A 41,027-nucleotide genomic window follows, 5' to 3' on the forward strand; every position below is an offset into this window, starting at 1 on the left:
CAGTATCCGGCGGTGGAGATCATCGTCGTCGACGACGGCTCCAGCGACGACATCGAGGCTGCAGTGCGCGCCCTGCCGGTGGACGTGCGCTTCTTTCGCCAACTCAACCAGGGGCCGTCAGCGGCGCGCAACCGCGGAATCCGCGACGCATCCGGCGAGTATTTGGCTTTCCTGGACGTCGATGACCTGTGGCCGGCGGACAATCTGTCGAGCCTGGTCGCCGCCCTGGCCGATGGGAAGGCGGACCTGGTCATGGGCCGCGCCCAGCTCGCCCAGGTGGACGTCGAGGCCGAAGGCGGCATGCGCTACATCGGCAATCCGGGCGAGTCGTTCCCGGACTACATCGGCGCGGCGCTCTATCGGCGCGACGCCTTCTCCCGCAACGGGTTGTTCGACGAGGAGATGCGCTTCGGCGAGGACACCGACTGGCACAATCGCGCGCGTGAGCTCGGCCTCTCCGTCGGCCGCCTCGAACAGATCAGCCTGATCGTCCGGCGGCACGAAGACAACATGACCCGCGGCAAGTCGATGATCGAACTTCACGTGCTGCGCGCCGCCAAGAAGATGCTCGACCGCCGCCGCGCCGCACAGGCGTTGGACACCTGAAGATGGCCAGGGTGGTCGTCATCACCGGCGCTGCTGGCGGAATCGGAACGCAACTGCGTGCACACCTGGAGGCTCGCGGTGGGTATGAGCTGAGGCTGCTGGACATCGACCCGCGTGGCGACCCGCACATCATCCAGGCCGACCTTAGCCTTATGGATGACCGCTGGATCGCTCAGTTCGAGGGCGCTGACGCCGTGGTCCACCTGGCCGCCAACCCGCAGCCGAACGCCACGTGGGATGCGCTGATCGCTCCCAGTGTTGACGCCGTCCTGAACGTCTACCTGGCCGCCGCCCATCACAAGGTTGGGCGCGTGGTCCTGGCCAGCAGCATCTGGGCGATGGCAGCGCGGCTGGCTGACGCCGGGCCGATCGAGGCAGCAGCGCAGCCCGATCCTGGGGCAAACGCCTACGGAGCCAGCAAGCTGTTCGCCGAACGCGTCGCTTACGCGATGTGGCGCGCCCACGGCGTCCCCACCGTCGCCTTACGGATCGGCGGAATGCGTGAGGCGGCCGACGCGATCGATGTCTGGGGTTATGGCTGCTGGCTCAGCGTGCGCGACGGCTGCCAGGGGCTTGAACTGGCGATCCGTGCGCCGATCGAAGGCGTGCTGGTCGCGAACCTGACGTCCGCGAACGCCGGATCGCGCTGGAGCCTGGAGACGACGCGCGAGGCGCTTGGGTTCGCCCCGCAGGACGGCGTGGCGGCGTCGCGGAACGCGACTCGACCGCCCGCATCGCACCTGATCGCGCGGCTGCTCAAGCCGCGACGCTCGGCCTGAGATCGCCGATGGGTCCGAAAGCCAGCCTGGGCCTCTCCGCGGCGGTGTTCGCCGCCGCCATCGGACTGCTGATCGCCATCGAGGCGTGGCTGTGGCCGATCAAGGGCCTGTGGGCCGACGAGCTGTGGTCACTGTGGGCGACGAACCCGCAAGGCGGTTTCCTCGGCAACCTGCGCTGGCGCATCCTCGCCGACCCCAATCCGCCACTGTACGCCATGGCGCTGCAGGTTTTCCGCCGCCTCTTCCATGAACCGCGTACTGCGCTTGTGGCGCTCAACGTCGCCAGCCTCGTGGCGGGGGTCGCCGTGGTGCTGGCGACATCGTGGCGGCGGGCGCCGCGGCTGGGCCTGCTGTCGTGCGCCGCCTTCCTGCTTAGCGGTCCCGTGGTCGCCTACACCCTGGAAGGTCGCCACTACGCGCTGCCTATGGCGGTAGTGTTCGCCGCCGCCTGGCTGTCGGCCTGGATGCTGCGCGCCGGCGTGACGCGCACGGGCGTTGGCGCGCTGGCGCTGGCGGGCCTGCTCGCGTCAGGGACGCATGTCTTCGCCGGCTTCATGACCGGCAGCCTGGGGGTCGGGTTCGCGTTGTACGCCCTCGCCGGCCGCCGCCGCGATCTCTGGGCGCCGGCCGTCGCGCTCTGTTTCTCATCTGGCCTGGTGCTGGCCGCCTTCGCCGTGATGGCCGCGAGCCACACCGGCGAGATGTCCTGGGTGATCTTCGACGTACCCTCGGTTGTCGAGGCGCTGAAGTTCGTCAGCGATCTGCAGTTCGGCCCCCTGTTGGGCGTGTTGCTGTTCGCGGGCTTCCTGGCGGTCTGTGTCGCCGCTCGTCGGGGTCTCGACCTGATCGCCGTGTTCGGTGCGGCGATCGTCCTGTTCGTCGTCGCGCCGATCGCCATCTCGTTCGTCGTACCAGTGATCGTCGGCCGCTACTGGATGGTGGGCGCGCCGGCGATCGGCGTGCTGGCGGCGTTCCTGATCCGCGACCTGTGGATACAGCCCACGCCTGACCGCTTGCGCAATGTCGCGACCCTGTTGGCGCTCGCCGCCTGGGCTATCGGAGCCGCCGCCGGCCCCTTCGCCGCACGCAAGGTGCTGTTGGACGAGATGGTCTGGGCGGGGCCCACCGTGGCGCGCCTGGCGCAGGCCTGCCCCGCCGGCTCCATCAATGTCCGTCCGCCGTTCGGCAGTCCGTTCATCGAGCTCTATCCGACCGCGGCGGGACTGCCGAGCGCCACCTTCCGCGCCATTGCGGCGGGCACGCCGCCTACTCTGCGCACGCCCGCGCCCTGCCCGGTGCTGGGGTGGGCCGAGCATGTGGACTGGATGCTGCTCAAGCCCCTGAGCGACGCCCAGCTCGCCGCGATGGTGGCGGTCGGAGGCGAGCCCGCACGCGACTTCCGCGTGGTGCGCCGCCCGTCCGGCTTCCTGGTGCTCGCGCCGGACGCGCGGCCCTAGTTCAGAACGACTTGGGCATGCCCAGGACGTGGGTCGCCACGTGGCTGAGGATCAGGTTCGTGGAGATTGGCGCCACCTGGTACAGCCGCGTCTCGCGGAACTTGCGCTCGATGTCGTACTCCTCGGCGAAGCCGAACCCCCCATGGGTCTGGATGCAGGTGTCGGCCGCCGCCCAGGACGCCTCCGAGGCCAGCATCTTGGCCATGTTGGCTTCGGTGCCGCAGGCTTCGCCGGCGTCGAACATGCCGGCGGCCTTGTCGACCATCAGCGCCGCGGCCGAGAGCTGGACGTAGTTGCGCGCGATCGGGAACTGCACGCCCTGGTTCTCGCCGATCTGACGGCCGAACACCTCGCGGGCGTTCGCATAGGCGCTGGACCTGTCGATGAAGAACCTTCCGTCGCCGATGCACTCCGCGGCGATCAGGATGCGCTCGGCGTTCATCCCGTCGAGAATGTAGCGGAAGCCCCGCCCCTCCTCGCCGATCAGGTTCGCCGCCGGCACCCTCAGGTCGTCGAAGTACAGTTCGGTGGTCGCGTGGTTCAGCATGGTGCGGATCGGGCGGATGGTCAGCCCGTTACCGACCGCCTCTCGGAGATCGACGATCAGCACGCTCATGCCGTCCGACGGCTTGGCCGCCTCGTCACGCGGCGTGGTTCGGCAGAGCAGGACCATCAGGTCGGAGTGCTCGGCGCGGCTGATCCAGATCTTCTGGCCGTTGACCACATAGTCGTCGCCGTCACGCCGGGCGAAGGTGGAGATGCGTGTGGTGTCCGTCCCGGCGCCGGGCTCGGTGACGCCGAACGCCTGCAGCCTGAGTGCGCCGGAGGCGATGGCCGGCAGGTAGGCCTGTTTCTGCGCCGGGCTGCCGTGCCGCAGGATCGTGCCCATGGTGTACATCTGGGCGTGGCAAGCCCCGCCGTTGCAGCCCGAGCGGTGGATTTCCTCCAGCACCGCGGTGGCCGCCGCCAGGCCAAGCCCCGAGCCGCCGAACTCCTCAGGGATCAGCACCGACAGGAAACCCGCTCGCGTCAGCGCCTGCACAAACGATGTCGGATAGGCCCGCTCGCGATCCAAGGCGCGCCAGTACTCGCCAGGGAAATCGGCGCAGAGCTTGCGCACCGCCTCGCGGATTTCGGGCCAGGTCTGCTCGGCGTCGTAGGCCATGTGCGCGCTCCCGTGGTCTCGGGATCACCGATACCTGCGCGCGCGGCGCCGTCCAAGCGGCGCAATCGAGTCTAGTTGGGGTCGGTCTCGGCGCGCTCGGCGTAGACCTGCGCCAGATCCGCCTGAGCGGTCTGTTTGGAAGCCGCCATGCCCGCGGCGACCAGTTCGCCTTCGAGGTCGTAGACACGCCACATCCAGGCCGTTCCTTCTTCGCGCAAGGAGTAGGCAAGAACGGCGGCGGCGTCAGGCATGTGGGCGCGTCCCAATTCGGGCAGAAGCCTCTACGCCTGCAAGCGCCGCGCCGGGAATGCCTGCGCCGATCCGGCCATTACCCCATCCTCTGAGCGCGCCGCCAAGATGAACGGCGGCCGACTTCGGGCCTCCGACAGCGTTCAGGGACAGGGGGTCTCTAATGGCTCCATCAGATCGGCGAACCCCGCCGAACCCAAGAGGTGCAGTATGAAACGCTTCATGATCTCCATCGCCGCCGCTTCGCTGCTCGCCACGGCCATCCCCGCCGTGGCCAGCGCCGCCCCGTGGCAGCCTATCAACCAGCGCCAGGCCAACCTCGAGCGCCGCATCGACCAGGGCGTGCGCAAAGGCGACCTCACCCGCCCCGAAGCCCAGCGTCTGCGCGGTCAGTTCAATCAGCTCGCCCAGCTTGAGCGTCAGTATCGTCGTTCAGGCGGCGGCCTGGACATGCGCGAGCGCCGTGACCTCGATACGCGGTTCGACCGCCTGAGCCAGCAGGTGTTCGCCGAACGCCACGACCGTCAGGACCACCGCGGCCACTACTAAAGGCCGGACGATCGGGGGCGGCCTTTGCGGGCCGCCCCGCGTGGTCGTCCCTGATCGCGATGAACGAGGCGGAGCCTCGGCCGTTTTCAGGTCGGAGCCCGTTTCATGAACGCTGATAAGCTCTTCGCCAAATTTGCTTCCGGCGCCGCGCGCGTCACCGGGTCGCCGGTGGCGTTCATCCCGTGCGTGGTCATGGTGGTGGTCTGGGCGGCCAGCGGCCCGATCTTCAAGTTCTCCGAGACGTGGCAACTGGTGATCAACAGCTCGACCACGATCATCACCTTCCTGATGGTGTTCCTGATTCAGAACACCCAAAACCGGGACGGCGCGGCCGTTCAGGCCAAGCTCGACGAGCTGATCCTGTCGTCGTTGGCGGAGAACGAGTTCATCGGCATCGAGAAGCCCACCGATAAGGAGCTGGCCAGTCTGAAGTCCCGCTGCGAGAAAGCCGCCAAGACCCACGGCGCCCTGGCTGACCAAGTGACCAAGGCGATGGGCGAGCGCAAGGGCTCGGGCGATCCGAAACCGGACCCGAAGCCCGGGACCTCCGCCGCAAAGCCCAAGCGCGCAGCGGCGGCGAACACTTCGCGTCGCCGGACGTCCCCCTCCGGCGCCTGGCGCCCCTGCGCCGATGTTTCGCGCCTGCCGCGCCTTGACGCGCAGGCGGGCCGGGCCGACCGTCCGCGCTTCACGCCGGGTGTTCGGCGTGGAGAGTCGAGGCCGGAATCCGGGCATGTCGCAGCCGTCGCTGTTCTACGCAGAGGTCAACGAAAAGCAGGCCCAGTTCCATCGCCGAGCCTTCCTGATCGGCGGTGTCGCCGGAATAGGGCTGGTGGCCTTGGGCGCACGCCTCGCGCAGTTGCAGGTGCTCGACACCCAGCGCTACCAAAAACTCTCGGCGTCGAACCAGTTCAACTTCCACCTGGCCCCGCCGCCCCGCGGAATCATCGTCGACCGCAACGGCGTCGTCCTGGCGTCGAACCGCCCCAACTTCCGCCTGCTTGTGGTGCCCGAGCCGACGCTGGACGCCAAGGGCACGCTGACCACCCTGCAGAATTTCGTCCCGCTCGACCCCGACCGCCAGAAGCGTCTGCTGAAAGAGATCGCGCGCACGCCGCGCGGCGTTCCCGTGGTGGTGGCCGAGGACATGAGCTGGGATCAATTCTCAGCGATCAACATCCGCGAACCGGAGATGCCCGGCGTCACCGCCGACATGGGCGAGGTGCGCGTCTATCCGTCCGGCGCGGCGTTCGCCCACGTCATCGGCTATGTGGCCAAGGTCACCCGCGAGGACCTGACGCCCGAAGGGCCCAACGCCGACCCGATCCTGCTGCATCCGGGCTTCCGAATCGGCCGCCAGGGGGTGGAGAAGGCCTTCGATCTGGACCTGCGCGGCAAGCCCGGCGCTCACAAGGTTGAGGTGGATTCCGGTGGCCGCGAGGTGCGCCAGGACCCCGAAGGCGACATCCCCGCTACGCCGGGCAAGGAGATCCGCCTGACGCTCGACGCCGATATCCAGAACCGGGCGCTCGAGGTGTTCGGCGAGGAGAGCGGTGCGGCGGTGATGATGGACTGTCGCACCGGCGACGTCCTGTGCCTGTTCTCCGCCCCAAGCTTCGACGCCAACCGCTTCGTCAAAGGCCTGCGCGGGGCGGACTACCGCGCGCTGGCGCAATACGAGCGCAAGCCGTTGTTCAATAAGGCGCTCACCGCCACCTACCCGCCGGGCTCGACGTTCAAGACGCTGGTCGCCCTGACGGCGCTGGAGCACGGGATCAGCCCGCAGACGACCCACCACTGCGGCGGCGCCTGGCCGTGGGGCGGCCGGGTGTGGCACTGCGACCGCAGCCACGGCACCGTTGACATGCACGACGCCATCAAGACGTCCTGCGACATCTATTTCTACCAGACTGCCCTCGCGGTCGGCCCGGACGCCATCGCCTCCACGGCGCGCAAGTTCGGCCTCGGCCAGATCTTCGACATCGGCATTCCGGGGCAGAAGCACGGCCTGGTGCCGGACACCGCCTACAAGCGCCGCAACTTCCCCAAGGACCCGGTCTGGCATCCGGGCGAGACGCCCAGCTTCGGCATCGGCCAGGGCTATCTGAACGTCAACGCCCTGCAGCTCTGCGTGATGGTCTTGCGGCTGGCCAACGGGGCAAAGGCGATCGAGCCGAGGTTGATCCGCTCGATCGGCGGCGTCGAGCGTCCGCCGGGCGGGCTCGCCACCGACCTGGGCGTCGCCAAGGAACACCTCGACCTTGTGCGCGCGGCCATGGCCTCGGTGGCCAACGACGCCGGCGGCACCGGCTTCCTGGCCAGTCAGTTGGGCCTCGGCGACGTGAAGATGGCCGGCAAGACCGGAACTGCCCAGTCCCACACCTACAAGGGCGGCTCACGCGCTACACTGCACCTGGACTGGGCTTGGCGCGACCACGCCTGGTTCGTGGCCTTCGCCCCCTACGACGATCCGCGCTACGCGATCAGCGTGCTGGTCGAGCACGGCGGCTGGGGCGCCTCGGCCGCGGCGCCCAGGGCGCGGGAATTGATGCGCATCGCGCTGCTGAAGGATCCCGAGGTGCGCGCGCGCATCGAGCATCCGCTGCCGATCCCGCCGCTGCCGGCGACTCCGGACGACGACGGCGCGCGCCCGGACGATCCGACGGTCATCGCCGGCCGGGCGCCTAGCCCACATGTCTGAGGCTCCGGGGGGCGAACAGCGCCCGCCCCCATTGGCGGCCTAGTTGGTCGCCGCCGCCTCGTTCAGATCGTGGGTGATGCTGCGGCTGGCGATGAAGAAGTGCACCGCCGCCCAGACGTAACCGATCATGCCGGCAGCGAGGGTCCAGCGCGTACCTTGAGCGGTGGCGGTATGGCAGGCCGTGGCGATGTTCTCCGCGGCCGCCTTGACGCCGGCGTTGCCGCACAGGGCCACATACTCGCCAAGGCCATAGCCGGCGAACAGGTGCTTGGTCACCGCGTCGATCATCACCCCGTAGAACAGTGGTCCGAAGCCCAGGCCGATGAGGTTGATGAAGAAGAAGATCACCGCCGCCGCCGATGCCCGCATGCGCGCCGGCATCAGGTTCTGCGTCAAGCCGTAGAACGGCACGGTGGTGAGGCTGACCAGCGTGCCGGAGACCAACATGATCGCCACCTGCATCCGCCAGTCGGTCTGCATGTAGCCCAGCAGGTAGATCGGCGCCGCGCAAGCCAGCGCCAGCGCCGGCAGCCCGGCGTACCAGCGCTTGCTCCAGCGGGCGAGAAAGTCGGTGATGAACCCGCCCAGGAAGGTGCCCATCAGCGCGGCGACGCCGCTCAGCATGCCCAGCACCAGGCCCACGGTCGTGTAGTCGATGGCGAAACGGCGCACATAGTAGGCGCCGAGGAACGCGCCGCCGCCGGATCCGGCGAAGGTGGCGACCACCGTGCCGATGCAGAAGTGACGGAAGGTCTTGGTCGAGAACTGCTTCTTGACCACTTCCTTCAGCGGCGGGGTTGGCGCGGCTGCCGCGCCGGCCAGGCGACTTGCGTCCCAGTTGCCGCGCGGCGGCTCCTTGACCGTGAAGCGCAGTAGCGGGGCCAACAGGAAGCCGGGCAGGCTTGCGACCACGAAGGCGGTGCGCCAACCATAGTTCTGCGCCAGCCATCCGCCCGCCACCGAACCGATCAGCGCCCCGATCGGGACGCCGATCGAAAACAACGCGATCGCCGAGGTGCGCCTGGACGCCGGGTAATAGTCCGAGATCAGCGAGTGGGCAGGCGCTGCGAGACCGGACTCGCCGATTCCGACGCCGAAGCGGAAGATCATGAGCTGCGTGAAGTTGGCCGCAGTTCCGCACAGCGCAGTCATCGCCGACCACATCAGCGCGCAAGCCGTGATCACATTGACGCGGCCGATCCGCTCCGAGGCGCGCGCCAGGGGATAGCCAAAGAGTGCATAGAAAGTGGCGAAGGCCAGACCCGTCAGCAAGCCCAGTTGGGTGTCGCTGATGTTGAGTTCGACCTTGATCGGCTGGGCGAGGATGCCAAGAATCGAGCGATCAGCGTAATTGTTCGCGTAGATCGCCGCGAGAAGAAACAGCGTCCAGCCCGTCCTATTCTTGCTGAACACGGTGGGCGCCACGACAGAACCCGCCGGCATATCCGATGAGCTCTCGATTTGACCGCCGCTCTTGTCGGCGCCGCCTGTTGTGCCGCTCATAGACCTCCCCCTTATTTTTGTTATGACGTTCTCTAGCCGAGCCGCTTGCCCCGGTCCATGCCCGCTGCAAGGGGCCGGCCGCAAGGTGTCGCCAGCGGTTTCGCGCCCCAACCACGGCAAGATGATGGAACGAAGAGTTTCGCGCCGGCCGCGCTTGAATTAAGACGCTGGATGGCCGCGCCCCACCGGCCGTCCGAAACGGCGCGCCGTTTCGGACGCCAGACCGCGCCACTGCATTAATGACCTCATTCGGCTTACGGGGCGGTGAGGATTTCAAGAGGTTCCGGCGGGCAGGCGTCGGAAGGTCGGACTGAATGGCAACTGGCACTGTAAAATTCTTCAATGGTGAAAAAGGCTTCGGCTTCATCGCTCCCGAGGGCGGCGGAACCGACATCTTCGTGCATATCTCTGCGGTGCAGCGCGCCGGCCTCGACGGTCTGAGCGAAGGCGACCAAGTGAGCTTCGAGGTCGAGCAGGATCGAAGGTCCGGCAAATCAGCGGCGAGCGAATTGCGCCTGCTGGCCGGCGGCGGCGGCGGCGGCCGATCAAGCCCCCGCTCCGAAGGTCGATCCGATCGCTTCGGCGGTGGCGGCGGTGGTTACGGCGATCGCGGCGGCGGTGGCGGATATGGCGACCGTGGCGGCGGCGGGTACGGTGATCGCGGCGGCGGCGGGGGTTACGGTGGCGGCGAACCTCGGCGCGACTCCGCGCCCAGCGGCGGCCCGGGCTCCGGCGTGGTCAAATGGTTCAACCAGACCAAAGGCTTCGGCTTCATCCGTCCTAACGACGGCGGCGCCGACATCTTCGTGCACATCTCAGCCGTCGAGCAGGCGGGCCTGCACGGGCTCGATGAAGGTCAACCCGTCGACTACGAACTCGAGACCGACCGTCGTAGCGGCAAGACCTCCGCGGTTCGGCTGCGCGTCGGACACTAAGGCTCAACGGGCTGCGCGTGCGGCGGCAGGCTGGCCGCGCGCGCAGCACGACGGCGACCAACAGCCGGTAACGCGGCAAGGATTCCTGATGCCGGACGCAGCTACCGGAGCCACTGGCCCTGCGCAGGATCTGCGCTTGGCCTGCGCCCCCAATTTCCGTGACCTCGCCGCGCAGGTGCACGACCTGCCCATGCGACGCGGCATGGTCTATCGCTCGGACATGGTCTTCGCGCCCAGCGAGAACGAGGCCGAATGCCTGCATGCGCTGGGCGTCCGCGTAGTGTTCGACCTGCGCAGCGCCGCGGAATCCGCCGCCTCGCCGAACGCCTTCTGGCGCGATCACGGCGTAGAGGTGCTGGACTTCGACATCGGCTCGGACGTGCGCGCCAAGGGCTCTGTCTGGGACGTGCTCAAGGACGACGCCAGCGCGGCCGCCATCCACGCCCTGCTGAGCCGCATCTACCAGTCGATCCCCGCGGCCAGCGCGCCGGCGCTGCGCAGCCTGTTCGAACGCATCGCCGCAGGCGACGCGCCGGTGATGATCCACTGCTCGGCCGGCAAGGACCGCACCGGATTTGTCAGCGCCATGCTGTTGTCGGCGCTGGGCGCCTCACGCGAGACCATCGAAGCCGACTACCTGGCCAGCGGCGGACGCACGACGCCGGAGCGGCTCGCCTACGCGCACGCGATGGTGAGCGAAGTCGCCGGCGGTCCGCTCGAAGACGACGCCTCGGCCCTGTTGACCGGGGTGCACTTGGACTTCCTGGACAACGCTTTCGGATGGATCGAGCGGAAGTTCGGGACCACTCAGGCCTTCCTCGAGCAGGTCGCGGGCCTGGACGAGGAGCGTCGCCGCCAGGTCCGCAGCCGTCTGATCGAGGCCTGACCTAGCCGGCCAACGCCTGAGCGGGCGCGTGGACGAAGCGCCCGGCGAGCGCGCCATCGCGCAGGAAAACGCGCACTTCGGCGCTCCGGCCTTCCAGAGCGGCGCTTTCGGCCAACGCACGGGCTTGCGCCTCGGCGCGGCCGCCCTGCTTGAAGAATAGCTCGCGCGCCAAGGATTCGGAACGGACAGCCCAGCCATCAGAGGCGGGCGTCACGGAAAACAGCAGAGCCATGGAATGCTCCTATAAGAACTGGGACTTTCAGATGGCCCGAGGTTGGGCCGAGGGCGGCGCTCAATGACACCGCGCTTGCGGCGTCAGCGGCGCATTCGGTGGAGCGGCCAGCGACATCGACGCATCGGGATTCCTTAAATCCTAAGGGATTGCGAGAGGCCACCCTGCCCGCGGCCTGCCTCGCGCGCCAACCAGTACTCCTGATGACGTCGATAGTTTCCGGCGACCGGCGAGACGCCTGTGCCGCGTGGTCGAGGCCGACCAGTCGGCCCGTTGCGTCAGCCGGACCTTGGACCTTGGGATCAACTCCCTCGACACCGGGTGCGGCGGCGGCGGACGCGTTGGGCACAGCCCTCGCCATCGGCTACTAGCCGCGAAATAGGCTGTGCGCTTAGGAACGATCGCTGGCGAACGCGGTTGATGGAGGGCACGAGGTCCTCCTTCAACCGCCATGTCCAAGCACCTGCCCAGCTACCTGCAGCGCGCGCTGCTCTACCTTTGCGCTGGCCTCGGTTGGGGGTTCGCCATCTATCTGGCGGTCAAGCCGGACATGAGCCCGCGCTGACCACTGTCAGGAATGGGTCTTGCCCTCGCCGGTCTCGCGGCGCGCGCGCTCTAGTTCTTCTGCATCCGGCCCATCGAGCGCTTCTTCAGCTTCGCGGGCCTTCTCGCCAACCGGCCCCGTCTTGGCGAACTCGTGCTGTTCGCGCTGGAATTCGCGGCTGGCGTCGTAGTTGCCCTCGCCTTGCACCTGATCCTTGTCGCCCATGGTCGTGCCTCCTGCTGTTCGCAGAAGACAACTCGACCCCGCCCGCCTTGTTCCGCCCGGCTGGTTCCATCAGGCGGCGATCTCGACCTTGGCGCTCATCGCCACGGCCCCGTCTTCGCCGGCCGCCCAAAGGTCGGCGCCGGTCTCGGTCCGCTTCAGATTCAGCGAAAACGGACGCCCGTCGAACGTCGGTCGCTGGGCCCGAAAGCTGAAGCCGACGACCTGCGCGTCCGGCCGGTCGCGAAGATGCAGGTCCATCAGCAGCGTGGCGATCAGGGGCCCGTGCACCACCAAGCCCGGATAGCCCTCTTCGCGTGTCGCGTAGTCCCGGTCGTAGTGGATGCGGTGGGCGTTGAATGTCAGGGCTGAATAGCGAAACAGTTGCACCGCATCGCAGGTCACGGAGCGCGAAGCGTCCGGAGCCGGCTCGGCCGCGACGCGTGCGGGCGATGCGGTGGGTGCGGCTGACGCAGTGGGTTCGCGATAGACCAAGTCCTGCTCCTCCACCACGCACGCGGTTTCGCCGGCGAACACCTCGTGTCGCACGGTGACGAACACCAGCTCGCCGGACGCGCCGCTCTTGGCCGCCACCTGGGCGATGGTCGATCGCCGGCGCAGCGGGCCTTGCGCCGGCAGCGGCGCCGGGAACGTCAGCCGTCCGCCGGCCCACATGCGCCGCGGCAGCAGAATAGGCGGCAGGAACCCGCCACGCTTGGGATGTCCGTCGACGTCCATCTGGGCCTGGCGCGCGCTGGGCAGGAAATACAACCAGTGGCCCAGCGGCGGCGTCTCGCCGGCGCGCCACGGCGGGGTCTGATGGTCCAGGACGGCGGCCAGCCGATCGGCGGCGCTGAGGGAGGCGACGTCCAGCGCCTCTTCCTGGCGTCCCACCCAGCCATCGAATTCGCCCACGGTCGTCATTCTCCGACGTTGTGCTGCGAGAACAGCAGTATGCAGCCCTAACCTCCGCCGATCTTGGGGATTAGATAGACCTCGCTGTCAGGCTTCAGAGGCGCGCTGTAGGCGTTTCGGTAGATCTCGCCATCGATGGCGATGGCCATCTTCCGCTCGATGAAATCTCCGAGGCCGGGGAACCGGTCCTCCAGCTCGAGGATCATCCGCCGCACCGTGTCGGCCGCGACGTCGAACTCGGCCGTCCCGCCGGTGAAATCCAGGCAGTCTGAGCAGGCGACCACGTGGGCCATCGCCCTACCCCTTCTGCAAGGCCGCCCGGATCTTCGGCGGCGACAACGGCAGGTCGTCGAGCCGCACGCCGGTCGCCGCACGCACCGCATTGGCCACCGCGGCCAGCGGCGGCACGATCGGCACCTCGCCGACGCCTTTGGCCCCGAACGGGTGGCGCGGATTCGGCACCTCGACGAGCACCGCATCGATCATCGGCAGGTCCGAGGCCACCGGCACGCGGTAGTCGAGGAAGCCGGCGTTTTCCATCCGTCCGTCGACGTCGAACACATATTCCTCGTTCAGCGCCCAGCCGACGCCCTGCGCCACGCCCCCCTGCACCTGGCCTTCCACGTAGGAGGGGTGGATGGCGCGCCCGACATCCTGGGCGGCGGTGTAGCGCAGCACGGTGACCTGCCCGGTCTCGGGGTCGACCTCGACGTCGCAGATGTGGGCGCCGAAGCCCGGCCCGGCGCCCTGAGCGTTGAGCGACACCTCCGCCGAGATCGGCCCTCCCGTACGGCCCGACTGGGCGGCCAGGGTGTCGAGGTCGAGGCGGCGCGCCCCGCCCTTGGGGTCCAGCGGTCCAATCGCTGCGCCGGCTTCCCAGGTGACCGTCTCCACCGGCACGTCCCAGATCAGCGCCGCGCGGCGCTTCAATTCCTCGATCACCTTTTCGGCGGCCTGCACCACCGCCATCCCGGTGGCGAAGGTCGTGCGGCTGCCCCCGGTCAGGCCGGTGAAGCCGATGGAGGCGGTGTCGGCGACGATCGGGCGGACCCGCTCGACCGGCAGGCCCAACACCTCGGCCGCCATCATCGCCATGGACGCGCGTGAGCCGCCGATGTCCGGGCTGCCTGTGGCGACCACCGCGCCGCCGTCCTCGGAAAGGTGCACAGCGGCGGACGATTCCCCACCGATGTTGAACCAGAAGCCCACCGCGACGCCGCGTCCCTGGTTCGGGCCGAGCGGGGCCTTGTAGTGCGGATGGCTCTCGATCGCGTCGAGGGTCTCCATGAAGCCGATGTTCTCGAACGTCGGGCCGTAGGCGGCCTTCATCCCGTCGCGCACGCCGTTCAGTCGGCGGATGGCGATCGGGTCCAGGCCCAATTGCTGGGCGAGCTCCTCGATGGCGCTCTCCACCGCGAATGCGGCGATCGGCGCGCCGGGCGCGCGATATGCGGCGACCTTCGGGCTGTTGGTCACCACGTCCCAGCCGACGACGCGGAAATCGGCGACATCGTAGCAGGCGATGGCGGTCATCGAGGCCGCGCCCGCAGGAGAGCCCGGGAAAGCGCCGGCCTGGAACTTCAGTTCGACATCGGCCGCGGTGATGCGGCCCTCGCGGGTCGCGCCCAGCCGAACGTGCATCACCGAGCCGGAGGTCGGGCCCGTGGCGGTGAACACCTCCTCGCGGGTCATCACCATCTTCACCGGCGCGCCGGACTGGCGTGACAGCGCCAGCGCCAGCGGCTCCAGATAGACCGTGGTCTTGCCGCCGAACCCGCCGCCGATCTCGGCCGGCGTCACGCGGATGTCGGAGATCTCGATCCCCAGCACCTTGGCGCAGTAGGTCCGGACCATGAACTGGCCCTGGCTGGAGCTCCACACCTGGCATTGGCCGTCGGCGGCCATCTCGGCGACGCAGGCATGCGGCTCGATGTAGCCCTGGTGGACGGCCTGGGTGGTGTAGCGACGATCGATCACCACTTCGGCGGCGGCCAGGGCGGCGTCCACGTCCCCGCGCACGAACAGATGACGCTTGGCGATGTTCGACGGACTGGCCGGCCGCGGACTGACGCCTTCGGTGAACAGGTGGGAGTGCAGCAGCGGCGCGTCGGGCGCCATCGCCGCCTCGACGTCGATCACGTGAGGCAGGGTCTCGTAGGTCACCTCGATCAGGGCGACGGCCGCCTCGGCGATCGAGGCGCTGACGGCGGCCACGGCGGCGACGGGGTGACCCTGATAAAGCACCTTGTTGCGGGCCATGACGTTCATCGCCAAGTCGCGCAGGTTCGAGGCGCTCTCGCCCGCTTCGTATTCCTGCGACGCCAGGTCGGGGAAATCGGCCGCGGTGACGATCGCCTTCACGCCGGCCAACGCGCGCGCCTTGCGGGTGTCGATGGAGACGATCCTGGCATGGGCGTGCGGACTGCGCTTGACCCGTCCGGTCAGCATGCCGGGCGCGCGGAAATCGGCGCCGTACGCCGCACGGCCGGTGACCTTGTCGACACCGTCCGGACGAACCGGTCGGGTGCCGATGACCTTCAGCGCGGCCGTGTCGGGCCGGTTTTTCGTCGGTGCGTCGCTCATGCCGCCCTCACCTGTCTCAGCTCGGCCGCCGCGTCCATGACGGCGCGGATGACCTTGTCATAGCCCGTGCAGCGACAGAGGTTGCCCGCCAGCCAATAGCGGGTCTCGGTCTCGGTCGGGTCGGGGTTGGCGTCCAGCAGCGCCTTGGCCGCGATCAGCAGGCCGGGCGTGCAGAAACCGCACTGCAGGGCGGCATGGTCGAGGAATTTCTGCTGCAGCGGGTGCAACTCTCCGCCCCGCGCCATGCCCTCGATGGTCTCGATGCGACGGCCTTGCGCCTCGGCCGCCAGGATCAGGCACGAGCAGGTCAACCGCCCGTCCAGGATCACGCTGCAGGCCCCGCAGTCGCCGGAACCGCAGCCTTCCTTGGAACCTGTCAGGGCCAACTCGTCGCGCAGCGCGTCCAGCAACGTGACGCCGGCCTCGGTCAGGAACTCGACCGGGTCGCCGTTCACCGTCGCGCTGATGTGGATCTTGCTCATGTTCGTTCGCTCGCTCTGCGATAGGCGATGGCCGCGGCGCGGCGCGCGAGCACGCCGGCGATGCGGGTTCGGTATTCGGCGGTGCCGCGCTTGTCGCTGATTGGCCGGCAGGCGGCTTCGGCGGCCTGGGCCAAGGCGTCCAGCGCCGCGTCGTCGAGGGTCGTGCCGATCAAGGCCGCGCCAGCCGCCTCGACCAGCAGCACCGTGGGCGCGACGGCGCCCAGCGCGACGTGCGCTTCTGAACAAACTCCGGCCGCGTCGAGCGTCAGGCTGACGCCGGCGCCGACAACAGCGATGTCCATCTCGGTGCGTGGGATCTGCCGCAGATAGGCGTCGCTCGCACGGGCTGCGCGCGGCGGCAGACGGATCTCCAACAGGAATTCATCGGGTGCGAGAACGGTCGCGCCGGGCGCGGTGACTACCGCCTCAACCGGTAGCTCGCGACGCCCCTGCCCGCCGACCACCACGCAGATCGCCCGCGCCGCCACCAGGGCCGGAACGCTGTCGGCGGCGGGCGAGGCGTTGCACAGGTTGCCGCCGATCGAGGCGCGGCCCTGCACCTGGGTCGAACCGATCAATTGCACGGCCTCGACGACGCCGGGCCAGGCGTGAATCAGCGCCGCGTGCTCGCCAAGCTCAGCGCCGGATGTGCTCGCGCCGATGACAAAGCCGCCATTCTCCTGGCGCACGCCGATCAGGCCGGGAATGCGCTTCAGGTCGACGATCCGCTGCGGCTTGACCCGTCCGGCGCGCATCTGCACCAGCAGGTCGGTGCCGCCCGCCAGCACCTTGGCGCCGCCTCCGGCCAGGGCTTCGATCGCCCCGGCCACGCTCGCCGGCGCGACATAGTCGAGATCCGCCATGCTTCCTCCTGACGCCGCGACGAGCCGACATGCGCCAAATTGGGCGCGTCGATCTCCGATGGCGGCTTAGGCGGCTATGGTTGCACCCGGGGCGGCATGTGATCAATGCCCGGGGCAGCGAAGCCCTCAGGCTGCGGAGGCGCGTGCCTGGGAGATCGCCTCCAGAACTTCCAGATAGGGTTCGGCATGGGCGCGCAGATGCGGCCCCGCCTGCAGCGCGTTGGCCAGGAACCGTGAGCCGGCCAGCGACAGATCCGCCAGAGCGGCCGCCGCTCCGTCCACCTCGCCCTGGGCCTTGCGGGCGGCGTCGAGCAACGACAGTTCACGCTGATGGGTGCGATGGACATAGCGGATCTGGTAGCTCAGCAGCCGCCAGTTCATCGGCTTGACCACGAACGACGTCGCGCCCGCCTCGTAGGCCCGATCGATGGCGCTGACGTCGTCGCGGCCGGTGACCACGATCACCGGGATGTGGGCGTGGCGGGGTTCGGCGCGCATGCGACCCAGCACCTCGAAGCCGTCCATGCGCGGCATCTCGAGATCGAGGAGCATGACGTCGGGGGTCGCGGCTTCCAACGCCGCCAGTCCGGCGAAGCCATCCTCAGCGACAACCACGCTGGCGTGCTCGGTGGTCAGATGCACCTGGGCGAACTCGCGCAAGATGGGGTCGTCGTCGACGTACAGGATCCGCGTCGTGTCCTGCAGCACGTAGAAGAACGCGTCGCTCGCGGATGATTGCGCCATGAAACGACGACCTTGCCGGTGAAACCACGAACAGATTAAGCCGCCAGTCATTAATGTCATGTAACCGATAAACTCCAACATCTTCCAAGACTTAGGACTGTGGGCAAATGTCGGTCGGGCGAACGGCGCGCCGCCGCTCCATCCGCGGCAAGCTGACCTGGCTGGTGGTCGCCTCGACGAGCCTCGCCGTGGCGCTGGTGGCCGTGGTCTCCACCGTGCGCGACGGCCGCCGCGAGGCCGCGTTACAGACCGACCACCTGCGCGCCACCGCCGCGGTGATCGCCTCGCTGAGCGGAGAGGCCGCGGCCCAGGGCGACCGCACCCGCGCCTTCGCCGCGCTGCGCTCGATCGCCGCCCTCCCGGACGTCGGCTACGCGCGCATCGAAACGCCGGACGGCGTCATGCTGGCCGAGGCCGGCGCCGCCGTGCGCCTGACCCGTGACGCCAAGATCGCCGCCGACCAGGACCTTTCGCTTCTGTCCATGCTCCGCTCGCGCACCGTCGAGGTCAGCGCGCCGGTGGTCTACGCCCGCCGCGACGTCGGCCGGGTTGTGCTGCTGGGCCGCCTGCACGGGGTGGGCGAGCGGCTGGCGTCGAGCCTGCTGATCGGCCTGCTGGCGGCGCTGGCGGCGACCGCCGCGGGGCTCGCCGTCGCCTGGCGGCTGCAGCGCGGCATCGCCGGCCCGATCCTGGCGCTGACCCGCGCCATGGGCGAGATGCGCGAGCGTCGCGACTTCGAGCAGGGCCCTGACATCGCCGCTGACGACGAGGTCGGCGATCTGGTGGACGGCTTCAACGCCATGCTGGCCGAGATCCGCACCCGCGACGGCGAGATCGCCCGCCACGTGGCCGGCCTCGAACATACCGTCGCCCAGCGCACCTCGGACTTGGTCGACGCCAAGGAGGCGGCCGACGCAGCCAACAGCGCCAAATCGGACTTCCTGGCGACCATGAGCCACGAGATCCGTACCCCGATGAACGGCATCATGGTGATGGCCGAGATGCTTGCCGCCGGCGATGTGCCGCCTCGCCAGCGCCGTTTCGCCGAGGTGATCGCCAAGTCCGGCTCCAGCCTGCTGGCGATCATCAACGACATCCTCGACTTCTCGAAGATCGAGGCCGGCAAGATGGATCTGGAGGCCGCTCCGGTCGATCCATGTGAGATCGCGGACGACGTCTGCAGCCTGTTCTGGGAACGCGCCCGCTCCAAGGGGCTGGACCTCGCCGCCTACGTCGACCCGTCAGTCCCCCAGATCATCGAGGCCGACGCGGTGCGTCTGCGTCAGGTGGTCGGCAACCTGATCAACAACGCCATCAAGTTCACCGAGAGCGGCGCGGTGCTGGTCGAGTTGACCGCGCCGCAACCCGGCCGCCTGCGCGCCGCGGTCCACGACACCGGCATCGGGATTCCCGCGGACAAGCTGTCGACCCTGTTCACCGCCTTCACCCAGGCCGACCAGTCGACCACCCGGCGGTTCGGCGGCACGGGCCTGGGCCTGGCGATCTGCAAGCGCCTGGTCGAGGCGATGGGCGGCGCCATGCACGTCCGCAGCAAGGTCGGCCAGGGCTCGATGTTCGGCTTCGAGGTCCCGGTCGTGGTGATCGAGCCCGCCCGCGCCTGGCCGGCGCTCACCGGCGTCGCCGATCTGGGCCTGGAGGGGTCTGCCAGCCGCGCAGCCATGCGCCGCTACCTGACGCGGTCGGGCCTGACGTTCGCCCAAGCGCCGGGCGATGCGGACATCGTCATCTGCGATCCCACCGCGGCGCCAGCCGCATCAAGCGATCGCATTCCGACCCTCTGCGTCGGTGAATACGGCGATTCGACTCCTGCACAGTTGCAGCAGACCGGTCGCGTTGACGCTGTCCTGATCCAGCCTTTCCGCCGGCAGGACCTGCACACGGTGTTGGAGGCATGGCGGGACAAGCGTCCGCTGGCGAGCGCCCTGGATTCCGGCGAGCAAGCGCAGCAGGCCGCGACCGCGACCTTCTCCGGGCGCCGCGTCCTGGTGGCCGACGACAGCGCCGTCAATCGCGAGGTGGCGATGGAAGCCCTGTCGCGCCTGGGGATCCACGTCAGCGTCGTCGTCGACGGCCGTGAGGCGGTTCGCGCGGTCGCCGAGGGCGGCGTCGACCTGGTGCTGATGGACGGCAGCATGCCGGAGCTGGACGGCTATGACGCCACCCGCGAGATCCGGGCCGCGGAAGCCCGCTCCGGCGCCCCACGCCTGCCGGTGGTGGCCCTGACCGCCCATGTGGTTGGCGCGGCGGCCGAGGCCTGGCGTGACGCCGGCATGGACGCGGTGTTGCACAAGCCCTTCACCCTCGCCTCGCTGGCCCAGACCCTGGCGAAATTCCTGACCCCGGATGAGACGCCGCTCGCCCAACCCGAGCCGATCCCAGCGGCGGAAGCGACACCGCAGCCTGCGCTCGACGATCTCCTCGATCCCAACGTGACGGCCGAGTTCGCGGCGATGACCGCCGCCGGCCGCGGCGAATTTGTCGAGCGGGTGCGCCGGCTGTATCGCGAGAACGCGCCCGAAGCGGCCCAGGCCGCGGCGGACGCGGCCCGGGCCGGAGACGCCGCCGAGCTCGCCCGCGCGGCCCACGCGCTGAAGTCGATGAGCTTGAACATGGGCGCCCGTGCGGTGTCCGAGCTTGCCGCGCGGCTGGAGTCTGCCGCGCGTGACGGCATCGTCGATCATGCCGGAGCCGCCGCCCTGCCGGAGCGTCTGGCCGCAACACTCGCCGTGATGGAGGGCGCGACGCCTGTCGCCGAGCCTTCGCGCAGCCAGACCGCAGACGAGGAGGAGCTGCGCCTCGCCGCAGACCTCGCCCAAGCGGCTCAACGCGGCGAGTTCCACATGGTCTACCAGCCGCAGGTCGCCCGCGACGGCGAAACGCTGGCCGGCGTGGAGAGTCTGCTGCGCTGGCGTCACCCCGTGCGCGGCGACGTCAGCCCCGCCGACTTCATCCCCATCGCCGAACGGCACGGGTTGATCCGACCGATCACCCTTTGGGTGCTCGAGCGGGTGATGCAGGAAACCGCCGACCTTGCGCCCCTGTCCGTCGGCTTCAACGCCTCGGCGTTGGAGTTCGGCGACACGCGCTTCGTCGACGACATCGCCATGCTGATCGCCGCCCATCGCTTCGAGCCCGAACGCCTGGAGATCGAGATCACGGAGACGGCGATCCTCAACGACGGCGAGGAGGTTCGCCGCAGCATCGAGCGGCTGCATTCATTGGGCGTGCGCATCGCCCTCGACGACTTCGGCGTCGGCTATTCCAGCCTGAGCCACCTGCGCATGTTCGCCTTCGACAAGCTGAAGATCGACCGCGCCTTCGTCACCGAGTGCGCCGAGAACGTCCAGGCCGCGACGCTCGTCCACGCGGTGGTCAGCATCGGCCGCGCGTTGGGCATGAAGGTCGTCGCCGAGGGCGTGGAGACGCAGGCCCAGCAGCGCTTCCTGAAGACCGCTGGCGTCCACGCCATGCAGGACTATCTGTTCGGCAAACCCGCGCCGGTAGAGGATCTGAGGGCCTGGACGTCGCCGCTGGCGGCCGTCGCATCCGCGGTATGAACCCGCGTCGCGCCAGCAGGTTACAGGCCTGAAACGACACGCATAATCCGGATATCACGGCTTTGGTTTAACCAGCCTGAAACGTCTGCGGCTCTTTCTGGGCAGGATTGTAGACCTCAGGTCGAAAACTTGACCCCTTCTTCTGCGAGCGACCCGCGGCGACGTTCGCCCCCGCATGGCCTGTGGCGGCGGTTCGTCGCCAGCGCGCGTGGCGGCGTGGCGGTGTGGTTTGGTCTGGCGACTCCGGTGCTCGCCGTGCTGGTGGCCGGCGCCATCGATCTGGCCTCACTGCTGTCGGACCGGTCCGCCATCCAGGACGTCGTCGACGCCGCCGCGATCCAGGCGGCCCAGCAGAGCTCCGTGTCAGAGGCCGCCGCGCTCGGCGAGCGCAGCAAACACTTCGTCGATGAGCAGCTGGCCAAGCGCAAGATCCGCCTGAACTACGCCGTCAACACCGCGGTCGCCAAGGACGGCAGTGTGACCATCACGGTCAGTGGGAAGCGCACCTCGTTCTTCGGCAACATGCTGCCGCCCGGCGGCTGGCCCATCAACCAGGACGCCACCGCCAGCCCGATGGGCCGGGTGCCGCTGTGCGTGCTGACGTCGGGCAAGGACGACGCCAACCGCCTGGATATGAAGGGCAACGCCCACATCACCGCGGCCGGATGCCTGGTGCATGCGAACGCCGACATCGCCGTCGAAAGCACCGCCTGGCTGAAGGCCGCCCTCATCCAGGCGTCGGGCCTGGCGGCGGGCCGCATCACGCCGACCGCCCAGCAGAGCGCGCCGCTGATCGAGGATCCGTTCAAGTCGATGACCATCAAGACCCCGGCCAGCCTGTGCTTGCCGCTCGACGTCATCCTCAGCATCGGCCTGAACACCCTGCCGCCAGGCGTCCACTGCGGCAAGTACATCGCCGGCAAGGGGGCGACCCTGCGCCTGCAGCCGGGAGAACATTATTTCAGCGGCAAGCTCGAACTGAAAGAGAACGGCATCCTGCAGGGCGACGACGTGGTGCTGGTTTTCGACAAGGATTCCGACTTCAAGTTCTCCGGCAGCTCGCAGATCGACCTGACCGGCCGCAAGAAGGGCGCGTTCGCCGGCTTTGTGCTGGCCACCACGCGCAACAACACCCGCACCTTCGAGATCTCCAGCGACAACGCCCGCGAGCTGCTGGGCACCATCTACATCCCGGCGGCGACGCTGAAGGTGACTGGGGCCGGCAACGACATCGCCGACCAGTCGGCCTGGACCGTCGTCGTGGCGAAGGAGATCAAGATGGAAGGCAGTCCGAACCTGGTGATCAATTCCAACTACTCGGTGGGCGGCGTGCCGGTCCCCACCGGCGTCGGCCCGACAACCCAGGGATCGCGCCTGACCAACTGACCGAGCCGGCGCGAAGGTGCGGAGCATGCCCTGCAGCGCGTCTCAGAGCAGCTTCGCGCCGACCAGGATCTCAGCACGCCAGCCTCTACGCCCGACGCCGCCCGGGAGGATCAGCGAGGCCCAGCAGGATCACCGCCGGAACGGCGACCAGTAAAAAATCACTTCGGAATGCATGCGGCGAGCTAAGACAGAGGCGAACTCGGTCGGATAGCAGCGCTGCGAAGCGCGAGCTGGCTGGCCGGGGCTATTGAGGGCTCGCGAGCCCCGGCCAGCGGATCTGTCCCAGACTGGAGAGACATGGTCAGATCTGAAACGCCTGACGCAGGAAGCGGGCCAACAACGCCGCCGCACCACGCGGCGCCGAAAAAAGGGGAGAAACGCATGAGTGGGAATGGCCGATCTGTCGAAGGCTCGATTGCCCTGGTGACCGGCGCCGCGAGCGGCATGGGAGCGGCGACCGCCAGGATCTTCGGTGAGCTTGGCGCGCGCGTCGCCGTCACCGACCGCGCCCAGGACGCCGCCGAGGCCGTGGCCGCCGAAATCCGCGCCGGCGGCGGCGACGCCCGCGCCTGGGCTCTCGATGTCGGCGACCCCGACGCCATCGTGCGCGTCGTCAACGACGTGGCCGCCCACTTCGGCGGCCTCGACATCCTGGTGAACAACGCCGGCGTCGCCGGTTTCCTCGCCATCGACAACGACGGCTACGAGGACCTGTGGGACCGCATGCTGGCGATCAACCTCAGCGCCCACCAGCGGACCGTCCGCGCCGCCCTTCCTCACCTGCGCAAGTCCGACTCCCCGCGAATCGTCAACATCGCCTCCACCGAGGCGCTGGGCGCAACGGCGATGGACAGCGCCTACGCCGCATCCAAGGCAGGCGTCACCGGCCTCACCCGCGCCCTTGCCGTGGAGCTCGGTAAGGAGGGGATCACCGTCAACTGCATCTGCCCGGGCCCGATCGAGACGCCGATGACCGCCTTCGCACCGGCGGAAGACAAGGAGACCTACGCGCGCCGCCGCACCTCGCTGCGGCGCTATGGTCTGCCGGAAGAGGTCGGCCACATGACCGTCAGCCTCTGCCTGCCGGCCGCCTCCTACATCACCGGAGCCGTGATCCCGGTGGACGGCGGCCTGATGGCCCGCAACGCGTGAACCCCGGGAGGAACGAGCAGGTCTACGGCGATATCTGCGTCACCCGCCACGGCCGCTAGTCGGCGGTGGCGACCACGCCGTCGCCGATCAGCCGCTCGACCTCGTCGTCCGCGTAGCCGGCCTCGGCCAGGATGGCGCGGGTGTGTTGTCCCAATGCGGGCGCAGGGCCAGCCGGGTCGATCGGCGTCTCCGACCAGCTTCCCGATTGCGGCATGGTGCGCATCCGCCCTGCGAGCGGATGGTCGACGGTCTGGAAGAAACCGACGTCCTTGAGGTGGGGGTCGTCTTCGATCGACTCCAGCGTGTGCAGCGGCATCGCCGGAATGTCCGCCTCCTCCAGGATCGCCAGCCACTCCGCGGTGGTCCGCTCGACCAGGATCTCGGCGACCAGGCCGTACAGAGCGTCGATGTTGGCTGCGCGGCGCCCGATGCTGGAGAACCGCTCGTCGTGCGTCATCAGGTCGCCATGGCCGGTGGCCGCAAAGAACCGCGTCCACTGAGCGTCGTTATAGGGCAGCACGCCGATGTAGCCGTCGCGGGTGGCGAACGGCTTGCGGTTCGGCGACAGCAAGCGCGGATAGCCGTAGGGTCCGGTCGGAGGGTCGAAGCTCTGCCCATTCAGATGCTCGCCCATCACGAACTGGACCATGGTCTCGAACATCGGCAGCTCGACCTCCTGGCCGACGCCGGTGCGCTGGGCGTTCAAAAGGCCCGCCAGCAGCATGTTGGTCCCCTGCAGGCCGACGACGCGGTCGGCCAGGGCCAGCGGCACGTAACGCGGCTCGCCGCCCAGGGCGCGCTGCATCAGCATCGGTATGCCGGAGACCGCCTGCACCAGGTCGTCATAGGCAGGCTTGGCCGCATAGCGCCCGCCGCGGCCGTATCCAACCAGAGACACATAGACAAGCTTGGGGTTGCGCGCCTTGAACGCCGCATAGTCGAGGCCCAATCGGCCCAGCGCGGCAGGACGGATGTTCGACAGCAACGCGTCGCAGGTCTCGGCCAAGCGCAGCACGATCTCACGCCCTTCGGGGCGCTTCAGGTCCACCGCCAGGCTCTTCTTCCAGCGGTTGATGTGAATGAAGTTGGGTCCGATGCCTGGGCTGGGCGCATTGCCGAGGTAGCGCGCGTCGTCGCCGCCCAGCGACTCAATCTTGATCACCTCCGCGCCGAGGTCGGCCACCACCTGAGTGGCCAACGGCCCCATCAGGATGGTGCTGATGTCGATAATTCTAACGCCGGCGAGTGGTCCGCCCATGTCTTTTCACCGTCGCGCTGATAGTAATCGAGCGATTGTATTGCATGGCGCGCGGGCCAATCGCGAGCCCCATGGACGGAGTAAACATGACGTCGGGTAAATGGGACGAAGACGAAAGCGTCGTGATGTTCGCCGAGTCTGTTGGTCGGTTCCTCGACCGAGAAGCGCCGCCGGAGGTCTACGCCAAGTGGCGTGAGGACGGCGTGGTCGATCGCGCGTTCTGGACCAAGGCGGCCGAGGCGGGCCTGCTGGGTCTGTCCATCGATCCGGAATACGGCGGCCACGGCGGCGACTTCCGCCACGAGGCGACGCTGATCCGTCAACTGTTCCTGCGCGGTCTCAACGCCTTCGGCGCGCCGCTGCACAACGCCATCGTCGCCCCCTACATCCAAATGTACGGCACCGAGGATCAGAAGCGCCGCTGGCTGCCGAAGATGGTGACCGGCGAGCTGATCTCCGCCATCGCCATGAGCGAGCCGGGCGCCGGGTCCGACCTGCAGGGCGTGCGCACCCGCGCCGTGCGCGACGGCGACAGTTATGTGATCAACGGCCAAAAGACCTTCATCACCAACGGCCAGACCGCCAACTTGATCGCCGTGGTCTGCAAGACCGATCCGGAGGCAGGCTCGCGCGGGGTGTCGATCGTCTTCGTCGAAACTGACGGCTGCGCCGGCTTCCAGCGCGGCCGCAACCTCGACAAGCTGGGCCTCGAAGCAGCAGACACCTCCGAACTGTTCTTCGAGGACGTCCGCGTGCCGGTGGAGAACCTGCTCGGCGGGACCGAAGGCCAGGGCTTCTATCAGCTGATGCAGAAGCTGCCGCAGGAACGGTTGATGATCGCCGTCCAGGCGCTCGGCGCCATCGACCGCGCGATGGCCTTGACCATCGACTACGTGAAAGAACGCAACGCGTTCGGCAAAAAGCTGATCGAGTTCCAGAACACGCAGTTCAAGCTGGCGGAGTGCAAGACCGAGGCGGCGGTGGCCAAGGCGTTCGTCGACGACTGCATCGAGACCCACCTGCGCGAGGGCCTGGACGCGACCAAGGCCTCGATGGCCAAGCTGTGGCTGTCGGAGTGCGAAGCACGCATCGTCGACGAGTGCCTGCAGCTCTTCGGCGGCTACGGCTACATGGCCGAGTACCCGATCGCCCAGATGTACCGCGACGCCCGCGTGCAGCGCATCTACGGCGGCACCAGCGAGATCATGAAGGTGCTGATCTCGCGGAGCCTCTGAGGCGAATCCGCTTATCCCGGCGAAAGCCGCGATGAGCGGCGTAGTCTTGACGTCAGCGTGCCGCGGGAACCTTAAGCCAACCGCACGTACTCATAGTCGACGGCCTGCCCGTTGATCCCGCGGTCCGGCGGCGCGATCCAGCCGGCCATCTTGCCTGGCTGGGTGACCGGCTGCATGAGGCTGTGGACGAAGGCGCGGTCGGCCTCGGTGGGCAGCCAGTCGCCCTTGCGCTGGTCGAACGCCTCGCGGCTGATCGGTGCGCCGTCGACGTCGGTGGCGCTCCCCGCCCAGACGCCGATTTCGCGCCGGAAGCGCATGCTGGGCAGACGCACACGGAAACTGTAGCCCGCCGCCTCGATCTGCAGGTTCCAGCGGTCCATGAATAGCTGGCACTCCGCGGCGTAGGCGCGACGCGTGGTCTCGTTCATGGCGTTGCGCAGCGGGATGTCCTCGCGCTTCACCCCGCCCTTCCCGTCCGGGGTCTCCAGTTCGAAACTCTGGCCCAGCGCCAGGTGGTCCTCGAACTGCGCCTCGTCGGGCCGGCCCTTGATGCCGCTGGCGAAATAGAGCGCGGCGTTGGACGACGACTCCGACCCGAACAGGTCCAGCGCCGAGGAGAACCAGAAGTTGACGTACTTCTGCAGCGTCGGCAGGTCGATGGCGCCGGCCGCGCGCACCGCCAGCGGATCTTCCGATCCCAGCTCGCGCATCACCTGCAGGGTGCGCGCGATCACCCGGGCAAGGCCCGTATGGCCGATGAACATGTGGTGGGCTTCTTCGGTCAGCATGAACCGGCAGGTACGGGCCAGCGGGTCGAAGGCCGATTCCGCCAGCGACTTGAGCTGATACTTGCCGTCGCGGTCGGTGAAGAAGGTGAACATGAAATAGCTGAGCCAGTCCGAGATCGGCTCGTTGAAGGTGCCCAGGATCCGCGGCTTGTCGGTGTCGCCCGAGTGCCGGGTCAACAGCTCCTCGGCCTCCTCGCGGCCGTCGCGACCAAAATAGGCGTGCAGCAGATAGACCATCGCCCACAGGTGGCGGCCCTCCTCCACATTCACCTGGAACAGGCCGCGCAGGTCGTAGAGCGACGGCGCGGTGTGGCCGAGCAGCCGTTGCTGTTCCACCGAGGCCGGCTCGGTGTCGCCCTGCGTCACGATCAGCCGGCGCAGGGTCGAGCGATGCTCACCCGGGACCTGGGCCCACACCGGCTTTCCGAACTCGTCGCCGAAGCCGATGCGCCGGTCCTGCTCCTGCTCGGCCAGGAAGATCCCCCAGCGATAGTCCGGCATCTTCACCTGGCCGAACGAGGCCCAGCCGCGGGCGTCCACCGAGACCGCGGTGCGCAGATAGATATCCGCGGACTGGAAGTCGCTGGGCCCCATGTCGCGCCACCAGTTGAGGAATTCGGGCCGCCACTGCTCCAGCGCACGCTGCAGGGTGCGGTTGGAGCCCAGGTCGACGTTGTTGGGGATCTGTTCCTGATAGTCGATCGACATCACACTCGCTCCCGGTCGAACAGCGGCTTGGCGCCGGTTCCGAACAGTTTCAACGCCCCGCGCTCGCCTGTCGCATTGGGCCGATAGAACACCCAGTTCTGCCAGGCCGACAGGCGGGCGAACACCTTGGTCTCCAGGGTCTCGGCGCCCGGAAAACGAAGGTTCGCCTCCAGACCCGTGAGCGCGTCCGGCGACAGACTGGTCCGCTCTTCGAACGCCAACCGAATCTCGTCGTCCCAGTCGAGCTCGTCCGGCGTGAACGTCACCAGGCCATTCTCGGAAGCCTCCGCGGCGTCGAGGGCCTGGCCGGCCAGGCCGCGCAGGCTCTCCAGCACGGCTTCGTCGTCGTTGAACCGGGTCGCCAGCCGCGAACGCCCGTTGACCATCGGCAACAGGCCGAAATTGGTCGCATCCAGCAGCAGCTTCGGCGCGATCTCCGGACTGTCCAGCGCCTCCAGCATGTAGCTGCGGTCCGCCGCCAGCGCGATCTCCATCAGGACGCCGGCGAAGCAGGAGCCGGGGTCGATCACCGCGTAGAGGCTGCGCGAGGTGACATCCAGCCGCGCCAGGGTCCTGCGCAACAGGCCCGCCGTCTCGCGCACCAGCCAGTCGTCGCCCAGACGCACGAGCGCATCGCCCGCCGCCAGCACGCCCGCCGCTTCGCCCTTCGTGCGCAGCGCGATCAGGCCCAGCGCAGCCTCGTTGGTCCGCAGCATCAGGATGGCGTCGTCCAGTTCGCGCGCCATGCGTAGCGGCCACCAGGCGTCCCCCGCGGCGTGGATCGCGGTCACGTCGCTCGGTTGTGGACCGTTCGGCGCGTGCACGGTCAAGGTCGCCACCTCGGACGCGCGATCGATGCGCACCTCCACATGGTCGTATCGCCAACCGTCGGCTTCCATCTGGCGGTTCAACGGGCGCAGGCTGATCCCCTCGCCCGCGGCCGGCCGCCGCGATTGCGTCGTCAGCGCCTCGGCCCGCTCGCGCACCAGGCCCGAAAAGGCGTTCGGCGAGGCGATCTCATCGACCAGTCCCCAGGCCTGGGCGCGCGGCGCGCGCACCCCGTCGGCGCTGGTGCAGAACACGTCTGCGAGGTCGCGTCGAACACCGCGCTTGTCCACCACCCGGCTCAGGCCGCCGGTGCCAGGCAGCACGCCCAGCAACGGCGCCTCCGGCAGGCTGACCACCGTCGAGCGGTCGTCGACCATGACGATCTCGTCGCAGGCCAGCGCCAGTTCGTAGCCGCCGCCGGCGGTCGTTCCGTTCAGGGCGGCGATGAACTTCAGCCCGTCATGGCGGCTGGAATCCTCCATGCCGTTGCGGGTCTCGTTGGTGAACTTGCAGAAGTTCACCTTCCACTGATGGCTGGACGCCCCCAGCATGTAGATGTTGGCCCCGGCGCAGAACATCCGGTCCTTGCCGCTGGCCAGAACCACGCAAGCCGCCTGCGGGTGCTCGAAGCGGATGCGCTGCAGCGCGTCATGCAGCTCGATGTCGACGCCGAGGTCGTAGGAATTGAGCTTCAGCTTGTAGCCGGGCGCCAGGCCCGCATCCTCGTCGACGTCCAGCGTCAGCGTGGCGAGGCGGCCATCCACCGCAAGCTTCCAGTGCCGGTAATCTTCCGGCCGCCGATCAAAGGTGATCAAGGGTGTGGCTTCCTTCCCATTCGATTGGCGTTGCGCATTATAATGCATCTATTTCGCTGAACCGCCGTTATAATGCATATCGCCACACAAGCCTAGGCGACTTCCACAGCCATGTTCAGGTCTTCCAGGCTCGCTTCCTGAGTTCGGCCCGCGGTGTCCACCATCGCATCGGCCCGCGCATAGAGCCCCTCGCGCCGCCGCAGGATCGCCTCTAGGTCGGCCATCGCTTCCGGGGTGTTGGACATCGGCCGGGTGTCGCCCTGGGCCAGCACCCGGTCCATGTGCTCGCGCGGCGAGGCCTTGATCCAGACGGTGAAGCAAGTGCTGAGCAGGCGCTCGAATGTCGCCGGCTCCGACACGATGCCGCCGCCGGTGGCGATCACCGCCTGGGTGTCGCGCTCCAGCACCCGGTCGAGACTGGCCCGCTCCAAGCGGCGGAAGCCTTCGGGGCCGTAGAGGTCGAAGATGGCGCTGAGCGACAAGCCGCTTTCGCGTTCGATCTCACGGTCAAGTTCAATGAACGCCACGCCCCGGCGCTGGGCGAGCGAGGCGCCGAGCGATGACTTGCCCGCGCCGCGCAGGCCCACCAGGGCGATGCGGGCGCGACGCGCCTGCGGATCGGCGCGGCCGAACTGGCGCAGCAGCGACTGCCGCGCCTGGTCGAGTTGCTCGGGGCCAAGCGAGCGCAGCAGATCGAGGGTGCTCGACAGTGCGTCGACCGGCTCGGCGCGGTCGGACACCAGACGCTCGACCGGAGTCTGCAGCGCGCCGGCCAGTTGGCGCAGCAACAGGATCGAGATGTTGCCCTGACCGTGCTCGAGCTGCGCGAGGTATCGCTCCGAGACGTCCGAGCGCTGGGCCAGCGCCTTTCGCGACAGGCCCGCCAGCAGGCGCGCGCCGCGAACCCGTTCGCCCAGTCCCTCAAGATAAGCCGATGGGCCGGCGCCGAAGTCAGGGTTGGACGCCATGCTTTCAGTCTCGCTCCCGTGCGACGTTGATGTACCATATCGCGCAACAGGCAATAAACTGCATATCCGCCAGGGCGCGCCGTCCCGGGATGAACAGAAAACGGCGCAAGGGAGGAAGGCCATGGACCATGCGTCCAGCGCGGGCGGCTACAACGCCGCCGTGGACCTTATCGAGCGCAATCTGCGCGCGAACCCCACCAAGATCGCCATCATCGACGACGCGGGCCGCTACAGCTACGCCGAGACGGCTGAGCGCGCCGACCGCTGCGGCGCGGGCCTGCTGGGCCTTGGCTTCACACCTGGCGACCGGGTGGCGCTGGGCTTGCTGGACGGTGTGGATTTCGTCGCCTGCTTCCTCGGCGCGATGAAGGCCGGACTGATCCCGATCCCGCTCAACACCCTATTCCCTGTCCCCGACTACGCCTACATCCTCGCCGACAGCGGCGCGCGGGCGGCCGTGGTCTCGCCGTCGCTGGCCAATCAGTTTCGCGCCGCGGCCGCGCAGGCTGGCTGGACGGGCCGGCTGGTGATCGCGGGGGACGGCGCGATGCCCGGCGAGGTCAGCCTCGGCGAGTTCGCTCCGACCACTGCACCGCTCCAGCCGCACCTGACCACGCCGCAGGCCGAAGCCTTCTGGCTCTATTCCTCCGGCTCCACCGGCCGGCCCAAGGGCGCTGTCCATCGGCACGAAAGCCTGATGCTCACGGCAGACTTGTTCGCCCGCCAGGTGTTCGGGATGCGAGCCGACGACGTGGTCTATTCCGCCGCCAAGCTGTTCTTCGCCTACGGGCTCGGCAACGCCCTCACCTTCCCGATGGCGGCGGGCGCCACCGCGGTGCTGCGGGCCGAGCGGGTGACGCCGGAAGTGGTCGGCCGAGCCGTGGCCGAGCAAGGCGTCACCGTCTTCTGCGGCGTCCCGACCCTTTACGCCGGCCTGCTCGCCTCTCCGCACGCGCCTGGACGAGGTTCCGGCCTGCGCGTCTGCCTCTCGGCCGGCGAAGCCCTGCCCCAGGAACTGGGCGAGGCATGGGAAGCGCGCACCGGGGTGGAGATCGTCGACGGCATCGGCTCGACGGAGATGCTGCACATCTACGTCTCCAATCGCCCGGGCGCGGTGCGCTATGGGACCACCGGCCAGGCGGTCCCGGGCTACGAGGTCCGCGTGGTCGACGACGCTGGCGACAGCGTCGGGCCGGGCGAGGTCGGCGAGCTGCATGTCCGGGGGCCCACCTGCGCGTCCTACTACTGGAACAACCCGGAGAAGACCGCAGCGACCTTCGTCGACGGCTGGATGCGCACCGGCGACAAGTTCACCGCGGACGCCGACGGCTTCCTCACCCACTGCGGGCGGGCCGACGACATGCTCAAGGTCAGCGGCAACTGGGTGTCTCCCGGCGAAGTCGAGAACGCCCTGCTGGGCCACCCCGCGGTGTTGGAGGCCGCGGTGATCGGTGTGCCGGACGCCCACGGCCTGACCCGCACCAAGGCCTTCGTGGTGCTCAAGCCCAGCCATGCCGCCAGCACATCGCTGGAAGCCGAGCTGCAGGCGCACGCCAAGGCCAGGCTCGCGCCTTACAAATATCCTCGGCTGATCCAATTCACCGATCAGTTGCCGAAGACCGCAACCGGCAAGATCCGCCGCCACATGCTGCGCGAAGCCGAGGCCGCGACGGGGTCAGAGGCGTCGGCCTGATCACAGACGAAAACGGCTCCCCAAAATTGCTTGGGGAGCCGTCGATCTGCACGGCGTAAAAGCGCGTCTAGTTCAGCTCGCCCTTCTTGTAGCCCAGCACGTCGCGGGCCACGAGGATGCGCTGGATCTCGCCCGCACCCTCATAGATGTCGGCGATACGCGCGTCGCGGAACCACTTTTCGGCCAGATAGTCCTCAGAGAGGCCTTCCGGGCCGAGCAGCTCCAGGCAACCCTGGGTGATCTGGCGCGCCGCCTTGCCGCCGATGGCCTTGGCCATCGAGGCTTCGGTGCGATAGCCGAGCGAGGTGGTGCCAAGCTGGGTCTGCTTCCACTTCACTTCCATGACCGTGCCCCAGGCCGCTTCCCAAAGCGCTTCCATGCGGATGATCTTGTCTTCGGCCGCGCTGCGCGCCTTCACGCCGCGGGCATAGTCGACCTCGATGCCGCCTTCGGCCAGCTTGGCCTTGGTGAAGTCCAGCATCGAACGGCAAAGGCCCAGCGCGCCGGCCGCGACCAGCGGGCGGTTGTGGTTGAAGCGGCTCATCGTGCGGCCGAAATCGGCCTCCAGGCGATTGATGGCCGGAACCCGGATGTCGTCCATCGTGAAGCCGGCGATGTCGAACTGGTGCATGCCGAGCTTCTGGAACTGCTGCATCTCGTGGAAGCCCTTCATGTCCTTCGTGATGATGAAGGAGCTGAAGACCCGCCGGCCCTGTTCGTCAGGCACGCCGCGCAGCAGGGTGACTGCGCCGTCGAGCTTGTTGATGGCCGAGATGAACACCTTCTCGCCGTTCAGGACGTATTCGTCGGTCGCCGCGTCATAGCGCCAGGTCGACGCCATGTTGCCCGGGTCGGAGCCGGCGCCCGGCTCGGTGAGGCCGATGGCCAGGCGCAGATGGCCGAACTTGGCCTTCTGTTCGTCCGTGCCGAAGTCCTCGAGCACCATCGAGCCAAAGCCCAGTCCCTCGGGCCGCATGTCCAGGTCCTTGGCGCTGACCATGTGCATCAGGGCGTCGACCATGATGTGGCCGCTGGTGCCCTCGTCGCTCTCATGCAGCAGCTCGTAGGGGTCGGGCTTGCCCTCCAGCGCAGGGTGCAGGGTCTTGACCACCGGCGGCTTGTGCTCGGCCTCGCGATCGACTTCGCGGGCGAACTTGCGACCCAGCTCGTACTCTTCTTGGATCAGGTCCAGAAAGCGTTGGTCGCCTTCGGTGAGGCTGAAATCAACCATGTCGGTTTCCTCTCGAAATGTGGGGATGCGAAGCGTGCGGCTCAGACGCCGGCCACGCCCTCGAGAACGGACAGCGAGCGGGCGTTGCGATACCACATCTCGATCGGGTGAGCCTTGACGAAGCCGTGGCCGCCGAACGCCTGCAGGCCGTTGTCGGCGATCTGCATCGTCTGCTGGCTGGCGTAGGTGTAGGCCAGTTGGGCGGTGCGGGTGGCGGGAAGCTTGCTTTCCAGCTCCCAGGCGGCCTTCCAGTTCATCCAGCGCATCGCGTCGATATCGATCTTCATGTCGGCGATGTCGAAAGCGACCTTCTGCTTCTGGGCGAGCGGAGTGCCATGCACGATGCGTTCCTTGGTGTAGGGAACGACGTATTCGAGGACGCCGCGGCTGAGGCCCGCCATGATCGAGGCGAGGCCCACGCGGGCGCTGTCGACGATCTTCTGGATGTCCGCGCCGTTGCCTTCGCCGAGGCGCATGGAGGCGGGAACCTTGACGCCGTCAAAGCTCACTTCGGCGAGTTCGAGCGCGCGCAGGCCGAGCGTGCCCTTCGGCGCTTCAACCTTCACGCCCGCGGCGTCGCGCGGCACGATGAAGGCGTCCGCCGCGCCGTCGCTTTCGGCGATCACCAGGAAGTGGCTGCAGCTCGACGCCAGGGGCACGTAGGCCTTCTTGCCGCTCAGGACGTATTCGTCGCCCGCCTTGCTCGCCTTGGCGGAGATCTTCGAGACGTCGAAAGAGAACGACGGCTCCATCATGGCGATGGCTGCGGCCTGGAATTTGGGGCCGGCGAAGGCCTTCAGCAGTTCGCGCTGCTTGGCCGAGCCCTGATCGGCGATCGCCTGGACGAAGCCCATGGACGACGCCACCGCCAGCGCGAGACTTGCGTCGGCCGCGGCCAGTTCCTCCAGAATGATGGCGTTGGTCACCGGCGAGCGGCCCTCGCCGTCTGCGTCCGCCTGCGACTGGATGATCTCCGTCGCCCAAAGCGCGCTCAGCACTCCGTCGTCGATCTTGGAGTTGTCGTCCAGCCGGCGCGTCTCCGGACGCAGGACCGTGTTGGCGAACTCGCTCATCGTCGAGCGGACGATCTTCTGCTCTTCGGACAGTTCATAAGAGATCACGGACGCGATCCTCCCCGTTTGCGGTTGCGATGGAATTCGCCGGGCGCGGCGAAGAGCTATTCGCACAATCATGCGACGCTAGCGTAAGCTCTCACGTCCTGTCGGGATCGTCAATCATCAAACTGACGTTAGAATATGCAACGGCGAAAAAGCCGTGCGAAAGCAATGGATCTTCACTTTCCCCAACGAGATGTGTGGCGCACGGTGGTGCGTCGAACGAAGCATGATCGCCTCCTCCGGTTGTCTGCCGATCTCGCCATCCGCGTGTTAGATGGTCGCCGCTAGCGGTCCGGATATTCCTCCCAGCGAAGGAGAAGGATGTCCGGACCGTCTTGTCGGGGGAAGACTATCCTTTAGCGGGGCGCCATGCGTAGCGCGCCGTCCAGGCGGATCGTCTCGCCGTTGAGCATCGAGTTCTCGATGATCTGCGCGGCGAGTTGCGCGAATTCCGGCGGCACGCCCAGGCGCGAGGGATGCGGCACCGCCGCGCCCAGGGAGTCGCGCACGTCCTGCGGCAGACGCGCCAGCAGCGGGGTGTCGAAGATCCCCGGCGCGATGGTGCACACGCGGATCGCCCGCTGGGCCAGGTCGCGGGCGGCGACCAGGGTCATGCCGACGATGCCCGCCTTGGACGAGGCGTAGGGGATCTGGCCGATCTGACCTTCGTAAGCGGCGATCGAGGCGGTCAAGATCACCACGCCGCGTTCACCGTCGACCAGCTCGTTCTTGGCGGAGCTCGCCGCCGCGAGCCGCAGCACGTTGAAGCTGCCGACCAGGTTCAGAGTGATGACGCTGGCGTAGGTGTCGAGCGCGCCCGGCTGGCCCTCACGGTCGAGGACCCGCAGCGCCTTGCTGCCGCCTGCGCAATGGACGGTCGCGCGCACTGGGCCCAACGCTTCGGCGGCGGCGAACACCGCCTGCATCTGCGCTTCGTTGGTCACGTCGCCAGCAACGAACTTGACCTTGGCGCCCAGTTCGCGGGCCACGTCTTCGCCGGGCGAGGATGCGAGGTCGACGATGACCACGTTGGCCGCGCCCTGGCTCAGCAGACGCTCTGCGGTGGCGCGACCGAGCCCGGATGCGCCGCCCGTAACGACGGCGGTGATGCCTTGGATGTTCATGAATGTCCCCTTGGGTCTTAGCGGCGCCTCAGCGGCGCTCGCTGATGATGGTGTGGCCCTAGATCGAACCGGATTGTCGTAGGCCCGCGATCTCTTCGGCGGAATAGCCGAGTTGGCTCAGGATCTGGTCTGTGTGCGCGCCGAGCTCGGGCGCGGCGCTGCGGATTTCCGCGGGCGTTTCGCTCATGAAGATCGCCGTCTGCGCCACCGGCGCGGGTTTCGGCAGGCCCGGATAGTCGAGCGCGTGCAGCAGCTTCAGCGCCTGAACCTGCGGATGGTCGAGCACTTCCTGCGGGCTGAGGATCGGGCCGGCGGGGATCTTGGCCGCGGCCAGCAGGTCCAGCGCCTCGTCGCGATCGTGCTCCAGGCACCATTTCGCCGTCCGCGCCGATAGTTCTGGACCGTGGTCGCCGCGACCGATGTCATCGGCGAAGCGCGGGTCCTCCAGCCACTTGTCCTCGCCCATCAGCCGCGCCCAGCGCTTGAACAACGGCAGTCCGACCACTTGGGTCAACAGCCACTTGCCGTCCTTGGCTCGATACATGTCCGTGGGGCCGGAGGTGGGGCTGCGGTTGCCAGTGGCCACTCGGTTAGGGGCGATCACCGCCTGCTCGATCAGGGCGCCGTTGTTGAACGACACCGCGGTTGGTAGCAAGGCGGCCTTCACCTCCTGGCCGCGCCCGGACTTGCCGCGCTCGATCAACGCCAGCACCGCGCCCAGCGCAGCGTGCAAAGCGGTGCCGAAATCGACCCAGCTCACCGTCGCCCGATAGGGCTGGTCAGGCTGGCCGCTGAGATGCACCCCGCCGGACATGGCCTGGCCGATGGTGTCGAAACCCAGGCGATCAGCCCAGGGGCCCTCGCCCAGGAACGCCGACACGTTGACCAGGATGATGTTCGGCTTGATCGCCTTCAGCGTTTCGTAGTCGAGTCCCATGGCCTTCAGCGTGCCGCCCGGAAGATTGGCGACGACGATGTCGGCGCTCTCCACCAGCCGGCGCACCACATCCGTCGCCGCCGGATTCATCGGATCCAGGGTCACCGACAGCTTGTTCCGCGCGACCTGCATGAACAGGCTGCCTTCGCCGCCCTCGGTGACCGGAGTCACGAAGCGGTCTTCGCTGCCGCTACGCCTCTCGATGCGGATAACCTCGGCGCCGAAGTCGCCCAGCACGGTCGCGCAATAGGGTCCGGCGACGTAACGCCCGAAATCGAGGACGCGCACGCCGTCGAGAATACCTGCCAAGCCGTTATCTCCCTTTATGCCGTCGCCTTGCGCCGCGCCGCTGGGCCAGCCCTCAGGTCACAGCCAGCGCCACCCTTATGTCGCCGGCGTCATCGGCTCAAATATCCCGTAGCCGACCTTTGATATGGATCCGATATCATGGAACTCACACGGGTCAGGCAGTTTCTCACCCTCGCCGAGGTGCTGAATTTCCATCGCGCGGCCGAGATCCTGGACATCGCCCAGCCGCCGCTATCGGTGTCAATCGCCAAGCTCGAAGCCGAGCTCGGCGCGCCGCAATCGCCGGCTGGAATAGCCGTGGACTATCGCCCCCTGCGAAGATGATATTCGACCGGCATCGCATTTGCGCCGCATCGCCAGGGGTGCGGCGGCGCAGCGTCGCGCAACCCTAATGAGGCTCAACCCATGTCGCTCGTGCTCGAGTCACCGCCGATCCGACCGCTTCCCGCCGAAGACGAGGCGTTGCGCGCGGAGATCAAGGCGTTCATCGCCGAGACATTGGACGGCGTCCAGGCGTCGGCGCGCGCCCGTTCCTGGATGGGTTTCGACGCTGAGTTCAGCCGCAAGCTCGGCGAGCGCGGTTGGATCGGCCTGACGCTGCCCAAGGAATACGGCGGTTCCGAGCGCGGCGCCTTCGCCCGGTTCGTGCTTTCGGAGGAGCTGCTGGCTTCCGGCGCCCCGGTCGCCGCCCACTGGATCGCCGACCGCCAGAGCGGCCCCCTGATCCTGCGCTTCGGCACCGAGACGCAGCGTCAGTTCTACATCCCGCGCATCTGCCGGGGCGAAGCCTTCTTCTGCATCGGCATGAGCGAGCCCAACTCCGGTTCCGACCTCGCCAGCGTGCGCACCACCGCGGCTCAGAACGCCGACGGCTGGAGGCTGAACGGCTCGAAGATCTGGACCACCAACGGCCACCGCTCGCACTACATGATCGCCCTGGTGCGCACCTCGGGCACGCCGGCCGACCGCAACGCCGGCCTCTCCCAGTTCATCGTCGACCTGCAGGCGCCGGGCGTCACGCGCCGCCCGATCATGGATCTGGCCGGAGACGCGCACTTCTCGGAGATCCATTTCGACGACGTGCAGCTCGGCCCCGACACCCTGGTCGGCGAGGAGGGCGCGGGCTGGGAGCAGGTCAACGCCGAGCTCGCCTTCGAGCGCAGCGGGCCGGAACGGATCTACTCCAGCATGGCGCTCACCGACGCCTGGATCGCCTGGCTGCAGGCGCGCGGCGACGTCACCGAATCCGAGACGCTGTTGGTCGGCCAGCTCTCCGCGCGCCTGGCGGTGCTGCGGTCGATGTCGCTGGCGCTCACCGAACGGCTGTCGCGCCATGAGAGCCCGGTGATCGAGGCCGCCCTGCTGAAGGATCTCGGCACCAGTTACGAGCAGTCGATCCCCGCCCTGGTCGGCGAGATGGTCGCCGCCACCGTGGACGCCGACGTGCCCGCAGACCTGTTGGCGACGCTCGACTATGTGACTGCGATCAGCCCGTCATACTCGTTGCGCGGCGGCACGCGCGAAATCCTGCGCGGCATCATCGCCCGCGGCCTGGGCCTGCGTTGAGGAACGTACCGATGGACGACATGCTGAGCGAACAGTTCGACCGGCTGCTTACGGGCCTTGGTCCCATCGAGCAGACCGACACCCTGGACACCGGCCCGAAAAGCGAGGCCTGGCGCGCGATCGCCGAGTCGGGCTTCCTCGACGCCCTGACCCCGGAAGAACACGGCGGGGCGGGCGTGCCGTTCTCCGAGATCTTCCCGCTGGCCGTGGCGCTGGGGCGGCGCCTGACGCCGGCCCCAGTCATCGAGACCATGATCGCCCGCGCGATCCTGGCCCGGGCTGGGCATGAACCGCCGGAAGGCTCCATCGCGCTGGGCGACACTGGCGAGACGGCGGCCTGGCGCCTGCGTGACCTGGGCGGCCGCCTGGCGCTTGAGCCTGCGGCTGGCGGGGCAGACACAGAGTTCGCCTGGAATGGGTCGCCGCTGCGCAACCTCGCCGTCGCGACGCTCGCCGCGCGCATGGCGGGCGCGGTCGAGGCGGTGCTGACCATGACCATCGACTACGCCCTCATCCGCAAGCAGTTCGGCCGCGAGATCGGCAAGTTTCAGGCCGTGCAGCAGCAGCTCGCGGTGATGGCCGAGGAGGTCGCCGCGGCGTCCGCCGCCGCCAGGCTCGCGTTCGTCGACGATTTCACCGCCCTGCCCAGCGGCCTGGCCGCGGCCGCCAAGTTGCGCACCGGCGAGGCCGCGCTGCTGGTCGCCACCACCGCCCACGCCCTGCATGGCGCGATCGGGATCAGCAAGGAGCACACATTGCAACTGTTCACCCGCCGCCTTCACCGCTGGCGCCTGGCGGAGGGCTCGGGTCCCTACTGGGGGCTGCTGATCGGCCGCGAACGGCTGGCCTATCCCGGCGGTTCGGTCGATTTCGTGCGCACCCTCGCGGACGCCCGCTGATGAGCGTCGCCCAAGGGGTCGAAGCGGTCACCCTCGCCAACGAGGCGGCCTGGCGCACTCTAGTCGATCTGGATCGCCTGGCGAGCTGGATGGACGTCCACGGACTGGGCGCGGGACCGATTGAGGACGCTGTCGCGCTGCAGGGCGGCACCCAGAACGTCGTCCTGCGCTTTCGGCGGGGCTCCAGCGCCTTCGTGCTGCGCCGCCCGCCGGCCAAGCCGATCATGGACGGCGACATGACCATGCGCCGGGAGGCCCGCGTGCTCGCCGCCCTCGCCGGCAGCGGCGCGCCGCACCCGCGCCTGTTGGCCGCCTGCGATGATCCCTCGGTGCTGGGCGCGGGGTTCTATCTGATGGAGGCGGTGGACGGCTTCTCGCCGGCCAACGTGCCCCTCCCCTCACCGCACGGCGATGCGCCGAAGATGCGCCACGCCATGGGCCTGTCGGTGATCGATGGCCTGGCCGCGGTGGGCGGCGTCGACTACCTGGCCAAGGGCCTTGAGGATTTTGGCCGTCCCGAAGGCTTCCTCGAGCGTCAGGTCGGCCGCTGGATGAAGCAGCTGCAGGGCTACGAGGCCTTCGCTGGGTGGACCGGCCGCGCTGAATTGCCCGGCGTCGACGCCATCGCCCGGTGGCTGGAGGACAACCGGCCCGCCACGTTCGCGCCGGCGATCATCCACGGCGACTTCCACATGGCCAACATGATGTTCTCGCGCACCACGCCGGACCTCGCGGCCATCGTCGATTGGGAGCTCTCGACCATTGGTGACCCTCTGGTCGACCTGGGCTGCTTGCTGGCCACCTGGGCCGATCCGGACGGCAGCCATCCCGGCTGCGTGTCGGTGACGCCGTGGGCGGGCTTCCCCACGGAGAGCGAGCTGGTCGCCCGCTACGCCGAACGCAGCGGCCGCGACGTCTCCCAGGTCAACTGGTACGTGGTGCTCGCCTGCTTCAAGCTCGGCCTGATCCAGGAGGGCACCTATGCGCGCGCCCAGGCCGGCCAGGCCGACATGGGCATCGGCCTGCACCTGCACCAACTGACCATCAACCTGCTGGAGCGCGCGCTGCGCCGCATCTGATCGCGCCGCGGCGCGCCCTGACCGCGGGCGTCTTCTGGCCAGTCTCGGTGATCGCCGGCGGCCGGCGCGGCCTAGACCCGGCCGGTCACCGGCAGCAGCGCGCCGGTCACTGCGCCCGCCTCGTCGGAGGCCAGGAACAGGATCACCTGCGCCAGCGCGTCAGGCGTGACCCAGCGTGTGAAGTCGGCGTCGGGCATGTCGGCGCGGTTGGTGGGCGTGTCCAGGATCGAGGGCAGCACGGCGTTGACCGTCACGCCCTGGTCCTTGAGCTCTTCCGACAAGCTTTCGGTCAACCGATGGATTGCGGCCTTGGACGCTGCGTACGGTCCCATGCCGGCGGCGGCTTTCACCGCGGCGTTGGCGCCGACGTTGACGATCCGCCCGGCCGTGCTCTGGGTCAGCAGCGGGATCGCCGCAGCACTGGTGTTCACCGCTGTGGTCAGGTTCAGTCGGTGCAGGTCGCCCCAGGGCTCGACGCCGCCGTCCGCCAGCGTGGTCCAGGTGAACCCGCCGGCGACGTTCACCAGCACGTCCAGGCCGCCCTGCCGTTGGGCCACGTCCTCGACTACGGTGCGGGCCGCCGCCGGATCCGCCAAATCCACCCCACCCTTCAGATAGGCCCCGTCGCCCAGCGACGCGGCGAGCCCAGCGGGAGGCTCAGGCGAGAAATCCACTAGCGCCGTGCGCCAGCCCCGCGCCACGGCCGCCGCCGAGACCGCGCGTCCCAGCACGCCGAAGCCGCCGGTCACCAATAGGCTCTTGGTCATCGTCGTTGCCCCCACCGCCCGGTCAACCGGCCAGCACGTCGGCGAAGCGTTCACGCAGGAGGTTCTTCTGGACCTTGCCCATGGCGTTTCGAGGCAGTTCGTCGACGAAGATGACGCGCTTGGGCGTCTTGTAGGCGGCGAGTTTGGTGCGGGCGGCGGCGATCAGCTCGGCC

At 68.3% G+C, this 41,027-nt stretch carries 37 protein-coding genes and 2 pseudogenes; 18 read left to right on the forward strand and 21 right to left on the reverse strand.

What is annotated here, in order from left to right; genetic code table 11:
- The 3 genes from Q8R27_RS13180 to Q8R27_RS13190 all read left to right on the forward strand — a co-directional run.
- The coding region (locus Q8R27_RS13180; RefSeq protein WP_305699445.1) for a glycosyltransferase family A protein at positions 1 to 606 on the forward strand (606 nt) is incomplete at its 5' end.
- Between the two features lie 2 nt (positions 607 to 608).
- Entirely contained in the window at positions 609 to 1,385 is a 777-nt protein-coding gene (locus Q8R27_RS13185) for an NAD(P)-dependent oxidoreductase (RefSeq protein ID WP_305699446.1), read from the forward strand.
- 8 nt (positions 1,386 to 1,393) lie between these two features.
- A complete protein-coding gene (locus Q8R27_RS13190; protein WP_305699447.1) occupies positions 1,394 to 2,842 on the forward strand; it encodes a hypothetical protein in 1,449 nt (482 codons plus the stop codon).
- 1 nt (position 2,843) lies between these two features.
- Here Q8R27_RS13190 and Q8R27_RS13195 read toward each other — a convergent pair whose 3' ends face one another.
- Together Q8R27_RS13195 and Q8R27_RS13200 are read right to left on the reverse strand one after the other, a co-directional pair.
- On the reverse strand, positions 2,844 to 4,007 hold the full coding sequence (locus Q8R27_RS13195; RefSeq protein ID WP_305699448.1) for an acyl-CoA dehydrogenase family protein: 1,164 nt from the start codon (positions 4,005 to 4,007) through the stop codon (positions 2,844 to 2,846).
- 71 nt (positions 4,008 to 4,078) lie between these two features.
- Entirely contained in the window at positions 4,079 to 4,258 is a 180-nt protein-coding gene (locus tag Q8R27_RS13200; RefSeq protein WP_305699449.1) for a hypothetical protein, read from the reverse strand.
- A gap of 208 nt (positions 4,259 to 4,466) precedes the next feature.
- Here Q8R27_RS13200 and Q8R27_RS13205 point away from each other — a divergent pair, with 208 nt between their 5' ends.
- From Q8R27_RS13205 to mrdA, 3 genes and pseudogenes are all read left to right on the forward strand, one after another.
- Positions 4,467 to 4,805, forward strand: coding sequence for a hypothetical protein (locus Q8R27_RS13205; protein ID WP_305699450.1), 339 nt, complete (start codon positions 4,467 to 4,469; stop codon positions 4,803 to 4,805).
- 105 nt (positions 4,806 to 4,910) lie between these two features.
- A pseudogene (locus Q8R27_RS13210) lies at positions 4,911 to 5,213 on the forward strand (low affinity iron permease family protein); the annotation flags it as partial.
- 325 nt (positions 5,214 to 5,538) lie between these two features.
- The gene (gene mrdA / locus Q8R27_RS13215; protein WP_305699451.1) at positions 5,539 to 7,506 is read left to right on the forward strand and encodes a penicillin-binding protein 2; all 1,968 of its coding nucleotides are present in this window, start codon (positions 5,539 to 5,541) and stop codon (positions 7,504 to 7,506) included.
- Positions 7,507 to 7,545: 39 nt separating this feature from the next.
- On the opposite strand, the gene Q8R27_RS13220 is transcribed toward mrdA, so the two are convergent.
- Positions 7,546 to 9,009 carry an MFS transporter gene (locus Q8R27_RS13220; RefSeq protein ID WP_305699452.1) on the reverse strand — a complete coding sequence of 488 codons (1,464 nt, stop codon included), beginning with the start codon at positions 9,007 to 9,009 and terminating at the stop codon, positions 7,546 to 7,548.
- A 314-nt stretch (positions 9,010 to 9,323) separates the two neighbouring features.
- Here Q8R27_RS13220 and Q8R27_RS13225 point away from each other — a divergent pair.
- The 3 genes and pseudogenes from Q8R27_RS13225 to Q8R27_RS13235 form a co-directional block, all read left to right on the forward strand.
- A pseudogene (locus Q8R27_RS13225) lies at positions 9,324 to 9,524 on the forward strand (cold-shock protein); the annotation flags it as partial.
- Positions 9,525 to 9,743: 219 nt separating this feature from the next.
- Positions 9,744 to 9,944: a cold-shock protein gene (locus Q8R27_RS13230; RefSeq protein WP_305699480.1), complete on the forward strand. Its 201-nt coding sequence runs from the start codon at positions 9,744 to 9,746 to the stop codon at positions 9,942 to 9,944.
- Positions 9,945 to 10,032: 88 nt separating this feature from the next.
- Positions 10,033 to 10,830, forward strand: a complete 798-nt coding sequence (locus Q8R27_RS13235) for a tyrosine-protein phosphatase (RefSeq protein ID WP_305699453.1) — start codon at positions 10,033 to 10,035, stop codon at positions 10,828 to 10,830.
- A 1-nt stretch (position 10,831) separates the two neighbouring features.
- On the opposite strand, the gene Q8R27_RS13240 is transcribed toward Q8R27_RS13235, so the two are convergent.
- From Q8R27_RS13240 to Q8R27_RS13275, 8 genes are all read right to left on the reverse strand, one after another.
- On the reverse strand, positions 10,832 to 11,062 hold the full coding sequence (locus Q8R27_RS13240; RefSeq protein ID WP_305699454.1) for a hypothetical protein: 231 nt from the start codon (positions 11,060 to 11,062) through the stop codon (positions 10,832 to 10,834).
- Positions 11,063 to 11,633: 571 nt separating this feature from the next.
- On the reverse strand, positions 11,634 to 11,831 hold the full coding sequence (locus tag Q8R27_RS13245; protein WP_305699455.1) for a hypothetical protein: 198 nt from the start codon (positions 11,829 to 11,831) through the stop codon (positions 11,634 to 11,636).
- A gap of 69 nt (positions 11,832 to 11,900) precedes the next feature.
- A complete protein-coding gene (locus Q8R27_RS13250) occupies positions 11,901 to 12,743 on the reverse strand; it encodes a hypothetical protein (protein WP_305699456.1) in 843 nt (280 codons plus the stop codon).
- 47 nt (positions 12,744 to 12,790) lie between these two features.
- On the reverse strand, positions 12,791 to 13,036 hold the full coding sequence (locus tag Q8R27_RS13255; protein WP_305699457.1) for a MoaD/ThiS family protein: 246 nt from the start codon (positions 13,034 to 13,036) through the stop codon (positions 12,791 to 12,793).
- 4 nt (positions 13,037 to 13,040) lie between these two features.
- On the reverse strand, positions 13,041 to 15,326 hold the full coding sequence (locus Q8R27_RS13260; RefSeq protein ID WP_305699458.1) for a xanthine dehydrogenase family protein molybdopterin-binding subunit: 2,286 nt from the start codon (positions 15,324 to 15,326) through the stop codon (positions 13,041 to 13,043).
- A complete protein-coding gene (locus Q8R27_RS13265; RefSeq protein ID WP_305699459.1) occupies positions 15,323 to 15,808 on the reverse strand; it encodes a (2Fe-2S)-binding protein in 486 nt (161 codons plus the stop codon). The genes Q8R27_RS13260 and Q8R27_RS13265 overlap by 4 nt, the downstream gene beginning before the upstream one ends.
- Positions 15,805 to 16,671 carry a xanthine dehydrogenase family protein subunit M gene (locus Q8R27_RS13270; protein WP_305699460.1) on the reverse strand — a complete coding sequence of 289 codons (867 nt, stop codon included), beginning with the start codon at positions 16,669 to 16,671 and terminating at the stop codon, positions 15,805 to 15,807. Before Q8R27_RS13270 ends, Q8R27_RS13265 begins: the two co-directional genes overlap by 4 nt.
- 126 nt (positions 16,672 to 16,797) lie before the next feature.
- A complete protein-coding gene (locus Q8R27_RS13275; protein ID WP_305699461.1) occupies positions 16,798 to 17,415 on the reverse strand; it encodes a PleD family two-component system response regulator in 618 nt (205 codons plus the stop codon).
- Positions 17,416 to 17,522: 107 nt separating this feature from the next.
- Between Q8R27_RS13275 and Q8R27_RS13280 the strand changes: the two genes are divergently transcribed.
- The 3 genes from Q8R27_RS13280 (at position 17,523) to Q8R27_RS13290 (ending at position 23,531) form a co-directional block, all read left to right on the forward strand.
- Entirely contained in the window at positions 17,523 to 20,993 is a 3,471-nt protein-coding gene (locus Q8R27_RS13280) for an EAL domain-containing protein (RefSeq protein ID WP_305699462.1), read from the forward strand.
- 129 nt (positions 20,994 to 21,122) lie between these two features.
- Positions 21,123 to 22,379: a TadE/TadG family type IV pilus assembly protein gene (locus Q8R27_RS13285; RefSeq protein WP_305699463.1), complete on the forward strand. Its 1,257-nt coding sequence runs from the start codon at positions 21,123 to 21,125 to the stop codon at positions 22,377 to 22,379.
- A 381-nt stretch (positions 22,380 to 22,760) separates the two neighbouring features.
- On the forward strand, positions 22,761 to 23,531 hold the full coding sequence (locus Q8R27_RS13290; RefSeq protein WP_305699464.1) for an SDR family NAD(P)-dependent oxidoreductase: 771 nt from the start codon (positions 22,761 to 22,763) through the stop codon (positions 23,529 to 23,531).
- A gap of 55 nt (positions 23,532 to 23,586) precedes the next feature.
- On the opposite strand, the gene Q8R27_RS13295 is transcribed toward Q8R27_RS13290, so the two are convergent.
- On the reverse strand, positions 23,587 to 24,789 hold the full coding sequence (locus tag Q8R27_RS13295; RefSeq protein ID WP_305699465.1) for a CaiB/BaiF CoA-transferase family protein: 1,203 nt from the start codon (positions 24,787 to 24,789) through the stop codon (positions 23,587 to 23,589).
- A gap of 86 nt (positions 24,790 to 24,875) precedes the next feature.
- On the opposite strand from Q8R27_RS13295, the gene Q8R27_RS13300 reads away from it, so the two are divergent.
- Positions 24,876 to 26,024 (forward strand): acyl-CoA dehydrogenase family protein, encoded by a 1,149-nt coding sequence (locus Q8R27_RS13300; RefSeq protein ID WP_305699466.1) that lies wholly within the window; start codon positions 24,876 to 24,878, stop codon positions 26,022 to 26,024.
- A gap of 71 nt (positions 26,025 to 26,095) precedes the next feature.
- Here the strand turns inward: Q8R27_RS13300 and boxB are convergent, their stop codons facing one another.
- From boxB to Q8R27_RS13315, 3 genes are all read right to left on the reverse strand, one after another.
- On the reverse strand, positions 26,096 to 27,520 hold the full coding sequence (boxB, locus tag Q8R27_RS13305; protein ID WP_305699467.1) for a benzoyl-CoA 2,3-epoxidase subunit BoxB: 1,425 nt from the start codon (positions 27,518 to 27,520) through the stop codon (positions 26,096 to 26,098).
- Positions 27,520 to 29,163 carry a 2,3-epoxybenzoyl-CoA dihydrolase gene (gene boxC / locus Q8R27_RS13310; RefSeq protein ID WP_305699468.1) on the reverse strand — a complete coding sequence of 548 codons (1,644 nt, stop codon included), beginning with the start codon at positions 29,161 to 29,163 and terminating at the stop codon, positions 27,520 to 27,522. The genes boxB and boxC overlap by 1 nt, the downstream gene beginning before the upstream one ends.
- A gap of 92 nt (positions 29,164 to 29,255) precedes the next feature.
- Positions 29,256 to 30,131, reverse strand: a complete 876-nt coding sequence (locus tag Q8R27_RS13315; RefSeq protein ID WP_305699469.1) for a helix-turn-helix transcriptional regulator — start codon at positions 30,129 to 30,131, stop codon at positions 29,256 to 29,258.
- Positions 30,132 to 30,252: 121 nt separating this feature from the next.
- Between Q8R27_RS13315 and Q8R27_RS13320 the strand changes: the two genes are divergently transcribed.
- Positions 30,253 to 31,824, forward strand: coding sequence for a benzoate-CoA ligase family protein (locus Q8R27_RS13320; protein WP_305699470.1), 1,572 nt, complete (start codon positions 30,253 to 30,255; stop codon positions 31,822 to 31,824).
- A 67-nt stretch (positions 31,825 to 31,891) separates the two neighbouring features.
- On the opposite strand, the gene Q8R27_RS13325 is transcribed toward Q8R27_RS13320, so the two are convergent.
- From Q8R27_RS13325 to Q8R27_RS13340, 4 genes are all read right to left on the reverse strand, one after another.
- Complete coding sequence (locus Q8R27_RS13325) at positions 31,892 to 33,055, reverse strand: acyl-CoA dehydrogenase family protein (RefSeq protein ID WP_305699471.1); 1,164 nt, start codon at positions 33,053 to 33,055, stop codon at positions 31,892 to 31,894.
- A gap of 41 nt (positions 33,056 to 33,096) precedes the next feature.
- A complete protein-coding gene (locus tag Q8R27_RS13330; protein ID WP_305699472.1) occupies positions 33,097 to 34,176 on the reverse strand; it encodes an acyl-CoA dehydrogenase family protein in 1,080 nt (359 codons plus the stop codon).
- Positions 34,177 to 34,529: 353 nt separating this feature from the next.
- A complete protein-coding gene (locus Q8R27_RS13335; protein WP_305699473.1) occupies positions 34,530 to 35,297 on the reverse strand; it encodes an SDR family NAD(P)-dependent oxidoreductase in 768 nt (255 codons plus the stop codon).
- A 58-nt stretch (positions 35,298 to 35,355) separates the two neighbouring features.
- Positions 35,356 to 36,543 carry a CaiB/BaiF CoA-transferase family protein gene (locus Q8R27_RS13340; RefSeq protein ID WP_305699474.1) on the reverse strand — a complete coding sequence of 396 codons (1,188 nt, stop codon included), beginning with the start codon at positions 36,541 to 36,543 and terminating at the stop codon, positions 35,356 to 35,358.
- Between the two features lie 138 nt (positions 36,544 to 36,681).
- Between Q8R27_RS13340 and Q8R27_RS13345 the strand changes: the two genes are divergently transcribed.
- From Q8R27_RS13345 to Q8R27_RS13360, 4 genes are all read left to right on the forward strand, one after another.
- Entirely contained in the window at positions 36,682 to 36,867 is a 186-nt protein-coding gene (locus Q8R27_RS13345) for a LysR family transcriptional regulator (RefSeq protein WP_305699475.1), read from the forward strand.
- Between the two features lie 81 nt (positions 36,868 to 36,948).
- Positions 36,949 to 38,109 (forward strand): acyl-CoA dehydrogenase family protein, encoded by a 1,161-nt coding sequence (locus Q8R27_RS13350; protein ID WP_305699476.1) that lies wholly within the window; start codon positions 36,949 to 36,951, stop codon positions 38,107 to 38,109.
- Between the two features lie 11 nt (positions 38,110 to 38,120).
- Positions 38,121 to 39,008, forward strand: coding sequence for an acyl-CoA dehydrogenase family protein (locus Q8R27_RS13355; RefSeq protein ID WP_305699477.1), 888 nt, complete (start codon positions 38,121 to 38,123; stop codon positions 39,006 to 39,008).
- On the forward strand, positions 39,008 to 40,087 hold the full coding sequence (locus Q8R27_RS13360) for a phosphotransferase family protein (RefSeq protein ID WP_305699478.1): 1,080 nt from the start codon (positions 39,008 to 39,010) through the stop codon (positions 40,085 to 40,087). Before Q8R27_RS13355 ends, Q8R27_RS13360 begins: the two co-directional genes overlap by 1 nt.
- A gap of 71 nt (positions 40,088 to 40,158) precedes the next feature.
- Here the strand turns inward: Q8R27_RS13360 and Q8R27_RS13365 are convergent, their stop codons facing one another.
- Together Q8R27_RS13365 and Q8R27_RS13370 are read right to left on the reverse strand one after the other, a co-directional pair.
- Positions 40,159 to 40,854, reverse strand: coding sequence for an SDR family NAD(P)-dependent oxidoreductase (locus tag Q8R27_RS13365; protein ID WP_305699479.1), 696 nt, complete (start codon positions 40,852 to 40,854; stop codon positions 40,159 to 40,161).
- A gap of 22 nt (positions 40,855 to 40,876) precedes the next feature.
- On the reverse strand, positions 40,877 to 41,020 hold the full coding sequence (locus tag Q8R27_RS13370; RefSeq protein WP_371134702.1) for a hypothetical protein: 144 nt from the start codon (positions 41,018 to 41,020) through the stop codon (positions 40,877 to 40,879).
- Positions 41,021 to 41,027: the final 7 nt, after the last annotated feature.

Origin of the sequence: Phenylobacterium sp., from assembly GCF_030697305.1 — a bacterium.
GTDB lineage: Bacteria > Pseudomonadota > Alphaproteobacteria > Caulobacterales > Caulobacteraceae > Phenylobacterium.

Excerpts from the sequence above, each read along its gene's own strand:
- Q8R27_RS13185 (WP_305699446.1), top strand. The coding sequence starts at position 609 with ATGGCCAGGGTGGTCGTCATCACCGGCGCTGCTGGCGGAATCGGAACG.
- Q8R27_RS13190 (WP_305699447.1), top strand. The coding sequence starts at position 1,394 with ATGGGTCCGAAAGCCAGCCTGGGCCTCTCCGCGGCGGTGTTCGCCGCC.
- Q8R27_RS13195 (WP_305699448.1), bottom strand. The coding sequence starts at position 4,007 with ATGGCCTACGACGCCGAGCAGACCTGGCCCGAAATCCGCGAGGCGGTG.
- Q8R27_RS13200 (WP_305699449.1), bottom strand. The coding sequence starts at position 4,258 with ATGCCTGACGCCGCCGCCGTTCTTGCCTACTCCTTGCGCGAAGAAGGA.
- Q8R27_RS13205 (WP_305699450.1), top strand. The coding sequence starts at position 4,467 with ATGAAACGCTTCATGATCTCCATCGCCGCCGCTTCGCTGCTCGCCACG.
- mrdA (WP_305699451.1), top strand. The coding sequence starts at position 5,539 with ATGTCGCAGCCGTCGCTGTTCTACGCAGAGGTCAACGAAAAGCAGGCC.
- Q8R27_RS13220 (WP_305699452.1), bottom strand. The coding sequence starts at position 9,009 with ATGAGCGGCACAACAGGCGGCGCCGACAAGAGCGGCGGTCAAATCGAG.
- Q8R27_RS13235 (WP_305699453.1), top strand. The coding sequence starts at position 10,033 with ATGCCGGACGCAGCTACCGGAGCCACTGGCCCTGCGCAGGATCTGCGC.
- Q8R27_RS13240 (WP_305699454.1), bottom strand. The coding sequence starts at position 11,062 with ATGGCTCTGCTGTTTTCCGTGACGCCCGCCTCTGATGGCTGGGCTGTC.
- Q8R27_RS13245 (WP_305699455.1), bottom strand. The coding sequence starts at position 11,831 with ATGGGCGACAAGGATCAGGTGCAAGGCGAGGGCAACTACGACGCCAGC.
- Q8R27_RS13255 (WP_305699457.1), bottom strand. The coding sequence starts at position 13,036 with ATGGCCCACGTGGTCGCCTGCTCAGACTGCCTGGATTTCACCGGCGGG.
- Q8R27_RS13260 (WP_305699458.1), bottom strand. The coding sequence starts at position 15,326 with ATGAGCGACGCACCGACGAAAAACCGGCCCGACACGGCCGCGCTGAAG.
- Q8R27_RS13265 (WP_305699459.1), bottom strand. The coding sequence starts at position 15,808 with ATGAGCAAGATCCACATCAGCGCGACGGTGAACGGCGACCCGGTCGAG.
- Q8R27_RS13270 (WP_305699460.1), bottom strand. The coding sequence starts at position 16,671 with ATGGCGGATCTCGACTATGTCGCGCCGGCGAGCGTGGCCGGGGCGATC.
- Q8R27_RS13275 (WP_305699461.1), bottom strand. The coding sequence starts at position 17,415 with ATGGCGCAATCATCCGCGAGCGACGCGTTCTTCTACGTGCTGCAGGAC.
- Q8R27_RS13280 (WP_305699462.1), top strand. The coding sequence starts at position 17,523 with ATGTCGGTCGGGCGAACGGCGCGCCGCCGCTCCATCCGCGGCAAGCTG.
- Q8R27_RS13290 (WP_305699464.1), top strand. The coding sequence starts at position 22,761 with ATGAGTGGGAATGGCCGATCTGTCGAAGGCTCGATTGCCCTGGTGACC.
- Q8R27_RS13295 (WP_305699465.1), bottom strand. The coding sequence starts at position 24,789 with ATGGGCGGACCACTCGCCGGCGTTAGAATTATCGACATCAGCACCATC.
- Q8R27_RS13300 (WP_305699466.1), top strand. The coding sequence starts at position 24,876 with ATGACGTCGGGTAAATGGGACGAAGACGAAAGCGTCGTGATGTTCGCC.
- boxB (WP_305699467.1), bottom strand. The coding sequence starts at position 27,520 with ATGTCGATCGACTATCAGGAACAGATCCCCAACAACGTCGACCTGGGC.
- Q8R27_RS13315 (WP_305699469.1), bottom strand. The coding sequence starts at position 30,131 with ATGGCGTCCAACCCTGACTTCGGCGCCGGCCCATCGGCTTATCTTGAG.
- Q8R27_RS13320 (WP_305699470.1), top strand. The coding sequence starts at position 30,253 with ATGGACCATGCGTCCAGCGCGGGCGGCTACAACGCCGCCGTGGACCTT.
- Q8R27_RS13325 (WP_305699471.1), bottom strand. The coding sequence starts at position 33,055 with ATGGTTGATTTCAGCCTCACCGAAGGCGACCAACGCTTTCTGGACCTG.
- Q8R27_RS13335 (WP_305699473.1), bottom strand. The coding sequence starts at position 35,297 with ATGAACATCCAAGGCATCACCGCCGTCGTTACGGGCGGCGCATCCGGG.
- Q8R27_RS13345 (WP_305699475.1), top strand. The coding sequence starts at position 36,682 with ATGGAACTCACACGGGTCAGGCAGTTTCTCACCCTCGCCGAGGTGCTG.
- Q8R27_RS13350 (WP_305699476.1), top strand. The coding sequence starts at position 36,949 with ATGTCGCTCGTGCTCGAGTCACCGCCGATCCGACCGCTTCCCGCCGAA.
- Q8R27_RS13355 (WP_305699477.1), top strand. The coding sequence starts at position 38,121 with ATGGACGACATGCTGAGCGAACAGTTCGACCGGCTGCTTACGGGCCTT.
- Q8R27_RS13360 (WP_305699478.1), top strand. The coding sequence starts at position 39,008 with ATGAGCGTCGCCCAAGGGGTCGAAGCGGTCACCCTCGCCAACGAGGCG.
- Q8R27_RS13365 (WP_305699479.1), bottom strand. The coding sequence starts at position 40,854 with ATGACCAAGAGCCTATTGGTGACCGGCGGCTTCGGCGTGCTGGGACGC.